General features: G+C 67.6%; 42 protein-coding genes and 8 pseudogenes. 20 read left to right on the forward strand and 30 right to left on the reverse strand.

Annotation, left to right across the window (positions count from 1 at the left end; genetic code table 11):
• The first annotated feature begins 566 nt into the window (after positions 1 to 566).
• Positions 567 to 1103, forward strand: a complete 537-nt coding sequence (locus ACFYXB_RS36330; protein ID WP_389589298.1) for a hypothetical protein — start codon at positions 567 to 569, stop codon at positions 1101 to 1103.
• Here the strand turns inward: ACFYXB_RS36330 and ACFYXB_RS36335 are convergent.
• The 3 genes and pseudogenes from ACFYXB_RS36335 to ACFYXB_RS36345 all read right to left on the reverse strand — a co-directional run.
• Positions 1085 to 1525, reverse strand: a complete 441-nt coding sequence (locus ACFYXB_RS36335) for a hypothetical protein (protein WP_389589299.1) — start codon at positions 1523 to 1525, stop codon at positions 1085 to 1087. The genes ACFYXB_RS36330 and ACFYXB_RS36335 overlap by 19 nt on opposite strands.
• Positions 1525 to 1815, reverse strand: coding sequence for a hypothetical protein (locus ACFYXB_RS36340; RefSeq protein ID WP_389589300.1), 291 nt, complete (start codon positions 1813 to 1815; stop codon positions 1525 to 1527). The genes ACFYXB_RS36335 and ACFYXB_RS36340 overlap by 1 nt, the downstream gene beginning before the upstream one ends.
• An 80-nt stretch (positions 1816 to 1895) precedes the next feature.
• Positions 1896 to 2023, reverse strand: a pseudogene (locus ACFYXB_RS36345) (fic family toxin-antitoxin system, toxin component); the annotation flags it as partial.
• 656 nt (positions 2024 to 2679) lie between these two features.
• Between ACFYXB_RS36345 and ACFYXB_RS36350 the strand changes: the two are divergent.
• The gene (locus ACFYXB_RS36350; RefSeq protein WP_389589301.1) at positions 2680 to 3144 is read left to right on the forward strand and encodes a DinB family protein; all 465 of its coding nucleotides are present in this window, start codon (positions 2680 to 2682) and stop codon (positions 3142 to 3144) included.
• A gap of 387 nt (positions 3145 to 3531) precedes the next feature.
• Here ACFYXB_RS36350 and ACFYXB_RS36355 read toward each other — a convergent pair whose 3' ends face one another.
• From ACFYXB_RS36355 to ACFYXB_RS36380, 6 genes are all read right to left on the reverse strand, one after another.
• On the reverse strand, positions 3532 to 4230 hold the full coding sequence (locus tag ACFYXB_RS36355; RefSeq protein ID WP_389589302.1) for a restriction endonuclease: 699 nt from the start codon (positions 4228 to 4230) through the stop codon (positions 3532 to 3534).
• Between the two features lie 162 nt (positions 4231 to 4392).
• Positions 4393 to 6648, reverse strand: a complete 2256-nt coding sequence (locus tag ACFYXB_RS36360; RefSeq protein WP_389589303.1) for a Helicase associated domain protein — start codon at positions 6646 to 6648, stop codon at positions 4393 to 4395.
• Positions 6649 to 6723: 75 nt separating this feature from the next.
• Positions 6724 to 9732: an AAA family ATPase gene (locus ACFYXB_RS36365; RefSeq protein WP_389589304.1), complete on the reverse strand. Its 3009-nt coding sequence runs from the start codon at positions 9730 to 9732 to the stop codon at positions 6724 to 6726.
• 1 nt (position 9733) lies between these two features.
• Complete coding sequence (locus ACFYXB_RS36370; RefSeq protein ID WP_389589305.1) at positions 9734 to 10933, reverse strand: exonuclease SbcCD subunit D; 1200 nt, start codon at positions 10931 to 10933, stop codon at positions 9734 to 9736.
• A 378-nt stretch (positions 10934 to 11311) separates the two neighbouring features.
• Positions 11312 to 12997: an ATP-dependent endonuclease gene (locus tag ACFYXB_RS36375; protein WP_389589306.1), complete on the reverse strand. Its 1686-nt coding sequence runs from the start codon at positions 12995 to 12997 to the stop codon at positions 11312 to 11314.
• A 456-nt stretch (positions 12998 to 13453) separates the two neighbouring features.
• A complete protein-coding gene (locus ACFYXB_RS36380) occupies positions 13454 to 14533 on the reverse strand; it encodes an integrase core domain-containing protein (RefSeq protein ID WP_389589307.1) in 1080 nt (359 codons plus the stop codon).
• 19 nt (positions 14534 to 14552) lie between these two features.
• Here ACFYXB_RS36380 and ACFYXB_RS36385 point away from each other — a divergent pair, with 19 nt between their 5' ends.
• The 3 genes from ACFYXB_RS36385 to ACFYXB_RS36395 all read left to right on the forward strand — a co-directional run bounded on the left by ACFYXB_RS36385 (position 14553) and on the right by ACFYXB_RS36395 (position 17240).
• The gene (locus ACFYXB_RS36385) at positions 14553 to 14957 is read left to right on the forward strand and encodes a hypothetical protein (RefSeq protein WP_389589308.1); all 405 of its coding nucleotides are present in this window, start codon (positions 14553 to 14555) and stop codon (positions 14955 to 14957) included.
• 69 nt (positions 14958 to 15026) lie between these two features.
• Entirely contained in the window at positions 15027 to 16106 is a 1080-nt protein-coding gene (locus ACFYXB_RS36390) for a protein phosphatase 2C domain-containing protein (RefSeq protein ID WP_389589309.1), read from the forward strand.
• A 330-nt stretch (positions 16107 to 16436) separates the two neighbouring features.
• Complete coding sequence (locus ACFYXB_RS36395) at positions 16437 to 17240, forward strand: hypothetical protein (RefSeq protein ID WP_389589310.1); 804 nt, start codon at positions 16437 to 16439, stop codon at positions 17238 to 17240.
• Between the two features lie 87 nt (positions 17241 to 17327).
• On the opposite strand, the gene ACFYXB_RS36400 is transcribed toward ACFYXB_RS36395, so the two are convergent.
• From ACFYXB_RS36400 to ACFYXB_RS36410, 3 genes are read right to left on the reverse strand one after another with little or no spacing between them, the layout of a single operon-like run.
• Positions 17328 to 19280: a DUF3732 domain-containing protein gene (locus tag ACFYXB_RS36400; protein WP_389589311.1), complete on the reverse strand. Its 1953-nt coding sequence runs from the start codon at positions 19278 to 19280 to the stop codon at positions 17328 to 17330.
• On the reverse strand, positions 19277 to 19768 hold the full coding sequence (locus tag ACFYXB_RS36405; protein WP_389589312.1) for a three component ABC system middle component: 492 nt from the start codon (positions 19766 to 19768) through the stop codon (positions 19277 to 19279). Before ACFYXB_RS36405 ends, ACFYXB_RS36400 begins: the two co-directional genes overlap by 4 nt.
• On the reverse strand, positions 19765 to 20973 hold the full coding sequence (locus ACFYXB_RS36410; RefSeq protein ID WP_389589313.1) for an ABC-three component system protein: 1209 nt from the start codon (positions 20971 to 20973) through the stop codon (positions 19765 to 19767). Before ACFYXB_RS36410 ends, ACFYXB_RS36405 begins: the two co-directional genes overlap by 4 nt.
• 303 nt (positions 20974 to 21276) lie before the next feature.
• On the opposite strand from ACFYXB_RS36410, the gene ACFYXB_RS36415 reads away from it, so the two are divergent.
• The gene (locus tag ACFYXB_RS36415; RefSeq protein WP_389589314.1) at positions 21277 to 22791 is read left to right on the forward strand and encodes a restriction endonuclease; all 1515 of its coding nucleotides are present in this window, start codon (positions 21277 to 21279) and stop codon (positions 22789 to 22791) included.
• Between the two features lie 166 nt (positions 22792 to 22957).
• Here ACFYXB_RS36415 and ACFYXB_RS36420 read toward each other — a convergent pair whose 3' ends face one another.
• The gene (locus ACFYXB_RS36420; protein ID WP_389589315.1) at positions 22958 to 24055 is read right to left on the reverse strand and encodes an integrase core domain-containing protein; all 1098 of its coding nucleotides are present in this window, start codon (positions 24053 to 24055) and stop codon (positions 22958 to 22960) included.
• Between the two features lie 123 nt (positions 24056 to 24178).
• Here ACFYXB_RS36420 and ACFYXB_RS36425 point away from each other — a divergent pair.
• Positions 24179 to 24712, forward strand: a pseudogene (locus tag ACFYXB_RS36425) (integrase core domain-containing protein); the annotation flags it as partial.
• A gap of 345 nt (positions 24713 to 25057) precedes the next feature.
• Here ACFYXB_RS36425 and ACFYXB_RS36430 read toward each other — a convergent pair.
• Positions 25058 to 25669 carry an SMI1/KNR4 family protein gene (locus ACFYXB_RS36430; protein ID WP_389589316.1) on the reverse strand — a complete coding sequence of 204 codons (612 nt, stop codon included), beginning with the start codon at positions 25667 to 25669 and terminating at the stop codon, positions 25058 to 25060.
• A 25-nt stretch (positions 25670 to 25694) separates the two neighbouring features.
• Complete coding sequence (locus tag ACFYXB_RS36435; RefSeq protein ID WP_389589317.1) at positions 25695 to 34475, reverse strand: DNRLRE domain-containing protein; 8781 nt, start codon at positions 34473 to 34475, stop codon at positions 25695 to 25697.
• A 371-nt stretch (positions 34476 to 34846) separates the two neighbouring features.
• Between ACFYXB_RS36435 and ACFYXB_RS36440 the strand changes: the two genes are divergently transcribed.
• The gene (locus ACFYXB_RS36440) at positions 34847 to 35329 is read left to right on the forward strand and encodes a hypothetical protein (RefSeq protein WP_389589318.1); all 483 of its coding nucleotides are present in this window, start codon (positions 34847 to 34849) and stop codon (positions 35327 to 35329) included.
• A gap of 316 nt (positions 35330 to 35645) precedes the next feature.
• Here ACFYXB_RS36440 and ACFYXB_RS36445 read toward each other — a convergent pair whose 3' ends face one another.
• From ACFYXB_RS36445 to ACFYXB_RS36460, 4 genes and pseudogenes are all read right to left on the reverse strand, one after another.
• Positions 35646 to 36095 carry a hypothetical protein gene (locus ACFYXB_RS36445; protein WP_389589319.1) on the reverse strand — a complete coding sequence of 150 codons (450 nt, stop codon included), beginning with the start codon at positions 36093 to 36095 and terminating at the stop codon, positions 35646 to 35648.
• A gap of 36 nt (positions 36096 to 36131) precedes the next feature.
• The gene (locus ACFYXB_RS36450; protein WP_389589320.1) at positions 36132 to 36728 is read right to left on the reverse strand and encodes a hypothetical protein; all 597 of its coding nucleotides are present in this window, start codon (positions 36726 to 36728) and stop codon (positions 36132 to 36134) included.
• A 68-nt stretch (positions 36729 to 36796) separates the two neighbouring features.
• Positions 36797 to 37215 (reverse strand): annotated as a pseudogene (locus ACFYXB_RS36455) (IS5 family transposase); the annotation flags it as partial.
• Between the two features lie 58 nt (positions 37216 to 37273).
• Complete coding sequence (locus ACFYXB_RS36460) at positions 37274 to 38359, reverse strand: integrase core domain-containing protein (RefSeq protein WP_389589321.1); 1086 nt, start codon at positions 38357 to 38359, stop codon at positions 37274 to 37276.
• Positions 38360 to 38447: 88 nt separating this feature from the next.
• On the opposite strand from ACFYXB_RS36460, the pseudogene ACFYXB_RS36465 reads away from it, so the two are divergent.
• From ACFYXB_RS36465 to ACFYXB_RS36475, 3 genes and pseudogenes are all read left to right on the forward strand, one after another.
• Positions 38448 to 39180, forward strand: a pseudogene (locus ACFYXB_RS36465) (MarR family transcriptional regulator); the annotation flags it as partial.
• Complete coding sequence (locus ACFYXB_RS36470) at positions 39177 to 39314, forward strand: hypothetical protein (RefSeq protein WP_389589322.1); 138 nt, start codon at positions 39177 to 39179, stop codon at positions 39312 to 39314. The pseudogene ACFYXB_RS36465 and the gene ACFYXB_RS36470, both read left to right, overlap by 4 nt.
• Before the next feature lie 256 nt (positions 39315 to 39570).
• Positions 39571 to 39774, forward strand: coding sequence for a cold-shock protein (locus ACFYXB_RS36475; protein WP_059130479.1), 204 nt, complete (start codon positions 39571 to 39573; stop codon positions 39772 to 39774).
• An 87-nt stretch (positions 39775 to 39861) separates the two neighbouring features.
• Here the strand turns inward: ACFYXB_RS36475 and ACFYXB_RS36480 are convergent, their stop codons facing one another.
• Positions 39862 to 40083, reverse strand: coding sequence for a hypothetical protein (locus ACFYXB_RS36480; protein WP_388510254.1), 222 nt, complete (start codon positions 40081 to 40083; stop codon positions 39862 to 39864).
• Between the two features lie 816 nt (positions 40084 to 40899).
• Here ACFYXB_RS36480 and ACFYXB_RS36485 point away from each other — a divergent pair.
• Positions 40900 to 41400: a nuclear transport factor 2 family protein gene (locus ACFYXB_RS36485; protein WP_389589323.1), complete on the forward strand. Its 501-nt coding sequence runs from the start codon at positions 40900 to 40902 to the stop codon at positions 41398 to 41400.
• A gap of 279 nt (positions 41401 to 41679) precedes the next feature.
• Here the strand turns inward: ACFYXB_RS36485 and ACFYXB_RS36490 are convergent.
• Both ACFYXB_RS36490 and ACFYXB_RS36495 read right to left on the reverse strand, forming a co-directional pair.
• Positions 41680 to 42063, reverse strand: a pseudogene (locus ACFYXB_RS36490) (transposase); the annotation flags it as partial.
• Positions 42064 to 42265: 202 nt separating this feature from the next.
• On the reverse strand, positions 42266 to 43168 hold the full coding sequence (locus ACFYXB_RS36495; RefSeq protein WP_389589324.1) for a LysR family transcriptional regulator: 903 nt from the start codon (positions 43166 to 43168) through the stop codon (positions 42266 to 42268).
• Positions 43169 to 43263: 95 nt separating this feature from the next.
• On the opposite strand from ACFYXB_RS36495, the gene ACFYXB_RS36500 reads away from it, so the two are divergent.
• On the forward strand, positions 43264 to 44421 hold the full coding sequence (locus ACFYXB_RS36500; RefSeq protein WP_389589325.1) for a nuclear transport factor 2 family protein: 1158 nt from the start codon (positions 43264 to 43266) through the stop codon (positions 44419 to 44421).
• A 565-nt stretch (positions 44422 to 44986) separates the two neighbouring features.
• Here ACFYXB_RS36500 and ACFYXB_RS36505 read toward each other — a convergent pair.
• The 6 genes from ACFYXB_RS36505 to ACFYXB_RS36530 form a co-directional block, all read right to left on the reverse strand.
• Complete coding sequence (locus tag ACFYXB_RS36505) at positions 44987 to 45502, reverse strand: hypothetical protein (RefSeq protein ID WP_389589326.1); 516 nt, start codon at positions 45500 to 45502, stop codon at positions 44987 to 44989.
• A gap of 304 nt (positions 45503 to 45806) precedes the next feature.
• Positions 45807 to 46244 (reverse strand): hypothetical protein, encoded by a 438-nt coding sequence (locus ACFYXB_RS36510; RefSeq protein WP_389589327.1) that lies wholly within the window; start codon positions 46242 to 46244, stop codon positions 45807 to 45809.
• Between the two features lie 15 nt (positions 46245 to 46259).
• Complete coding sequence (locus tag ACFYXB_RS36515) at positions 46260 to 47768, reverse strand: UvrD-helicase domain-containing protein (protein ID WP_389589328.1); 1509 nt, start codon at positions 47766 to 47768, stop codon at positions 46260 to 46262.
• A complete protein-coding gene (locus tag ACFYXB_RS36520) occupies positions 47765 to 48241 on the reverse strand; it encodes a hypothetical protein (protein ID WP_389589329.1) in 477 nt (158 codons plus the stop codon). The genes ACFYXB_RS36515 and ACFYXB_RS36520 overlap by 4 nt, the downstream gene beginning before the upstream one ends.
• Positions 48242 to 48243: 2 nt before the next feature.
• Positions 48244 to 49107 (reverse strand): DUF6083 domain-containing protein, encoded by an 864-nt coding sequence (locus ACFYXB_RS36525; protein ID WP_389589330.1) that lies wholly within the window; start codon positions 49105 to 49107, stop codon positions 48244 to 48246.
• A gap of 168 nt (positions 49108 to 49275) precedes the next feature.
• Entirely contained in the window at positions 49276 to 49539 is a 264-nt protein-coding gene (locus ACFYXB_RS36530) for a helix-turn-helix transcriptional regulator (RefSeq protein ID WP_389589331.1), read from the reverse strand.
• 174 nt (positions 49540 to 49713) lie between these two features.
• On the opposite strand from ACFYXB_RS36530, the gene ACFYXB_RS36535 reads away from it, so the two are divergent.
• Positions 49714 to 50781: a hypothetical protein gene (locus ACFYXB_RS36535; protein WP_389589332.1), complete on the forward strand. Its 1068-nt coding sequence runs from the start codon at positions 49714 to 49716 to the stop codon at positions 50779 to 50781.
• A 196-nt stretch (positions 50782 to 50977) separates the two neighbouring features.
• Complete coding sequence (locus ACFYXB_RS36540; RefSeq protein WP_389589333.1) at positions 50978 to 51631, forward strand: hypothetical protein; 654 nt, start codon at positions 50978 to 50980, stop codon at positions 51629 to 51631.
• Positions 51632 to 52041: 410 nt separating this feature from the next.
• Here ACFYXB_RS36540 and ACFYXB_RS36545 read toward each other — a convergent pair whose 3' ends face one another.
• Complete coding sequence (locus tag ACFYXB_RS36545; RefSeq protein ID WP_389589334.1) at positions 52042 to 53127, reverse strand: PQQ-binding-like beta-propeller repeat protein; 1086 nt, start codon at positions 53125 to 53127, stop codon at positions 52042 to 52044.
• 121 nt (positions 53128 to 53248) lie between these two features.
• Positions 53249 to 53554, reverse strand: a pseudogene (locus ACFYXB_RS36550) (integrase core domain-containing protein); the annotation flags it as partial.
• Positions 53555 to 53556: 2 nt separating this feature from the next.
• Here ACFYXB_RS36550 and ACFYXB_RS36555 point away from each other — a divergent pair.
• The 5 genes and pseudogenes from ACFYXB_RS36555 to ACFYXB_RS36575 all read left to right on the forward strand — a co-directional run.
• Positions 53557 to 53919 (forward strand): annotated as a pseudogene (locus ACFYXB_RS36555) (transposase); the annotation flags it as partial.
• Positions 53920 to 53932: 13 nt separating this feature from the next.
• Positions 53933 to 54256 (forward strand): hypothetical protein, encoded by a 324-nt coding sequence (locus ACFYXB_RS36560; RefSeq protein ID WP_389589335.1) that lies wholly within the window; start codon positions 53933 to 53935, stop codon positions 54254 to 54256.
• 12 nt (positions 54257 to 54268) lie between these two features.
• Positions 54269 to 55000 carry an HAD family hydrolase gene (locus ACFYXB_RS36565; protein ID WP_389589336.1) on the forward strand — a complete coding sequence of 244 codons (732 nt, stop codon included), beginning with the start codon at positions 54269 to 54271 and terminating at the stop codon, positions 54998 to 55000.
• A 33-nt stretch (positions 55001 to 55033) separates the two neighbouring features.
• Positions 55034 to 55159 (forward strand): annotated as a pseudogene (locus ACFYXB_RS36570) (IS630 family transposase); the annotation flags it as partial.
• Positions 55160 to 55264: 105 nt separating this feature from the next.
• Positions 55265 to 55732 (forward strand): GNAT family N-acetyltransferase, encoded by a 468-nt coding sequence (locus tag ACFYXB_RS36575; protein ID WP_389589337.1) that lies wholly within the window; start codon positions 55265 to 55267, stop codon positions 55730 to 55732.
• Positions 55733 to 56248 lie beyond the last annotated feature (516 nt).

Raw genomic sequence — 56248 nt, forward strand, 5'->3', positions numbered from 1 at the left:
GGGGGCGGAGAGCCTGTCGGCTCTTCAGTTGGCCTGGCGGCCAACTCGGGCCTGACGGCCCGTAAGGTGACGCATCGTCATGCCTGGCGGCATGACTGTGTGTTGGCTGGGTTGGCCCTGACGGGCCAACAGGAACAGACAGGGCGGGGCCTGGCGGCCCCGGTGTCGCTGTTCGGGGGTGTCATGCCTGGCGGCATGACGGTGGGGTTCGGGTGGTTGGGGTTCCCTGCCCTGGCGGGCAGGGGTTGGTGTGTGCCGGCGCCTGCGGCGCCGTGATGTCGTAAGGGTTTGTTAGACAGTTATCCCGTTCCCCTCCCCCCTTAGTGTGGCGCGGGGCTGTGGGGCCTCGGCCCTGACGGGCCGACAGAACCAAGTGAAGCGGGGCCTGGTGGCCCCGCGGCATGCCTGCCGGCATGTCCCGTTTCTTGTGGTGCCCCGCTGTTGCGGAGCCCATCTTCGTTGGTTTTCGGGGGCGTTGTCAGACCGGGCGTGTAGGTTCCCGGAGTTGTTGGCCCGTCTGGAATGGCCCCGAATACCACTGGTGGGGCGTAGAGGGGTGATGAGCTGTGCCTGTCAGTCAACATGTTGCCGCTCGGAGGATCATTACCGCTGCTCTGCGGGCCGGTGCGGCGTGGATCAACCGGGTTGAGGAGCCTCGTGCGTGGCGGGAGCTGTCCCGTATGCACGAGGTGCTCTTGTCGAGTCTGCCGCTGGGAGCCAGCCCTTCGACGCCTGCCGAGATGATCGACTTACTGCCGGTGCGCCTGCAGGAGTGGGTGCCTTTGGCCTGGGACGAACTTCCTTCGCCAATGGGGGATTTGGTTGTCCTGACGGACAACGGTGAGCTGACCGAGGAGGCCTTCGAGGCGGGGATGAACTATCTGGAGGCCCTGTACGGGGACGACGGATACTTCGATCTCGGTGGGACATGGCTTCCGGCGTGGGTTCGGCAGACGGCTGAGCAGACGGAGCGGGCTGCCTTTCGGCACATCCGCTCCGCCGGGCAGGCCGGCTATGTGGCGGCGCGGACCATGCTGACCGAGGTGCTGGTGGTCGGCGTGAGAATGACATGGCCCTTCGTCACTCATGCCAGCAACGAGTGAGCACCACCCGTCAGCGTCAACGACCAGATCGCTGCGCCTGCGCCACTGACGCTCAGACGACGACGTTCAACTGACACTCCCCCGCAGACCATCACCAGCGCCTTGGCCACCGGGTTGGCCTGCTTGGCGCGCTCCCGCAGCCTTGCCTGTTCCCGCTTCTCCGCCTGTCCCTTCTCGATGCCGGCCGCGACGGCGCGGATGTACGCGCTGTCGGCCACCGAGTTATCCAGCGGTCTGTACGGGGCCTGTGCGGAGACCCGGCGGGGCTTGGCGCGTCGGCGCTCGTCGAAGGAGGCCACGAACACCTTGATGTTCTCGCTCAGCTGCGCAGGGCTGAACTCCCAGCTGTGGGTGCCGTTCCCCGATAGGCCGAAGGGCCCGCCGCTCCTTGTGGGGGTGACGGGCCCTTCGGATTCCGGCATCACTGCTTGGCCGACGGCTCCTCGGCCTCCTCGTCGTCCGGCCCCTGGTGTTCCTCCACCAACTGCTCGATCTCCTGGGGAACCTCGTACAGCGCATCCAGGACCAGACCCCACGCCCGGTCCCGCAGCTCCTCCGGTACCTCGTCTTCGATCTTCTCTGCGAGCCTGTCGATCTCGAACCGGGCGTCATCCTCTGTGCCCGTGGTCGGCGCGGTCATCACCGCCCACACGAACCGGCCCACCCCGGCCGCCACCCGGCCTATGCTGCCGAGCACCGAGCCCACATCCATCTGTGCTTCCTCCCCCTGATGGTTCGTGTCCTGCCGCAGCGAGGCCCGCCCAAGTACGCGGGGCGGGCCACCGAGTCTATTCAGGTGGTGGTGGGCCAGGACAGCAGCAGAGCGGCGATCTTCCCGGCGGTGCAGGCCGGGTCCAAGAGCAGGTCCTTGAGGGCGATGGCGTCCTCGCGGGCGGTTTGACCGTGATTCCGGCGGCCTCGTGGTGGCCGGTGTGAGAATGGCCCTCGCCCCCGAACGCACTGTAGAGCTCACCGAGCTCGGCATGCGCTGGGCCTGAACGGCGCCGCCGCCGACGGCCCAGTCTCACATGCGGTGGTGACAGAGCGTCATCACTGATGTGCCTGGTCCGAGCTGCGAGGAGAGCAGTCGCAGGCGCGCCGCCGAGCGGGCAGAGCGCGGTGTCGACGGTCGCGTCACTCGTGCTGGTCTGGGTGGCAGTCGGTGTGAGAATGACATGGTCTTTCGTCACTCATGTCAGCAACGGGTGAGCATCACCCGTCAGCGCCATCGACCAGGTCGCCGCGCCTGCGCCACTGACGCTCAGATGACGAGGTTCAACTGACACTCCCCCGCAGACCATCACGACGCCACTGACGCCCAGACGACGACGTTCAACCGACCCCCCCCCGCAGACCATCAGCCGTGCACCACCGCGTCGGCCGACAACGGGAGCGGGGCGGAGCCACCACCGGACGCGTGCCAAGGCCGGCCTCCACACTCCGAAGGCTCGAGCCGAACCGCCGAGCGGCAGCCGGTCGTCGGCGGCGCAGGTCAGCCCCAGAGATCCGACTGCCGTGCGCCCCTCGCTGCCATGATGGTCCGATGGACAACCGGGACAGGACCGAACCTCCGCGGGTGGCCGATGAGCACGCCACGCTGACCGGCTTCCTGCAGCGCCAGCGTGACACGCTGGCCATGGCATGTGCGGGGCTCACAGCCGAGCAGCTCAGGGAAAAGGCCGTGCAGCCCTCGGGCTTGTCGCTACTCGGCCTCGTCCGGCACATGGCTGACGTCGAGCGGACCTGGTTCCGGAACGTGTTGAACGGCGAGCACAGCGACGTGCACTGGCCCCGAAGCAACGGCGGCGCTTTCGACGTCGACACCGCAGACCCCTCCGAGGCCTTCGCGATCTGGCACGAAGAATGCGCCCGATCCCGCGACATCGTCGATGCCGCCCAGTCCCCCGACGTCACCGGGCGATACCGAGACGACGTCTTCTCTCTCCGCTACATCCTCACCCACATGATCGAGGAGTACGCACGACACAACGGCCATGCTGACCTCCTCCGCGAGCGCATCGACAAAATCGCCGAACAGTAGTGGACTGCGGGGGCCGGTCCCCTGACGGGCTGGCGGTCGGCGTGAGAATGACATGGTCTTTCGTCACTCATGTCAGCAACGGGTGAGCATCACCCGTCAGCGCCATCGACCAGGTCGCCGCGCCTGCGCCACTGACGCTCAGATGACGAGGTTCAACTGACACTCCCCCGCAGACCATCAGCATCCCGGCTTCGTCGACCAGGAAGGGCTGAGCGAGTAGGTGCGGTGACGGCGGGCACGGCGGCTTCCAGGCCCGGTGCCGGCGCAGCTGGTGGGCTGTTGGCTGCTGCCATGCCCCGCCCGGGCTCAAGGTGGGCGGGGCCGGTGCGCTGTGCTGTTCCCCTTCCCTACGTGTCACGATGCCGCAGACCGCCCGGCAAAGGCTGGTCACTTGGAGTACGTCTGTTTCCAGCGTGCTCGGTGGCGGGCTTCTCCCTGTCCGCGTCCGTTGACTTCGGCCAGAGACAGCAGTGGTGTCCCGTTGTTCCACAGACCAAAGAAGTCGCGGTGCAGGGTGAGGATGTGGTGATCGACCGCGAACGCCTCGGCCTGGCGGCTGAAGCGTGTGGTGGCGACGAAGATGGCCACATCCGCAGCGAAATGCACCTTCGCTCCCAGCAGATCACGCACTTCGCGACTGGCGATCGTCCGGTGGGGTGCGTACCGCTTGCACTGGATCACCACGGTCCGGCCATCCGGTAGCCAGCCGAGCACATCGGCTCCATTGTCCCCGGCCCCGCCCACTCGGCGCACCTGCGTGCAGCCGTCACGGCGGCATAACTCGGCGACCACTTCCTCGAACTCGGTGCCGGACATCGCGTCGACCGCAGCCAGCGTCCGCTGTCCCGCTGCGATCTCCTCCTGTCGCCTCCAGGCGGCGTCCCTGCTCCGCAGCAGCCGGTCGGTACGCCAGAGCCGCCACGCCATCCAGCCGATTCCCGCGGCGGCAAGCAGGACGCCGAGGTACAGCAACAACATCGGCCGCAGCAGGCCTAGCAGGACCAGCGCGGCAAGCGCTCCTGCTGCTGCTTTGTTCCGAGCGGTGCGTCGTCTGCGTATCGCCTTGTCCTTGCGTTTGGCCGCCATTTCTGCCCCCTCTTGCACCGGCCGGGATGGATTCCTCCCTGCTGTGCAGTGTGGGCATGCCGAGCGGCCCCGCCAGGGCGCAGTCAGGCCATTGGCTTGAACCTCCCGCCCTTCTGTCGGCTGGCGTCTGGCCGTTCTCCTTGGGGAGGTGCGTTCGCCTGCTTACAGGCCGAGTTCGGCCAGGGCTGCTTGCCTCTGCGGGTTGAGGCCGGAGCGGCGGCGGCGCAGGTTGCTCAGCCACTGGCCCAGGCGCACGGGGTCGCCTTCGATCTTCTCGATGTGGCGCTGGGGGACGTTGAGATGGCCTTCGCGCGCGCGGAAGGCGCGTGCGGCGGCCAGCCCTCGCTGGAAGGCACGCTCGCGCGCCGGCAGGCGGCTCTCCGTCGCCGGTGAGGCGGGTGTGTCGGGCAGTTCGACCAGCCCCAACTCCTCGAGCAGTGACTTCTGTTCAGGGTGCAGACGGTCGGAACGGGCGCGCTGTGACTCAAGCCAGCTCTCTGCCTCGGCGGCAGTCTTGATGGCTGCCCGGTTCTGACGGGCGGCGTGGTAGGCCCGTTGCCAGGTGACCGGCCAGGGCGGGTTCCACCACCGGTCCAGGGCGGTGAGGGCGGTGGCGCGTTGGTCGGTGAGGGTCTCGGCGCGGGTGCGCTGGGTGGCCAGCCAGCGGCCGAGGGGGAAGCCGTCGTGGATCTCGTCGACGGGGGCGGCCAGGTGGCCGTAGCGGGCGGCGTAGGCGGCGGCGTGGGCCAGTGCGCGGTCGAAGGCCTGCTGGCGGGGGTCCCAGATGATGCCGAGGCGTTCGAGGGCGTGGACGCGTACGGCGTCGAGCGTGCCCTTGGTGCGCAGGTGGCGTTGCCAGGTCAGCCAGCGTCCCAGGGGATAGCCGGTGGGGTCTTCGTAGTTCTGGGGGACGTCGAGGTGGCGGTGGGTGTGGCGGAAGCGGCGGGCCGCGGTGAGACCGCGGCGCCATTCGGCGCTCTTGGGGGCCAGCACGCGCAAGGACAGGGCGAGGGCGATTTCGTCGGCCTGGGTGGGGCGGTCGAAACGCAGCCAGGCTTCAGGGTCCTCGGGGGGCATGGTGGGGCGGTGGGTGCGCGGGTCGGACAGGCGGGCGTCGAGACGGTCGTCGTGGGAGCGCAGGGCCTGGATGGTGCGCCACAGCGGGGTGTAGGCGTCGGCGCCGAGGAGGTCGTCGGGGTCTTCGTCGGGGGTGAGGTAGACGGGGACGACGAGGGTGGCCTTCTTGCCGGCGCCGGGGTGCTGGCGCAGGGCGCGGCCGACGGCCTGGACGGTGTCGACGGGGCTGTTCTTGGGGTCGACGAAGACGACCGCGTCGATGTCGGGCACGTCGATGCCCTCCCCCAGCACGCGGGCGTTGGACAGGACGGCCGGCGTGTCGGGGCTGGTGTGGGAGGTGAATTCGAGCAGGAGGCGGCGGCGGATCTGCGGGGTGTGGCTGCCGCTGACCCAGTCCGCCCACAGCCCCTGGGGGCGCAGGGGTGCGGGAAGGGCGGCGGCCGTCTCCGCCAGGGTGGTGGCGAAGGCGCGGGCATCGGCGACACGGTGATGGAAGGTCAGGATGCGGCGCAGCTTATGGTCGTGGATGGCGCGCAGGGCGGCGACCTGGCGGCCGGCCAGGTGCAGTCCGTCGACACCCGCGCCGGCTCCGGTGGCCAGCCAGTCGCGCAGGTCCGCGTCGGTGACGACGGGGACGAGGATCTGGTAGTCGGCGAGCAGCCCGAGATCGATGGCGTCGGAGAGGTTGAGGTGGTAGGCGACGGGACCGAAGAGGGTCTCGTCGTCCATGGAGGCCACCGTCTCTGTTCCGTCGCCGTCCGGGGCGTCGTCGGGGTCCCAGATGCGGGGGGTGGCGGTCAGGTAGAGGCGGCGGGCGGCCGGTACCTGGTCGTCGTGGTGGACGGCGGCCCAGGCCTTGCCCAGGCGGCCCGCGGTGCGGTGGGCCTCGTCGACGACCACCAGGTCCCACGGGGGCAGGTGGTGGTCGCGGTGGGCGGCGATGACGGCGGGCAGGGAGGCGTAGGTGGCGTAGACGGTGACCGGACCGGGGCGAGGTGTGGTGGTGAGGGCGGTCAGTTCGGCGGGGTCGGTGGTCAACGGGATGTCGGTGCCGACCGGTTCGTGGTCGAGGGCCTGGCGCGCCGAGCACACCGCCACGGTGGTGCCCTTGCGGCCGGCCAGACGCCAGGACCGGATCGTCTGCGACAGCAGGTCCAGTGTCGGCAGCAGCACCAGCACACGGCCACGGGGGACAATGCGGGCGGTGGTACGGGCGGCAATGAGGGTCTTGCCGGTGCCGCAGGCTGCGATCACGCTCGCGCGGGCGTGATCGCGGAGCGTGGCGGTCGCGGCGGCGACGGCTTCCTTCTGGTGGGGCCGCAGCTCGATTTCGGAAGCCATGAAGGTGTGCTGCTCCGTGGGGGTCGGCTGGACATTGGGGGCGGGGCACTGCGCCCCGCCCTGTCAGGGTGCAGGCTATTCGGCTGCTTCGGTCAGGTGGGCGAGGGTGGATCCGGCGGGGCTTTTACAGACGTGCAGGCGGTGGGTGATGCGGCGGCGCAGTTCGGGGACGTGGCTGATGACGCCGACGGTGCGGTCGTGGGCACGCAGGGAGTCCAGGACGTCGAGGACCTTGTGGAGGGTGTCTTCATCGAGAGTGCCGAAGCCTTCATCGATGAAGAGAGTGTCCAGGGGGTTGCCGCCGGCTTCGTGGGTGACGACGTCAGCCAGGCCGAGGGCGAGGGACAGGGAGGCGAAGAAGGATTCGCCGCCGGAGAGGGTGTCGGTCTTGCGGGGGCGGCCAGTCCAGGAGTCGGTAATCTCCAGGCCAAGGCCGGAACGGGCGCCGCGGGCGGCTTGGTGGTCAGAGTGGGAGAGGGTGTAGCGGCCTTCGGACATGATGTACAGGCGGGTGTTGGCGGCAGTGACGACTTCTTCGAGGCGGGCTGCCAGGACGTAGGCCTCCAGCTGCATGCGCACCCGGGCGCTGGGTGAGTTGCCGGTGACGAGTTCGGCCAGGTGGCGGGCGGTGAGGTGAGCCTGCTCGAGCGGTTGCAGGCGCTGGACGGCGGCGCCGAGGTCGGCGGCCAGAGCGGTGAGGGCCTGGCTGCGGGTCTGGGCGGCACTGGCGGCGGCGGCCGCCTCTGCGTGCTGGTCATCCGCGGCGGCCCTTGCAGTCGTGGCGGCGTCGAGGTCGGCGGAAGGCTGCGCGGCGGCCTGCTGCAGTGCCGGGTTCCCCAGGACTGCGGTGTGCGCGGCACAGGCCTCGCGCCACTGAGTGATCTCTTCTTCGATGGCGCGCAGGTCTTCGTCGCTGAGCAGGGCCTGCTGGGCGAGTGCCAGGGTGTCGAAGCCCTGGTCTTTGGCCGCGAGGGTGGCCTGGTCGGTGCGGTGTGTGAGGGTCTGGACTGCGGCGGCGAGGCTGCGGGAGGTCTCGGCGGTCTCTTTGAGGTGGTCGGCTGTGTGGGTGAGGTCGTCGGCGTGGGCGGCGACGGTGGGATGGGTACCGCGGGCTGCGGTGAGCTTGGCGGTCAGCTCGGTGAGCTGCTGGGTGAGGGTGTCGTAGTGGGCGTTGCGGGCGGACAGGCCGGCCGTGGCGGTGCTGTGCTGCTGGGTCTGGGCCGTGTGCTCACTGTCGAGCGTGAGGAGTTCTTCTTGGACGGTGCCCTGGTCGGCAGCGCGGTCCAGGGCGTCGGTCAACTCCGTGGTGAGTGTGGTGTGCTGGGTTTGGAGGTCGGTCAGCGGGGTGTCGCCGGCTTCCCCGGTGGCGGTGGCAGCCTGTTCGCGGAGCCCGTGCAGCACGGCCGCGGCGGCTTCCTGTGTGGCCTTGGCTTGCTCGTGGAGGGCTTCCGCGTCCTGTTCGTCCTGGCGTGTGGGCTGTCCGTCCTGGGGAGCGGCGGGCGCCGGGTGGGTGCAGGATCCGCAGACCGGGCAGGGGGTGCCGTCGGTGAGGGTGGCGGCGAGTTCGGCGGCCATGCCTTCGGTGCGTCGGCGGCGGATGGTGAGGTAGTTCTGGCCGGTTTGGCCGGTGACGGTTTCTGCATCGGCCAGCTGCTGTTCGACCTTGACGATCTTGGCGAGATGTGCGTCGCGTCGTTTGGCGGCTTCGAGACGGATCTTAAGGCTGTCCAGGTCCGTCTGGTGGCGGCGGGCTTCTTCTTCGGCCTGGCGGGCGGCTTCTCGCCGGGCTTCGAGGATGCGGCGCCGGGCAGGCTCTGCTTCGAGCCAGTCCTGGGCTGTGCGTTGCTGGGTGGCGAAGTCCTGCCGTTCGGTGTCGGTGCGCTCCAGCTCAGTAGTCAGCCGGCGGACGGTGTCTTCTTCGGGGATGAGAGCAGTCAGGACGGCAGCTTCGGCGCGAAGACGCTGCTCGGCGGTTTCCAGCTGGCTGGCGTCCAGGTCCTTGTGTTCGGGCAACAGGCGTACGCGGGCGGTGCGTTCGGCACTCTGGGCACGGGTGTGGTCGTCTGCGGCGGTGTCCGCAGCGTGCAGCAGCGGTGCTGCCTGTTGGGCACGTCGGGCCTGGTCGCGGCGCTGGACCAGTGCGTCCTGGTGCTGTGTCTGTTCGTGGAGCAGGTCGAGCTGCTGCCGGGCGCTGGCGTAGGTGACCTGCTGCTGGTGGAGTTCGCGGGCCGCGGCTTCGAAGGTCTGCTGCCTGACCAGGTTCTCCTTGGCCGTTGTGGCTGCTTGGAGTGTCTTGGCGTGGTCGGTGTGACTGGCGCGGAGGAGATCCTGGGCCCAGACGCAGGCAGGCTCGGTGAGCGTGCGCGGATCGTCGGGGGTGGGTGCCGTGTACTCGGTTGTCAGGTCGGGTCCGGCGGCCTGGTGGATGCGTTCGACCAGGCGCAGCACGTCGGCGCGGGCGGCGTCGCGGTTCTTCTCGGTGATGCGGCTGTGGTCGTTCAGCCAACGCTCGATGAAGGAGAAGCGGCCGGTGCGGAAGAGTTTACCGAGGAGTTCTCGTCGGCCGTGGGCGTCGGCGTGGAGGAACTTGGTGAAGTCGTTCTGCGGCAGCAGGACGACCTGGCAGAACTGGTCCCGGCTCATGCCCAGCAGGTCGGTGACCTCTACGGCGGCCTCCTGGTGGGACTTACTGGAAGGTTCCCAGCAGCCCTGGCCGTCGGCGTCGACGGCCCATTCGCTGAGACGGGTTTCTGCCTTCTGCGAGGTCTCGCCTTCACCGGAGCGCTTGGGGCGCATCTGGGCGGGGATCCGGTCGATGCGCAGACGACGGCCTGCGAGAGTGACATCGAGGGTGACTTCGGTCAGGAGGCTGGCGGGAGCGTGGTGGCTGCGCAGCAGCAGGTCACGGTCGCCCGGTGGTTTGCCGTAGAGGGCGAAGCAGATGGCCGCGAAGATGGTGCTCTTGCCCGCTCCGGTGTCGCCGTGCAGGAGGAACAGGCCGTCGGCGGACAGGGCATCGAAGTCGATGGTGTGGGTGCCGGCGAAGGGTCCGAAGGCCTGCAGGCGCAGGTTGTGCAAGCGCATGTCAGACGGTTTCCTTCTGCTGCTCATTCAGGCGGGAGGCTTCGACGGCCTGCTGGAGCAGGTCGTGTTCGTCCGGGGTGGGGTCGGTGCCGCGCATGCTGTTGATGAAGTCGCTGGCGATGTCGAGGTCGCCGCGGCCGCGGATGCGTTCGCTGTAAGTGGGGGTGTTTGTGGCCTGGGCGGGGATGAGGACGGGCTTGTGCTTGAGGCTGGCGGTGTGGGGGAAGCGGCGGCGCAGGCGGGCCATGGCCTCGAAGGGCAGGGCGGTGTCGGTGAGGGTGACCTCGAGCCAGGCGTCCTTCAGCGGCTCGTGGGCGGGGTTGGTCAGGAGGTCTTCCATGAAGCCAGTGACGCGCTCCAGGCGGAGCGGCACGGGGCAGAGCCGGTGGGTGAGGGCGGGAACGGCATCGGGGGTGAGGTCGACCACGGTGATCGACTTGGTGTGGCGGGCTTCGGAGAAGGAGTAGGCCAGCGGGGAGCCGCTGTAGTGGATGCGGTCGGTGACGCGCTGGGGGCCGTGGAGGTGACCCAGGGCCACGTAGTCGATCCCGTGGAAGACGTCGGCGCCCACGTGGGCGACACCGCCCACGGCGATTTCGCGTTCGCTGTCGGCCTCCTCGCTCTCATCGCGTTCCTCGGGCTGCCCGGTGCCGGAGGTGACGAACGCGTGCGCGAGGACCACGGACCGGGTGCCGGCCGGCTGGTTGTTGGTGAGGTCGGCGTGGATACGGTCCAGGGCTGCGGTCAGCACGGCGCGGTGGGAGACGGCTTCGGCTTCCAGGCGGTCGCGGACCATCGACGGCTCGAGGTAGGGAATGCCGTACACGGCCACAGGGCCGTCGGCGTCTTCGAGGACGACCGGGACGTCGCAGGTGCCGGGGTCGGTCCTCAAGTGGATGCCGGCACGGGCGAGGAGGCCGGATCCGACGCCGAGGCGGTGCGCGGAGTCGTGGTTTCCGCTGATCATGATGATCGGCACGTCGAGGTCGGCAAGTTGATGCAGGGCGCGGTTGAACAAGCGCACGGCGTCCAGGCTGGGGATGGCCCGGTCGTAGATGTCGCCTGCCACGAGGATCGCGTCGACGTCCTCGGTCCGGGCGGTGTCGACCAGGTAGTCGAGGAAGGCTTCCTGGGCGGGGATCAGATCTTCTGTGTGGAACCGGCGGCCCAGGTGCCAGTCCGAAGTGTGCAGAAACCGCATGAGCACAGACGGTAACTACAGGGAGAGTGGTTACGGGCGGTTTTCCTGATAAACGGGCGTCGCAACGGAAGCCGTGACGCGACGTGCCGCGTGGGGTTTTCAGTGTTTTTGTCCCGGCGGTGGGTGGGGTGCCGCCGCCGGGTGATTGTCAGTGGTAGGGGGCAAGATGTGCGGTGGGGGGGAAGGAGGATGTGATGTCGTTATCGCGTTCTAGCAGCAGTGGATCCGTGGCGGCGCCGGACGGGTGCCGCTAGTGCGGGATCGAGGCACGAGGTCACGGCCGGCAGCATGTGGCGGAGGTGGACTGGCATGCGTGGGCGGCCCCGACGCTGCAACAGCGCAAAGAGCGCATGCTGCAGCGCCGTGCCAGCCGAACGGTCAGGAAGCCAGGGCCTGAATGTCCCTGAAAGCGTCCCTCAGCTGTGACGGAACGTCCTCGGCCCTGGTGAGGGTGGTCACCAGCGAGTAGAGCATGTCGTCCTTGCCGTCGGGGCTCGTCCGCTCGGCGCCCTCTTTGATCATGGCCAGAACACGGCCGCTGAACTTCCCGCCTCGGTGCGCGGTGAAGTCCTCGGCGGCCCATTGCCTGCCTTCGGGACGCGGCCAGTGCGTGTTGGCGGCCGCGGCCCACTGGGGGTCGGTGAAGAGTTCCTCGAGTTCGTTGAAGCCGTCGGCCTCGCCGACATAGGTGACCTGGGTGGCGAGGTCGAGCCCGGTCCTGATGAGCCGTTCGGTCTTGAAGTGCTTGTTGGTGCGGCTGTCGGCGTCGACCATCAGTATGACCGTGCGGCGGTTCTTGACGAGGTAGCCAGCAAGGTGGAGGGCTCCTTCGTTGTTGCCGCAGGCCCACAGGGCGATGCCGGCCGCCTGAAGGGACAGGCCCTGGGAGAGGCGGAACAGCAGCGGCAGGCACTGCTGCTCGGTGGGTCCTTCCACGGCGAGGAAGCAGCGCTCGTGCAGCAGGACGGAGTTGCGCAGTCCCACGGCGGCGGCGATCTGCCCGAGATGGAAGTCGACGCCGTCGTGGGATTCGTCCGCCAGGCGCTCGACGACGGTGCGGCCCCTGTCGCTGAGACGGAGGTGGACGACATCGGCGATGCCGACACCGTCGATGAGGTTCATGGAGTGGGTGGCGACCACCACGCTGACATGGGGCAGGGCGCACTGCTTGCGGATGATGTCCATCACGGTGCGCTGGTGACGGTAGTCGAGGTGGGTGTCTGGCTCGTCGTAGACGACGATTGTCTGCGTCGGCTCCTGCTCACCCCCCTCCCCCGCGGCGGCGAGCTCGCTGTGCTCCAGCAGGTTGCTGGTCCACTCCCACACGGCGAGCGCGATCCGGCGGTTACTTCCCTGACCTGAGCGGGTGAGGTCGACTGGTTCCCCGTCGGCCTTGGAGACCTCCAGCGGAGCGCGCTTGAAGCCTCCCTTGAAGGACACCTCCGGCTTGACCTGCACGCCGACGAACTCGCGGCAGTGCCGGCGGATGTGCTGACACAGGGAGTCGGCTTCCTTCTCCAGACGCTGGGTGATCTCCGCCTCGATCTCCCGTACCCGCCCTTGCAGGGTCTCGTCGTCCAGGTAGGTCTCGTAGCAGCTGCTCAAGGCGGTGCACACCGCGTCGTCCGGGCGCTCGTCCTTGCCTCCGAACGGCAGCAGCCGGGGCAGCCGCTCCTGGAGCTCCTTCGGAAGGGCCTGCCACTGCTCCACCTGAGGTGCTGTGGCTGCGTAGGCGGTGACGGCCTGCAGCAGGTCATCCTTCAGGAGCCCGGCAGGGCTCAGGGAGAATTCAGCCACTAACTCCGCCAGTTCGCCCTTCAACAGCCTGGCCACGTCGTGCAGCCTGCTGTCGGCCGGACGGGAACCGTAGTACTCCCACCGAGCCGTCTGGCCTTCTTCGGCGATGCGGCGGATCCGCACGGTCTGCGGCAGGGCGGTGGCAGCCTGCTCGCCGGCGTCAAGCGTGAAGACGCCCTCCGCCCATGTCTCGGAGCAGCGGCCTCCTGGGACGTCTTCCCCCTGCTGGTAGGTACGGTCCTCGTCCGTCAGACGATGGCGCCCCAAAAGGAAGGCCAGTGCTGTCAGTACAGCACTCTTGCGTCGCAGAACTCACCGCACTCGGCATGCGCTGGGGCTGAACACGTGGTGGACGCGGTGATGTCCGTGGCACATGGCCTGATCCGGCCCCATGAAGCGTTCGCTGTCGCCGCACTGGCTCTCGTCATGGGCCGGCACAGTCTCAGATGCCCTCCACGGAATGACAGAAGACTTCGAGCGCACATACGGCTACCCCCCGGGGACCAATCTGGTGCGGTCAGCCGACCAGGACGACCAAGACGCTGCGCGTGCTCTGGCCCATGAGGTACCGGCGCCGGATGACCTGATCACCTTCTACAACAACGTCGGCGAGGTCATGTGGAGCGACGTCGGCAACGGCTACTTCTTCCACTCGGCCGGTGACACCCGCCAAATGCTCGCCGCGTACGGAGCCTGTGCCGCTCGAGAAGTCGTCGCCGCAGGTCACGCGACGTATCTGTACTCATTGATGAGGCCGCCGAGGATTCGGGTGCGCAGCAACTTGTGGGCGCCGCCGTCTATCGCGGTGGGCTGCTCCTGGACGGCAGGTGGTTGCTGGTTGCGCGCCTGGTGGGGCCGGTGCTCGTTGTGGTGTCTCTGGTAGGCCGCAAGCACCTGCCGGGCATGTGCCTCTCCCATGACGAGGATGTGGTCGAGGACCTCGCGGCGGATGCTGCCGATAACGCGCTCGCAGTGGGCGTTCATCCGAGGTGCCTGCGGTGCACTCTTGATCACGTCCAGTTCCTCTGCCTCAAAGACGGCGTCGAATGCCTCGCCGTACTTGCCGTCTCGGTCGCGCAGCAGAAACCGCAGGGACTCCATGCGCACGCCGAGGTCGGCGGCGAGATTCCTCGCCTGCTGCACCGTCCACTCCCGCGTTGGGTGGGCGGTCACGCCGGTGATATGCAGACGCCGGGTGCCGTGCTCGAGGAAGGCCAGCGCATAGAGCCGCCTGCCGAGCGCGGTGTCGATGTGGAAGAAGTCCGCCGCGATGATGCTCTCGGCCTGGGCGGTGAGGAACTCGCGCCAGGTCGGACCGGAGCGACGCGGCGCGGGCTCTACGCCCGCCGCATTCAAGATCTCCCACACCGTCGAGGGCGCGATCCGGTGCCCGAGCCGAGCCAGTTCACCCTGGATCCGCCGGTGCCCCCATCGCGGATTCTCGCTGGCGAGTCGCAGTACGAGGCTCTTGAGCGCCTCACCGGTCGGCGGCCGCCCGATGCACCTGTGTGCGCTGTAGTCCCACTTCGCGGCGATGAACATGCGGTGCCAGCCGAGCAGGGTGCCGGGGGTGACCGGGAAGACCTCGCGCCAGCGACACCGAGGTATCAGGCCGGAGAGGGCAGCGAACCAGAATCGATCGGCTGGCTCGTAGCGCACCGGGCTGGCCAGCTGTCGACGCAGTACCGCGTTCTGGTGTCGCAACACGAGAAGTTCCGCGTCTTTCGCCGCATCCCCGCGGAGCAGCATCGAGGGGAAGGAGAGCAACTTCCGGGTCACCTTGTACAGCAAGGACACGATCACCCGGACATGCTGCCAGCCGATGAACCGTCACCGATGCCACCTGCGACGACGGCTTTTCGAGCAGCACAGGTTCTGGCAGACGCTTGCCGCCCGCTACTTCGCCCATGGCCACGGAGAATTCCACGGCATCATCCGCAAGCAGGCCGGCGCGCGCAGCGGTTGGGGACCAGGGCTCTACGCGATGGCATATCCCGGCATGGTCGCCGCCATGTCCCTCGCGGTGATGCCTTCCTGGCGCTCGGTCGTGGCCGACAGCGGTCACCCCGACGACATCGGTCGAGTCCTCGCGGAGTTCCAACGCCGCCTGCCCGTCGGCACCCCTCCCCTGGCCGGTCCTGCCCTCGTCGGACTCGGTCAGGAGTGCGCCACGGTAATGCGCCGCATCGACCGCTATACGGAAGAGCAACCAGTACCCCGTAGTTGACCTTCACCTTGGGGGAAGCCACAGCATCGGTGGGGCCGGGCGACGTACTCGGCATGAGGAGGAACGAGCATGGGGCTGCTGACCATCGGGGCGTTCGCGAAGGCATCCCGGCTGTCGCCGAAGGCACTACGTCTTTACGACGAGCTCGGCCTGCTGACCCCCGCCCGTGTCGACCCGGTGACCGGCTACCGCCTCTACGCACCGGAACAACTGGACCAGGCCCGGCTGGTCGCCTGGCTCCGACGACTGGGAATGCCCCTGGCCCGCATCCAGCACGTCAGCACGCTGGAGTCAGCCGCGGCAGCCCAGGAGATCCGCGCATTCTGGGCTCAGGTCGAGACCGACACCGCCGCACGGCGGAACCTCGCTTCCTTCCTCATCGACCATCTGTCCTGGAAGGACCCCGCCATGTCTCCGACCACCAAGCCCCTGGGAATCCGTTACGCCGCCCTTTCCGACGCGGGCCTTGTCCGCGGGAGCAATCAGGACACCGCCTACGCCGGGTCCCGCCTGCTCGCCGTCGCCGACGGCTACGGCAGCGGAGGAGCCACCGCGAGCGCGGCCGCCGTCGACGCGCTCAAGCACCTCGAAACGGACACCATCCCGGCGGGCAATCTCCTCAACGTCCTCGAAGATGCCATCGAACAAGCCAAGCAGGCCGTGGACGGCGTCGCCGGGACCGGCTCTTCACCCGAAGAAGCCGGCACGACACTCACCGCGATGCTCTGGACCGGATCGCAGCTGGCCCTCGTCCACATCGGCGACTCCCGCGTCTATCTCCTGCGCGACGGAGAGCTGTTCCAGATCACGCACGACCACACCATGGTGCAGTCGATGGTCGACGAAGGACGCCTCACCCCGGAGGAAGCCGCCTCCCATCCCCAGCGGTCGCTGTTGCTACGAGCCCTGGGCCAAGGAGCCGATGGCAGCCCCGACATGCGCCTGCACGACGCCCAACAGGGAGACCGATACCTGCTCTGCTCCGACGGTCTGTCGACCGTCGTGACAACCGATGAGATCCGCCGGGTGCTCTCCGAGATCAGGGATCCCGAGCAGGCCGTCCGCGAACTCATCGCCCTCGCCAACGGCTCCGGCGGCCCCGACAACGTCAGCTGCGTGGTCGCCGACGTCATGGAGCTCCAGCAGTAGGAGCGAACGGCATGCACTTCGAGTTGCACCAGATCCGCTCTCAGGAACTCATCCGCGAAGCCGACGAATACCGACTCGCCCAACAAGCCAAGAGACCCAAATCGGCTCCCCGAGCCATGGCAGCCAGCACCTCGCAACCAACTCCACGGCGCCTGCTGGCCTGGCTCCGCGGGTGAACGACCACGCTGCCTACGGTTGAGCGGGACACCAACCGCCAACCTGTCCCACTCAACCCTAGGCACCGCACGTCAGAGCATCACCCTGCCCACAGTTATCTGGGACAGGACACCTCCGGGGCCGACAGCTCGTCATGGAAAGGGGTGGCGGGACGTGAACAGGCAAGACCGTGCGGACGCGGTGAACCGGGAGATGGCTTCGCGCCTGCTACCCGACGTGGCCTTGAGGGCTTTGGGCCGCTGGTGGAACGAGAACGCGGTGACGTATGCGGACGGGACCCCAAGCGCCCACACGGTCCGCTACACCCCCAGCCGGTGGGCGCAGATCACCCCGTGGCCCTCGGCACTCACCCCAACCTCACATATCGGTGATGCCTGGGTCAGCCGAGCGGAAGTGACCTCAATCGTCGCGGACGCGCTGCGGCGCGACGCCGTCATGGAGGCCCTGGTCGCGACCTACGTGTGGGGGAAGGGCAAGCGCGGCACCCCCCGTGGCAGCGGACCGGCCACACTGCGGAAGATCCTGGCCGCCGAAGGCCTGGATACGGCACTCGCCACGGCGGTCGCCGCGCTATGCGAGCACTCCTCACGAGAGGCCTACGCGACGCTTCACCAGCAGATTCCTGAGTTCGGGCCGTCCTTCTTCACCAAGTTCCTGTACTTCGCCGGCAAGACACTGCGGCCCGCGCAAGGCCCGGAACCGCTCATCCTCGACCGCGTCCTGTCCCTGCGCCTGCGGTCGCTCGCGGCCACCGTTGGCCGGGAGACCGGCCACGATGCCGACGGCTCGGTCGCTGCCTGGGTGTGGGCGGACTGGAACTGGTCGCCCCACCGCTACGAGGTCTACCTCTCCTTCCTGCACGCAGCCGCCCACCAGATGGCGGGCACCCACGGCTGGCCGTCCGATGTGGCCCCCGACCTGCTCGAATGCGCGCTGTTCAACACCACATGGAAGTAGCCCGGCTGACGGCACGCCAGGCGGCCGCAGAGAGCAAGGTCCGGCGTCCGCGCCACTGCTGTGGCCGCGTACCCTCACCCATGCGGTTCACTGGTCGGCGTCGTAGGTGATCCAGTGCTCGGGGACGAGGGCTTCTCCGTTGCTGCGCCGCCATCGGGCGCGGACGGCACTGCGGAAGGGTTCGTCGTCTAGGTCGGCGTGTTCGAGGACGATGACTTGAAAGTTGCCGTGGAGCTCCTGCAGGCTCGCTTGGATCGTCGTGTAGAGGTTGAGGAGGGTGGCTCGGGCAGATCCGAACCCGCCGTCGCGTGTCTCATCGGGGAACCCGGCTTGTGAGGGCTGGTCAAGGATGAGGAATCGGGGGACGGGGCTGCGGATCTCGGTGAACCACTCGTGCAGGCTCAGCATGGTTGCGATGTGGTAGCCCAGGTAGTTCTGTCCACTTCCCATTTCGGACATCTTGACTGGCCCGCGTCGGGTGTCAGCGATGAGAGTCAGTGCCTGGGGATCGAGGCGGATGGGTTCGTCGTGGTGCTCCAGTTCCAGGGCAGTCGCTTTGGCTTGGATTTTCTGGTTGACGAGGGACAGGTAGCTGCTGAGCAGGTCGTCTTGGACGGTGTTGCCGAGTTGTTCTTCGAGCTCGGCGATCTGCATGGTGAGCTCTTCCCTGCGGTCGGCGACGGGTGGTGCTTGGGTGTGGCGGGCCATGCTGTCAAGGAAGAGGCTGATGCGTCCTTGGACGACAGCTGCCCGCTGTTGTGGGTCGTCCTGACTGGCTGCCCGCTGGCCTGCGCTGAGGACTTCGATCTCCTCTTGATTGCGCGCCAGTGCGGCGCGCAGATCTGCGAGCGCCTCTTCCTCTTCTGCAATGCGTGCGTTGACGTCCAGGGTTGCCTCTCCGATCGTGGTCATCTCGGCATTCAGGCGCTCAAGGTCCTGCCGCATGATCTGAGTTGCCTGGCTGGCGTCGGGCGCATGGCTGCCGCACACCGGGCACAGCCCATCTTGTGGCGGCATCTCCGGGTGGGCGCGCGGCAGAAGGCCGAGAGTGGCGAGTCGAGCACGCTGCTCGTGGACCTGGCCGAGAAAGTCGTCCTTTTCTCTGGCGACGGTCTTGAGGTTGGAGATGCGCACGCGGGTCTGTGCGTATGCCTGGCGAAGGTCGCGGCGGGTTGCAGCCAGCGCTGACAGCGGGTCCTCGGCTGCGGGGGGCACGGTGTCGGCGGCGGTCGTCTCGGTGGCTATGCGCAGTCTGGCGAGGATCTCGTCGTGCGACCTGAGGTGGCCGGCCGGGGCAGGGTCGAGCAGGTTGGCTTCGATGGCTTCCCCGAGCAGTGCAGCGGCCGTTCCCGAGGCGTGCTGGAAGGGCCGGGCCGCCTCCAGGCGCTCCTGCGCTTCGGCCAGTTGCCGACGCAGGAGCTTGAGCTGGTGCTCGCGCTGGGCGCGTTCCGGGTCCACGGCGCCGAGGAAGTACGGGAGCATCGCCCGCAGTGCCGGGCGGTGGTAGTCCTCCGTCTGTCCGTGGAAGAGCAGGTCATGGTTGGCGACCTCGTTCTGCTCCTGCAGGCAGAAGAACAAGCCGTGCCGGACGGATGGGGAGAGCTGGCGGACGCTGCGGGCCACTGGCAGCTGCACGGACGGGTCGATGCCGGTGAACTTCGACAGGACCTTCTTGGCGATGTCCAGGGGCATGGAGAAGGTCAGCTCTGTGTAGGCGGGCGGGGGTGCTCCGTGCGCCTGGGAGATGATGCAGAAGGTGGTGTTGGTTGCGGCCTTGCCGACGGGTGCCGGTCTGGCCACGAACAGCTGCTGATCGTCCTTGACGACGGTGAGCGCGAAGAGGTGCACGAAGTTGCGGAGGGCTGCGCCGCGGATGACGAATTCGTCGCTGCCCAGGCAGTAGTCGACGATGGTCAGGATGGCGCTCTTCCCGCGCCGGGCGTCTCCCGTAATGATGTTCAGCGTGCCCGTCTGGAACGGAACGGTACGGATTTCGCCATCTTTGTTGTAGATGGAGATGGCGCTGATCTGGAACGTCAAGGCCGAACTCCTAGCAAGGTCATGATGGTGCTTATGCTTCCGGCGCTGGGCAGCCAACGTCCCAGCAGACGCGCGGCCTTCTGAATGACGACGACGTCGTCACTGCCCCCGGTGATCGCCTTCTTCAAGGCTCCCTTGGGCACGTGGAGGCGTCCTTGTGCCTCGCAGGCGAGCAGGCGCGTTTGCAGCGCCATCAGCAGGCCGGGGCGGACGACGTCGGCGATGGCCGTGGCGTTCAGTGTCATGGAGGTACGCACCGACGGGTTCTCCTGTACCCAGCGGTGCAGTCCGCTCGCGGTCGACCGCGGCAGCGCGTTGCGTATCGTCGGCTGCAAGGCCATGACCGCGGCCAGGGTGGCGACGACGACCGGGCACGGCGTGCCGAACTCCGTGTGGTGGCCTTGCACGGAGCGGGCGACGATCAGGCCGGTGAAGGCGGGGTTGTACAGGGCGCGCTCGTCACGGCTGAGGGTGCTGAACTCACTCATGAGGAAGCGGTCTCCACGGGCTCCAGCACGGCCATGAGACGGGCGAGGAAGTCCATGTGCCAGCCGACCCTGTAATCGTCAGCCAGGATGTGGAACGACCCCTTGGCCACGAACGGCTCATCGCACTCGGGACGGATACGCCGCTGGGCCTCAGTCATCGCCCACCGGTAGATGTTCCTGGCCGCGGCGACCTTCTCGGCTTCGGCGGCCTCGGCACCGAGGATGTCGACCATGTCGTCGAAGAGCTCCTGCCACTCCTCGATCAGGCGCCGCTCGTATCGGCTGATCTCTTTGGGCAGCAGGAGGTTCTCGTTCAGCCAGCGCGAGCGCTGGCTGAACGCTCTCATGTAATCGCGGACCGCGCGGTTCACGCGGCTGGATCCCAGCTCGATGAGCTCCAGCTGCCGGACGAAGGGATGGCCGGCGTGTTTGGCGAGGTCGGCCTGCATCTCGGCGATGTCCTCGTCAATGGGCAGGTTCGCGCGTCCGAACTGGTTGCGCAGATCAGAGAAGACCGCGTCGAAGTCCAGTCCGGTGATCGCGTCCAGGCTCCCCGCGCGCAGCTGTTGGATGGAACGCCGGAAGAACCATCCCTCCAGGCGGATGAGGAACGACGTGGCGTGCTCACGGCCTACGGCCGTGACCGCTGCCTGTCGCAGCTTCCGCTCGACAGCATCCACGTCGGGGGCGTTGCCGATCACCTGGATCTTGGACACCATGCGTTCCAGTTGAGCGCCTGTCAGGAGATCGAATGCCGCGAAGGCTTTCGTCAGCGCGTCACTCTTGGAGGCCCCGCGGGTGGCCTTCAGTGCCTCAAGTGCGCTCTGTTCGTCGCGCTGGCGGGACTCTTCGGACTGAAGCATGCTGCCCACCGACCCGTCGGGCAGTCCCGCCGTGGTGAGGAGGATCAGATCGGTTTCGTCCAGGTCGAGTTGCCCGTGAGCGATCCCGTGGGCCCAGATCCGCAGGGTCTTCCACAGGTCCACGCTCGCATTGGTCATGCGCGTACCCGGAGCGCGGTGTTTGAGCTGGTAGTACGTCCGCCCGTCCCGGCGGACCTCCTCGATGTCGTCTCCCGCCTCGATGGCCAGCGACCAGTCCAGATTCCCGAGACGGCTCACACACAAGTACAGCGCTTCACGTAACTGGTAGACGTAGCCGAGCGCTGAGGCCGACGCCTCGAAATCCGGTCCCCGCTCAGCCATGTGCAACCCCCTGCAGGCCTCTGCTCACCGCGAGTGACCCGATCTTGTCACGCACTGTCTGCCGCTAACACCCCTTTCATCCGACAACGTGGCTGGGAGGCGGGCGATGAGGGAATCTGCGACTGCCTGGAACTCCCTCAGCACCTCAAGTGCCTGCTCGACCAGGTGCAACAGGTGCTCGGCGGCGCCATCCGGCAACGTTCAATCGCCACGGGCCTCTACGAGCGCGATGCCGGGGTTGTTGTTCTTGCGGGACGGGCATGGCTTCACAGCAGGTGACACGACGGGTCTGAGGGGGGCGCCGTGGCTCGCAAGAAGTCCTTGACCGTTCAGTTGCTGCAGGCCTACCAGGAAGCGAAGAAAGCCAAGGCTGCCGAGGAAAAACGGCTGCAGCAGGAAGAGGCCCGCCGGGCCCGGGCCGCGGAACAAGGGCGCCTGCGCAAGGAGCCGGAAGCGGCCAAGCAGGAGCGCGAGCAGGCGCAGCGGTGGGCGGCGGCGCAACGGGAGAAGAAGCGTCAGGACGCGGAGCGCAAGCAGAAGGTGGAGCAGGTCGAGCGGGATCTGGCCCGCCGGCAGGCGGCGCGGGAGAAGGAGGCCGAGCAGAAGAAGAAGGAGCAGGCGCGGCAGGTGCAGCAGGCGGCGCGGCTGGCCAAGCAGGAGCAGGTCGAACAACTGAAGGCCGAGGCGCAGCAGCGGACCGGCGAGGTGCAGGCGCGTGCGGCGGCGTTGGACCGGGTGCTCATGGACCGCTCCCCCGGCCTGCGTGATCACCGTGCGGCTGTGGAGCGGGCGCTGGCCGGAGGGGCGACGGCGCTTGTGGAGGCGGTGGAGGGCGTGCTGGCCGGGTGCGGGTATCCGCCGGGGCTGCGCCGGGCGTGGCGGCTGGCGTATGCGCCGGAGTCCCGTGAGCTGATGGTGGATGTGGATCTGCCCGGGCAGGACGTGATCCCGTCCGCGGCCGGCTACCGGTACAAGGCGGCCGACCCGCCGACGGTGGTGCCGCAGCCGCGGAAGGAAGCGGACACCAAGGACCTGTACAAGCAGCTCGTCGCCCGCCTCGCGCTGAGGGCGGTGGACGAGGTCCTCGACGTGACCCCGCCCGCCCTGGTCAGCTCGGTGGCGTTCAACGGGCACGTACAGGCCAAGGACCGGGCCACCGGCAAGGGCATCCGCCCGTGCCTGGTCAGCGTCCGCACCGAACGCGGCACCTTCGACGAGCTCGTGCTGGACGAGCCCGAGCTCGACCCGGTGCTGTGCCTGCGCCATTTGAACGCGATCGTCTCCCAGCACCCCTACGACCTCGAGCCCGTCCGGCCCGTGGTGACGTTCGACCTGAGCAAGTACAAGTTCGTCGAGGAGATCGACGTCGTTGCCGGCCTCGACAGCCGCCCCGACCTGGTCGTGCTGGATCCGTCGGAGTTCGAGCACCTGGTGCGCCGCCTGTTCGAGGCGATCGGGCTCAAGGCCTGGGTCACCCAGGCCTCCCGCGACGACGGCATCGACGCGGTCGCCACCAACGAGGACCCCATCATCGGCGGTCTGTGCATCATCCAGGCCAAGCGCTACAAAAACGTTGTCCCCGCCGAAGCCGTCCGCGCCCTGGCCGGCGTCATGCACGACAAAGCAGCCGCCAAAGGCATTCTCGTCACCACCTCCTGGTTCGGCACCGCCAGCAAAGAATTCGCCCAGCGCACCGGCCGCATGGAACTCATCGACGGCCGCGGCCTCAAAGCCCTCCTCAAAGAACACCTCAACATCGACGCCCTCATCGGACTCCCCAAACTCCCCGCCGGCTGGCACCCCCGCGACCTCCGCTGACCGGATCAACGACACCACATGGTGAAGTTCCCCCCGCCCAAGGACACTGACCAGCTCGACGCGAACGGAAACCCGGTACCCGGACCCATCGACGACGCCGACGCCCGCCTGGCCTACGTCGCCATCACCCGCGCCCTGCCCTTGCCGAAAATCGCGTCTGTGCAGGTCATGCAGCATGCTCGTACTCATGGAGGATGCCGCCGAGGCGGTCCCGTCTTCGTATGTCGAGGCGGGTGAGTTGCTCCGGATCGGCGACGGGTACCGGCACGGGGCGCAGCGGGCGGGCGTTCGCGATGCCCTGATGAGGACGATGAGAGTTGTAGAAGTCCTCGAACTCCCGAAGGGCGTGGAGGAGATGGCGCTGATTCCAGATCAAGGTACGGTCGAGCAGCTCGCACCGGCAGGTCTGCACCCACCTTTCCATGATTGCGTTCATTCTCGGCATCTGGACGCCGCTGAGCACGACCTCGATCCCCGCATCCCGCAGGACGGCGTCGAACAGCTCGGGGAACTTGCCGTCCCGGTCCCGGATCAGGAACTTGGCCTTGGAGCCGGCGTCCTCGAGATCCATGACGAGGTTCTTCGCGGCCTGCGCCACCCAGGCGGCGGACGAGTGCGCGGTCGCGCCCAGGACCCGGATCCGGCGACTGGCGTGCTCGATCACGGCGAACACGTACAGCCGCGCCCCGGACAGGGTGACCATCTCGAAGAAGTCGCACGCCAGCAGGGCCTCGACCTGCGAGCGCAGGAAGTCCGCCCACGTGCTGGAGCTCCGTTGGGGTGAGGGGTCGATCCCGGCCTCCCGCAGGATCTCCCAGACCGTGGAGGCGGCGACCTTCACGCCGAGAACGAGCAGTTCGCCGTGGAGGCGCCGATACCCCCAGCTGGGATTCTCCCGTGCCAGGCGCAGCACCAGGGCGCGGATGGAGCGCTCGGTCCGCGGCCGCCCCGGTCGCTTCGGCCGGGAGGCGGCAGCGTGGCGGCGTGCGACCAGGTCGTGGTGCCATCGCAACACCGTGTCCGGCCGCACCAGCAGCCGCAGCCTGCGCAGTACGTCCCGCGGCAGCCGGTGCAGCAGCGCTGCCAGGAACGCCCGGTCGCTCGGGATGAACCGCACCCTCTCCTTGCCGAGTTGGCGCTCCAGCACCGTGATCTGATGGCGCAGGGCGAGGATTTCGACGACCTTGTCCCGATCACTCATCGGCAGCAGGCGCAACATCGCGAACGCGTTCGCCACACCGAAGTAGGCCAGTCGCAGCAGCACGGTGGACCATCATGCCGCGGCGCTCGTCAGCGGGGCGAGAGCCCCCGGCGCCATCAGCCACAGCTGCCATGCCCCAGACCTCGCGCACCGGCTCCCAGCAGGACGGATGAGTTTTCGGCAAGCGCAACCCTGACCGGGACTCGCCTGTACGTCTTCGCGGTCATCGAGCATTCAACGAGGCGTATCCGGATCCTGGGCGCCACCGTGCACCCGACCGCCAAATGGCTCGTGCAGCTCGGACGCAATCTCCTCATGGACCTGGAGGACGCGGGCAGCAGGGCCAGATTCTTGATCCGGGACCGAGACTCGAAGTTCACCGCCGCTTTCGACACACTGCCGGCCGATGCCGGGCTGAAGGTCGTCACCACCGGCATCCGGATACCGCGGATGAACTCCCTCATGGAGCGCTGGATACAGACCTGCCGCAGGGAACCCCTGGACCGCACCCTGATCTGGAACCAGAGCCACCTCCTCCACGCACTCCGCCAGTTCGAAACCTTCTACAACGGGCATCGACCGCACCGAACGCTGAGGCAAGCCGCTCCTCTGCGCCCGCTACCCGAACCGATCGACCTGCCAGCGCAGATCGAGCACCTCGATGTCCGCCGACGAGACCGACTCGGCGGAACCCTCCACGAATACCGACACGCAGCTTGACCAGGCCGGATGATTATTCGGCACCCGCAGGACTCTGTCGCCCGATTCCTCCGACCTGCAGAAACCGGCCGACCGGCTCTGATTAGGGCGAGGGAGGACGCAGGTCGCGCTGATCGACTCGGCACTCGTCCCGAATCGGGCGACAGAGTCCCGAAGTGTACGCAGGTGGCGGATCCTGGGCACCTCGGCCACGAGCGCTTCACGAGTACGTCGCCCACCTCAGCCCGGGTTCCTGTCGCCAAAGGCCCGGCTGGTGCAGGCGAGATCCGAAGAACGGGGCCGCCACCCCCTCCGGCCGGTGTGAGTGCCGGACGGAAGGAGGTGGCGGCCCCTGGCATCATGCGGTCAGTCGCCCTGGGTCGGCCTGAGCGGTGGCGGTCCGAACATGCTGGGCTCTCCGGTATCCGGGTTGATGCCGAGCGCGAGGAGGCGTTGGACCTCCCGGACGTGCACGAAGCGCCGTACGTCGTCGTCCGCCCACATGGGGTCGATCTCACCGCGGAACAGACGCACGAGGTACTCGAGCATGCCGCAGTCGTGGACGCTCCAGGCGAGATGGCCGCGACTCCACACGGCCACCGGCCAGCGCCCGGGATCCTGCTCGCCGGTCACCCAGCACAGCAGGTCGGCACGCGCGTTCACGCCCCAGGCGATGACCGGCGGCGTGGCCGGCGAGCCATAGCCCGCCGGGGGCTCCTCCAGCCACATCCGCCGCGCCACGGCCGTCTCCTGCGCCATGGCGCCGGAGGGAACTGGGCCCTCGGCCGGGCCGGGGACGAGGAAGGTGAGAAACGCGTCGGTCTCACCCTCACCGTACGTGGCCACGAACTCCTTGTAGTCCTGGGGAAACGTGACTCCCCAGACGCGCTCGACCTGCTGCCAGTCGACCGAGTCTCCGGCGCCGTCGTGCGGCGGCATCAGATCCCGCAGCTGAGCGATCAGCGGTTGCCCGTCCATGAATCCTCCTCTTCTCCGCTCTCCATCACGGCATTCCTCCGACGGGCACGGGAAGCCCGCTCCGGGAGTCGGTCCACTTGCCGAGATTGGTGAACCACTGGGAACCTTGTGGGCCGCGCAGCAGCAGGTTGGGAACCGTGTCGCTGAACGAGATGCCTGGAGAGCCGTTGGGGTACATCCCCTCCGCCGACATCGTGTAGGTCTTCGGCGCGGTGCGATCTCCCTCGTAGTTGGGTGTCACCTCGTACCGCACCACCTGTCCGCTGTCGATCGCGCCTTTGACCACCCTCTCCCAACTGCGCATGTTGATGGCCAGCGTTCCCGCGACCTCGTCACCATCGGTGTTGGTCACTCTGCCGCAGGTCGAGAGGTTCCGCAGGTCCAGGCCGTCGCCGCCGAGGGACGCACCGATCAGATGGCAGGCGTTGATGTGCCGCCCCACCTGGCTGCCGTGTCCGAAGAAGTAGGCCAGGTCCCTGGCCCAGTAGTAGCCGGGCGGGCATATCTTCAGCCCGCTGCGGCACTGCACATCGGTTCCGTGCGTCGAGGCGTACGCCTTGTCGATACAGCCGACGGCACCCGTGGCCCGTCCTCCGTGGGCCGTGTCGACATCCTTGTAGTCGATCCAGCCCTGCCCGTCAGCGCCGTGGCAGGTCGGATCGGTTCGCGGCGTCGTACCGCCGCCCGAGCCGCCATCGGGAGCCTTATCGTCACCGAGGAGTTCCGCGATGCTGATCACGAAGCTCGTGATAAAGCCGAGCAGGCCGCCGCCCCCTGTTTTGGACGTCGTGGTCGTCGTGCTCCCGACGGGCACGCCGTTCGGGAAGACCGGACGGTGCCCGTCGAGTTCGATGAAGCTCGTGGGGTTGCCGCCGCCGAAGGCGTACCGGTTGCCGGTGTAGGGGTCGTTGCACAGGTTCATGTCGGCGAGGGCGCCGGTGTACATGTCCCGGGTGGTGAAGCGGTTCAGGCCGGGGTTGTAGTCGCGGAAGCCCATGTCGTAGGTGCCGGACTGGGCGTCCCAGCGCTTGGCGTTGAACCGGTAGGGGTTGTAAGCCTCCTTGGTCGGGTTGGCGGCATCCGGCTTGTCGATGCCGGTGAACTCGGACGTGTCGTCGGAGCCGTAGGCGGTGTAGCCGTAGGTGGCCTTGGTGTCGCCGTTCTTGTCCGTCAGTACATCGACGTCGGAGTGGCTGTTGTAGCCGTAGTAGCCGTCCTCCGTCGTGCCGTCGGTGTTGTGCTTGATCTGCGACAGGCGTTCGCCCCACGGGCTGTACTGGTAGGACTTGGTCAGCGTGCCGGCGACCTTCTCGTCCAGGACCTCGGAGGAGAGGCCCAGGTACTCGAAGTCCGTCGTCTTGCCGCCCGCGGTCTGCGAGGCGGTGCGGTCGAGCGGGTCGAAGGTGTACGTGGTCGACTTCAGCGCGCCCGTGGAGTCCGCCTTCTGGGACTCGATGACGTGGTCGAAGCCGTCGTACATGCTCCGCTCGATGATCTTCCCGAGCGAGGTGACCGATTCCTGGCGGCCGAAGGGGTCGTAGTTGTAGTTCGCCGTCGAGCCGCCAACAATGCTGGCGCTCAGCAGGCGGTTGCGGTCGTAGATGTAGTTGGTTGTGGTGCCGCCCACCGTCTGGCTGATGACGTTGGAGTTGTTGTCGTGGACGTAGGTTTCGGTGCCCGCGCCGTTGCCCGTCTTCACCGCCTTCGTCAGCCGGTCGGCCGGATCGTAGGTGAAGTCCGTCGTGGACGACAGGTACGCCGCGTGGTTGTCGGCGTTCATCTTCTGCGCGACGTCCTGCGCCTTGTTCCCGTTCGGGTCGTAGGCGTAGGTGTGCGAGTCGATGAGGGTGCCGTTGGCCTTCTTCTCGCTCGTGGACTTGAGGGCCGCGTCCAGGTAGTAGGTGTAGTCGACGGTGTTGCCGTTGGCCTTCGTCTCCTGGAGCTTCTGGCTGCGGTCGGTGTACGTGTACGACGTCACCTTCGGTGAGGCGTCGGTCGCCGTCTTGCCGACCGAGACGGTCTTGACCAGCTCGCGCAGGTCGTAGGTGTACTTGGAGAACTGGTCGGGGTGTGTGATCGTGTCCGGCTGGCCGTTGGCGTCGTAGGTGTACGACGTCGACTTCTTCTCCAGGCCGAGCAGCGACTCGGTGACCTTCTGGACCTGGTTCAGGCCCGTGTAGGCGACCGTGTACGCGTCGATCTTCGCGCTCGACGAGGTGTCGTCGATCTTGGTGAGGTTGGCGTTCGCGTCGTAGGTGTAGGCGAAGGTCTTCTTCTCGGTGTCGACCTCAGTGGTGGTGTCACGCACCAGCTTCACCGCGTCCGCGACCACCGTGCCGGCGCTGTTCTGGAACAGCTGGAGCCTGGCGTCGTTGCCCTGCTTGAAGCTGTACGAGCCGAGCGAGACCCAGGTACCGGTGCCCGCGTTCTGGTCGAGGGTTTTGTCGGTCGTGGTGTCCTGACCGAGCGCCGTCTTGTGAAAGACGGTGTACTTCGCCGCGGTGGCGGCGCCGGTCGCCTTCGGGAACTTCACATACGCCGCGTAGGTGCCGTCCTTGGGGATGTTCAGCGTCCAGGTGAAGGCATCCGTGCCCGTGCCCGCCGCGTGTGTGGCGTGGTCGTAGCCCTGCTGCCCGGCGAGGTCTGCCTTGGTCCAGGTGCCGGTGGAGGAGGTGTTCTGGGTGTCGGAGTTGTCGACCAGGACCACGCTCTTGCCAACCGGGACGCCGTCGTCCGCGCGGGACTTGAGCTTGCCGTCGGGGTAGTACGACCAGCCCATGGTGCGGTCGGAGGAGCCGCCCGCGGAGGTCTGGGTGCGCGTGATCTGCTGCCCGAGCTCGTTGTAGTCGTAGGCGGTGGTGATGTCCCACGGGTCCGTCGCGGACTTGGCCCAGCCGTTGTCGAAGTAGCCGTAGGTGGTGTCGTTGCGGACCGTCTGTCCCTCGGACGGCGGCAGCGAGGTCTTCGCCACCCTGCCCACCGCGTCGTAGAACGTCTGGGTGTAGACGTTCGGGTTGTTGTAGCGGGCGTCGCTCGAGCTCGGGTCGTAGGGCTGGTACTGCTTGACCGGCCGGTTCAGCGCGTCGTATTCGGTGCGCGCGGTGAAGTCATCCACCGTGGCCGTCACCGTGCCCCGCGGCGTGTTCACCTTGGTGGTGTTGCCGACCTGGTCGTACTCGTACTTCGTCGTGTTGTAGGTGACTGGTGCGGTGCCCGAGTGCGGGACCTGGACCTGGGTGGTCTTGCCGCGCTCGTCGTAGGTGATGAGCGTGGTGTTGTTCTCCGAGTCCGTGGTCGAGACGACCAGAGAGTCCTTGTCGTAGCCCCGCTTGGTGACCTTTCCTGCCGCGTCCGTCAGAGACGTGACCCGGTGATTCAGGTCGTAGGCGGTCTTGGTCGCGTAGTCGGTGGGGTCGACCGTCGCGTTCTTCTTGGGGTCGATGACCGTGACGACGTTGCCGACGTTGTCGTACTCGTAGGAGATGGTGTCCTTGTTGGCGTTCACCACCGAGGTGAGCTGGTTGATCGGGTCGTAGTTGTTGGTGGTGACGTAGTCGGTGGTGTCCGTCGGTGTCAGCGTGCCCTTGGGCTCGGTGGTCGTCTTGAGGTTGCCGACCTTGTCGTAGGTGTAGGTCGACGTCCTCTCGTCGGAGGTGGCGGTGTCCTTGGGCGCGGTGGCCGAGGTGATCTCGTCCGCCGCGTCGTACACCGCCGTGGAGACCGCGCCGTTGGGTGCCGTCGACGTCGTGACGTTGTCGTTCTCGTCGTACACCGGCGCCGGGGTGGTGATCACGACGCCCGTGTCCTTGGGCACGGTGTTGACCAGTGGACGCCCGTACGTGTCGTACGTCTGCGTGGTCACCTTGCTGTTGGCGTCGGTGACCTGGGTGACCTGGCCCCGCTCGTCGTACGCGAACGTCGTCGCGTCGGACTTCGCGTCGGTGATCGTCGCCGGGTAGCCGGTGGGTCCGAAGCCGCTGTACGTCGTCGGGTTGCCGTTGGCGTCGGTCGCCTTGGTCAGCTCACCGTAGGCGTCGTAGTCGTACTTCGTGGTGTAGTCGTCCGGCACCGTGGTGGTCGCGACGCCCTTGGGGTCGGTGACCGTTTTCAGGTTGCCGAACGAGTCGTACGCGAACTGCCACGTCCGGCCCTCGGGCGACGTCTTGCGGAACAGGTCCGCCGCGTAGCCGTCCGCGCGGGTCTGGTACTCGTACTTCGCCGCGTTGGCCGGGTAGCTGACCAGCGTGCCGTCCGGCTTGAAGGAGCAGTCGCTGGCGGGCGGTACGCCGGTCTTGTTGTTCTCCGCGTCGCGCTGCCAGAGCGGGTAGCCCGTCTTCTGGTCGTAGCAGTACGCGGTCTTCGCGCCGTTGGCCTCCTCAAGGTAGGTGACGTTGTTGTCGGCGTCCCAGCTCATCGTCGTGTTCTGGGACTTGGCGTTGGTCGTCTCGACCGGGCGGGCGAAGTCGTCCGTCTGGTACCTCGTGACGTGTGACTCGGCGTCCGTGACCGTGGTGTTGGTGAACTTCGTGTTCACGGTGTCGGCCGTGTACGCGAAGTCCGTGGTGCCCTGCAGACGGTCGGTGATGGTCTTCGTCCACCAGTGGTACTTCGGGTCGTCACCCGTCTGCGGCGCGTAGTACGCCAGGTTGGTGTCGTGGCCGCGTGGGTCGGTGGCCGTGACCAGCTTGACGTTCTTGTTGCCCTGGGTGGCGTCGTAGGTGAACTTGAAATCCTTGGGCTGGGAGGATCCCTCGCCGTCGGTCATCCAGCCGAGCAGGCCCGTGGTCGTGTAGTAGAAGGAGATCTTGCGCGTGGGCAGCCCGGTGACGGACCCCGAGATGTCCGTGATGGACTTGACGTGGTCGTAGATCTTGGGCTCGTTGAGGTTGGTGCCAGTGGCCTTGGCGCCGGTGGCGGTGATGTAGGTGTAGGTGGCGTCACCCGATATGATGCCGCCCTTGTTCTCGTACTTCCGGTAGTAGTCGATCTTCAGCGACTGTCGGCCCGCTGGGTCGGTGATGTACTGGAGGAACTTGGTCGGCTTGCCGTTGGACTTGCGCTCCTCGTAGGTATACGTCTGCGTGTTGCCGTTCTTGTCCACGACGGACGTGAGGTAGCCGTCGCAGCCGAAGAGGAATCGCGTGCCGTCCGGCCGCAGCAGCGTCCATGCGTCCGGCACCGGGTCCTTGTCCGGGGTGCAGTCCAGCCCCAGCTGCGCCGTGAGCCGGTAATGCACACCCGCCGGCGCCTTCCACGTGCCGTCCGCCTGCTTGGAGAACACATGCGTGGTGCCGTCACCGTCCGGGAGCCTGACCTCGGTCGGGTTGGGATTGGGGTGGAAGTCCAGCGGCGCACCCAGGCGGATCGGCCCGGCCAGCTGCGCCGACCAGCCCGCACCCGACACCGTGTCCGACGTGTCGAGCGAGTTGTAGGCGAGGCGTGCGAACGTTGTCAGACCGCGGCCCGGGTTGGTGAACGCGTTGTACGACCACACGCTGTTCCCGGAGGCGAGGTTGTTCATCACCGTCGAGCCGGCACCGGTGTTCTTGCCGGTGTAGGAGTAGAACTTCTCCAGACCGAGCGCGTTCGAGGTGGGGTCCTCGACGGCGACGTTCTGCTTCAGTGACGGGATCCCGCCGGTTCCGGCGGACAGCCAGCTGCCGTCGGAGACCTTCTTGATGTCCCAGCCCAGCACATAGTCCGTGCGTTTGTTCCCGGAATCGGAGTTGATCGGCGTCTTGACCTGCGCCTTGATCGTCGCCGACTGGCCCGGCGACAGCGCCGGGATCGCGGTGGAGGCCTGGTTGCCGCCGGTCGTGACGTCCGTGCCGTCCGGGAGCTTCCACGTGTACGACAGCACCCGCTCACCCGCCGCCCACGCGGCACTGGTGGTGTTGGTGACCGTGAAGTCCACCGTATACGTGGAGTTCGGCGTCATGCGGGCTGGGGTCTGCGGTGCGTAGTACGTGTCTTCGGTCGTGGAATCGACGTAGATCACACGCAGGAGCGGGCCGAGCTGCGGGTCGGATGCCTCGGAGGCCAGGAACAGGGTGCGTTCCTGCGGGCCGGTGGTGGTCTCGTCCTTCAGCTTGACCAGCGCGCCGTGGTTGGAGGTGGGGGTTTTGACCCAGCCCTGGGTCAGGCTGGTGGCGTCCCAATAGTGCCGGCCGACCTCGGAGACCTGGGCGACCGTGTCCGAGACGGTCCCCGAGTAGTCACCGCCCGGCGTGGTCCATGCTGTGCCGGTCGCGGCGTTGTTCCAGGTGGCCTGGGTTTCGTTGAAGTCCTTGTTCAGGCCGTGGAGTTCGTAGATCGCACCGTTCGTGTCGGTCGTCGTCTCCGCACCCCACATGAACAACCGCGACTCCAGCACCGTCGCCGTGGTCGGGATGGTGGAGGTGGTGAACTTCAGCGCGGCGCGGGCCTTGCCGTCGGTGGTGGAGTTGTTGCCCACCTCCAGCCACTTCTGGCCCTGCCCGAGGAACTGGATGGTGTCCTGGTTCGTGGTCGGCTTCCCGGACGCCAACGTGGTGTCCGTGACCCCGGACGTGCCCTGGATCAGCCGCATCGTGCGGCCCGCCTTCGGGACGCCCACGATCCTCGTCGGGGAGCCGAGCAGCTGGCCGTCCTTGGTCTTCACCGCCAACTGGTAGTAGTACGAGCGCCCGATCTCCGCAGACGACGAATCCGGCGTCGGCGTCGCCGTGGTGTCCGTGTACGCCGTCACCGACTTGTCGATCGGAGCCACCAGCGTCGCCGCGGACGGCGTGAACACCTGCTGCGTGGAACGGTGCAACTGGTACTCGGCAATGTCCAGGCCGGAGTCACCAGTGGTGTTCGAGTAGGCCTTCCACGACAGCTCCGGGCCCGTGGAGTGGACCACGGTCGGCGAGTTCAGCGTGGTGCCGACCTTGCCGTACGTCACCGTCAGCCGGGGGATGGTGGCTGTCTCGCCGCCGTAGTCACCGTCGCCCGCCTCATACCGGGGGCCGCCGGTCGGGGTCGTGGACGAGGTGTCGTCCTTGGCCTGCAGCACGAACCCGTTGTTGACCTCGGTCCCGTTGATCCATTTCTGGACGGTGTTGGTGACCGGGAAGCTGTGCCACTGGTTGTGCTCGCCGATGTTCTTCACGATCTGCGCCGAGTTTCCCAGCCGCACCGCGTCCGCGATCACCGCCGAACCCGGGGCATCGCCCAGGACGACCTTGTAGCCGGTGCCGCCCTTGTTGAACTGGTACTGCTTCCCGCCCCCGAGCGAGGCCCACACGCCGTTGGTGCCCGCCGACTGGTCGACCGTGGAGGTCTCGCTGCCGCCGTTGTAGGTCACCGTGTACGGCGCCGCCGTGGACCGGTTCGAGGACGCCACGTAGTGCACGTCCACCTTGTAGGAGCCGGTGTCCCCCACCGGGGTCTGCCAGCTGTAGGAGTCCCCGCCCAGCGAGTCCTGGTTGAAGTGGTAGTCCCCGCCGATCGCGGACTCGGGCAGCCCCGAGCCGGACGACCTGCCCCAGGCGCCGACCGCGGCTGTCCCCGCATCCCCATCGTCGAACTGCACCGTCGTCCCGGACAGCTCACCCGCCAGAGCGCTGGTGTCCGACCAGGTCGCCCTCGACTCGTCCCACGTCCCGGTCGCCCGCCGCACCTCGATGGTGTTGTCATTGCCGCCCGTGGTGTGCGCCTGGTCGAAATACATCTCCAGCCGGGCCGCATCCAGATCCACATTCGCAGGGATCTCGTCCAGCGGGAACTGGATCAGCGAACGCGCAATACCCGTGCCGGTCCGGCCCACCGACAGCTTCCACGTGGTGTTGAAGTTCGTCGCCGGCTGATCCGACAGGACCATGACATCCTGAGACTGCGACGGAGACGGCGCGATCGTGATCGTCGGATCGATCACCACGGGATACACGCGGTCCTTCGCCGCCAGCCACTCCGAGTCAGGAGTGACGGTCAGCTTCCACGACTTGCCGTTCCGGACCAGCTTCTGCGTGACCTTCGTGCTGTACGTCTTACCGAAGACCGACCGGTCCGCCTTCGCCGCGTCCGTCATGTACGGCGCCGGAATCACCATCACCGGCGTGTGCGGCAACTCACCGAACAGCGCGATCGCACCGTCCTTCCGGGCCTTCGGCACCAGCCCGGCGGTGTCCAGCGTGAACGTGAACTTCAGCGGGACGGAGGGGCGCTTCGCCAGGGTGATGTTCTCCTTCACCCGGCCCCGGCCCACCACGTACTCCAGGTCCGCGCCCGGCACCGCGTCCTTGTACGTGACCGTGGAGCCCTTCGCCGTCGGCCTCAGCGCGCGGCTCGCGCCGTCCAGGCCGAGGCTGACCGAACGGCCGTCCGGCGCCCGGAAACGCACCAGCCGGCCACTGTCCCCGCCGAACCAACTGCGCCCGCTGTTCGTCGTGTTAGCGAACACGTAGCCGTCGGTCCTGGACGCCCGCACCGAGGTGTCGATGGACTTCCACGCCGCCTGCTTGCCCGCGCCGGAACGGTACGACGTCGGCACCGCCGACAGCTCCGCCTCGACCCGCCCGTCCGACAACCGCCAGAACCGCGAACTCGCCGTCCGCTGCCCCGTCAGCTCCCGAACCCGCTTCGCCGGCGGCTGCGCCTTCTCCTTCGGCAGCTTCTGCCGATCCGCAACGCCGATCTCGTCATGCGACGGCGGCGCGGGAAGCTCACGCTTGCCATCGTTGTCGTCGTCCGAAAACCATCCCTTGACGGTATCGACAATTCCCTTGCCGTCACCGTCGCCGGAATCTGATGCCGCATAGGCGACCTGGGGCAACGCGGTACTCATCACCGCGGAAACCACCAGGCACGCCATAAACCTGGCCCGTCTGGGTCTCACCGCAACCCTTTCCACACCTGAGACGTCACAAACATGCCGCCCGAAAACGTCTCCCCCGCCCCTACAGGCGGGCTGGACGTCAGGGCGCGGCGGTTCTAGTCGCACAGATGACGCCACGTCAAGCGATCACGCAATTCCGGCATTTCATCGGTGACTCAATTTCGACGTCCGATTTGTCCGGGCATTGGAAACCACGGTATGGCGTCGTGTATAAGGGCCCGGTTCCGGCCCGGAGCGCCGCGGACACACAAAGAAAGAAAACCCGGACATCTCAATTCACGGCCCCCACTTACGGGCCGTCCGAGACAAAAGGAAGCTTCATGAGCGAGGAGAAAAGAAACTCGGAATCCGCTACGGAAGCCGACCCTGCCGATCGGCCCGGCAACAAGCGCCCCGACCGCGCCGGCCTCCTCGTCGCCGCCGCCGTACTCGCCGCCTGCGGCGGACTCGTCCTGTACGGCGTCCTCGGCACCGACGGCGACAACGAGAGCGCCCCCAAGAAGCACACCCCCACCACCGCCGTGACCTACGAAGTCACCGGCACCGGCACCGCAGACCTCACCTACCAGGCCCGCAGCGAGACCGGCAAAGCCACCGTCGTGCAGGACAGCCGCCTGCCCTGGCACAAAACAGTCCAGGTACCCCTCGGCCAGGACCCCCTCATCAGCCTCGTCCTCGACGAGCACGGCGGCACCGCCCGCTGCACCCTCGCCATCCGCGGCCACCACGCCCAAAGCGCCACCGCCACCGGCGCCTTCGGACGCGCCACCTGCTCCAGCCCCCTACCCAACCGTCAAAACTGACCCCACCGCCGACGCCGACCAGCAGCGCCGAACCCACCCACCCCAACCCGCCTCGGCATCGCACACCATTCGCCGAAACGTTCAAGGAGTCGAGATCAGACGCCCGGTTTCCGTACAACGACGCCCGTTCCACTGCGGATCAAGCATCAGCTTCTGGTGTCGCCATCCTCGTCTTCATCGCCCGTGTTCGGGTTGGGCTGAGTCTTGTTCCATACGAAAGCGGCAGCCCGCGACGCCAGTGCGGGAATCTCTCGGCTGAGCCCGGTGTCAGGCCCGGCGGGTTGAGGATCACAAGCGCTCACCTCCAGGGATGCTGTCAGCGGTCAGGAGGCGCGGGGGAAGACGGCGGCGGGCCCGTACCTGGCGCGGACGCGGTCCATCGCGGCCTCGGCGACCAGACGGGCCTCGCGGGCACCGCCCAGGCTGATCTGCCGGGCGACCCGGTGGGCGCCGATACCAGGTCCTCGCCTCTGAGGACGAGGCTGGTCAAGCGGCCGCGCTGCAGGCCTGCGGCGTCCATCAACTGGTAGGCGACGGTGCGCAGGTCGTCGTCGTGCGCGGACGACTCCGGCATCCGGCGCGTCTTCGCCCACGACGTCCCGCCCGCGAACCGCAGGGTCAACGTGACGGCGCGGGCGACCTGTTCGCGCCGGCGTAGCAGGAGCCCGAGCTGGACGACCAGGTCGAGCAGGGCGGCGCGGACGGCGGCGCCGTCCAGGGTGTGCTGGTCAAAGACGTGCCGGACGGCGACCCGTCCGACGACCAAGGGCAGCTCTACCCGATCGGGGTTAGACGCCGTTTCTTATGGCTGTGGTGAGGGCTTGGTGGCCTGGGGAAAGCCCAACTCGTCCAGCAATGCGCCGAAGAGGTCCTCGACGAAAGTCTCCCGTGAGCGCAGCAACTCCTCGAGCCGCGTCCGGTCTGCCGTTGCCCGGACGCCGGCCGCAGCAGCCCAGACGAGGGCGCCTTCAGCATCGGCTGGGACATCAGCTTCGAGTTCCGCGCGCTTGCACCTCACAGCCTTGTCGAACTGGGGTGTTCCCACCCACAGGCTGACGTCGTCCAGGTCCTCGGGTTCCTCGGCGAGGAGTGCCGCAGCAGCGTCCAGGTTGAGCCACGCCTGCCAACGCTGCCCGTCGGTTCCGAGTCCGGTCACGAGGGCGATGTCGCTATCGGATACGTCGGCGACGCAGGCCGGTGCGCCGGTCGATTCGACCAGGGCGGACAGGTAACCGTCCTCCCATAGTCCGTGATCAAACTGCAGGGTCTGCCAACCGCCCGATCGCGGCCGCCACGCGTGCACGGTGTTCTTCAGCGCCTGCTTGACGCTGTCGAACACAGGTGCTTCCAGCAGCGGACTCTGGCTACGGGCAAAGACCAGGTGACCCGAAAATCCCACGGGACTCCTCCTCGGAGACGTTGCGCGCACCCTATGGGGTGCCACCGACACAGCAGGCCTGGCAGGGCTCAGCTGCTGAGGGCGGCGGCTATGCCGACGAAGGCGAGGAAGTGCTCGGCTTTGCGCTCGTAGCGCTGGTGCAGGCGCCGACACCCGGCCAACCAGGAAACCGTTCTCTCCACGACCCAGCGGTGTCGACCCAGCCGGGCGGACGATTCGATGCCTTTGCGGGCGATGCGGTGGCGGAGCCAGCGGCGCAGGTGGTCGTAGTCGTACCCCTTGTCGGCATGGAGCTTGGCGGGACGCCGGCGGCGGGGCCGTGCCGGGAACGGATGGGCGGAATTCCACAGACCAGCGGCTGAAGGCCGAGGCTGTCGTGCATGTTCGCCGCGGAGATCCCCAGGGACAGGGGCAGCCCGTTCCGGTCGGTGATGAGGTGGATTTTCGATCCGTTCTTGCCCCGGTCAGTCGGATTCGGTCCCGTCAGCGGCCTGTGCCGCTCGAAAATACGATTCGATGCTGTGCGCTGCGGCGATGCCATTCGGTCAGGCAGCGTGGCGGTACTCGTTGATCAGGCCGCCGAGGACCGGCCGTCGTCGGATCCGGTGGGCCTGGAGGTCGGTGGCGGTGGCCGGGGCGGGCGGTTCAGTGCTGTCCGGGGATAGTTGTCGCCGAGCCTGACGGGGACGATGCCGGTTGTAGTGCCGGATGTACCCGGTCAGGACCACTCGGGCGTGGGCCTCGTTGTAGATCAGGATCCGGTCGAGGACTTCGCGGCGCAGGGTGCCCACGGCTCGCTCGCAGATCGCGTTCGCCTTCGGTGCCCGAGGCGGGCTGAGCAGGATCTCCACGTCGTCGGCCTGGAAGACGGCGTCGAAAGCGGCGGTGTATTTGTTGTCCCGGTCGCGGAGGAGGAAGCGCAGGGAGTCCGTCCGACACCCCAGCGTCATGGTGAGATTCCTGGCCTGTTGGACGGTCCACCGGGCGGTGGGATGGGCGGTGACGCCGGCGAGGTGGACGCGTCTCGTGTCGTGCTCAATGAAGACCAGGGCGTATAGGCGTTTGAGCGAGATGGTGTCGATGTGGAGGAAGCCGGCGGCGAGGATGCCGTGGGCCTGGGCGGTGAGGAATTCACGCCAGGTCGGGCCGGAGCGCTGCGGAGCGGGATCGATGCCGGCCGCGTGCAGGATCTCCCAGACCGTGGACGGGGCGATCGAGTAGCCCAGGCGCGCGAGTTCGACCTGTATGCGGCGGTGGCCCCACGTACTGTTCTCCTTGGCCAGGCGCAGGATGAGCTGCTTGACGGTGGGCGCGGCGGACGGCCTGCCGAGGCGGCGGTGCTGAGAGAACGTCCACTTCCGCGCAATCAGTTGCCGGTGCCAGGCCAGCAGCGTGGTCGGCGTAACAGCGAATACGTGGCGCCAGCGTTCCTGCGGGACCAGCCGGGAAAGGACAGCGAGCCAGATCCGGTCGGCGGGCTCGTAGCGGACCCGGGCAATCCGGCGGCGCAGCACCGCGTTCTCGTGCCGTAACGCCAAGACTTCCGCATCCACGGCCACGCGGCTGCGCAGCACGGCAGCGGGCACCTTGATCAGATCGCGGACCAGCGCGGTGACGATCGACAGTGGCATCGACAGATCGTCCCAGGCGCTGTGCAGGCCGCCGCCCTGCGGGGAGAAGCTGCAGGCCAGACCCAGAATCGTATTTCCGAGCGGGACAGGTCCGACCGGCTACCGCGCAGAAGTGGCCCACCGCGCCACCGAACACCGCGCCCACCGCCGCAAGAAGGCCGCGCCCCGGGACCCGCAGACACCTCCGCAGCCCTACGGACGCGACGCCGAAGAAGTGCGCGAGTACGAGGAAGTGTTCACCACCGTCATGATCGCTTCGGGCATGCCCACGATGATGTCGTCCAGGGTGGCGGCCTGCCTCATCCTCACCGACACCGGCAGCCTCACGGCGGCCGAACTCGCCCAACGCCTCCAGGTCAGCCCGGCGGCCATCTCGAAGGCGATCGCGTTCCTCGAGAGCCAGGGCTTCGTCCGCCGGGAACGCGGCGAAGGCCGACGTGAGCGCTACATCGTCGACGACGACGTCTACTACCAGTCCATGATGGCCAGCGTCCGCGCCATCGCCCAGGTCGTCGACACCGCACGCCAGGGCGTCCCCGTCCTCCGCGCCGGCACTCCCGCCGCCACCCGCCTCGAAAACATCGCCCGCTTCCTCGACTTCGTCTCCGAAAGCACCGCCCGCGCCGCCGAACAGGCCCGCGAAATCCTCCACACCAAGCCCGAAACAACCCCCGACACCACCACCTGAACCACGGCCAGACCACCGACAGACAGCCACGTACACACCCACCGGCCCCACCCGCCACCGGTCCTGCCAGCGCTGGCGGGTGGGGCCGACGCCCTCCACCACCGCCCTGATGCTCAAGTGGACGGCGCGGTGAACGTCCCTTTCTTCCAACCGGGCTGGCCCCACAGCCACTCGACGAACATCACCAGGGTGCCGGGGGTGAGGGCGAGCAGCGGCACCCCGGACTCGGAGCAGAACGTGGTCCAGCTCGCCCAGTCCTGGGCGTAGCCCTTGCGGGTGTTGGCCGGTCCAGTGGGCCAGCCAGGGCCGTGCCGCCGGCCAAGCCCATGGGGCTGGCAGCGTTTCGGTCTAGCAGTGCCCCAGCAGAGGCATTAGCGTTATCCACAGAGCAGTCGTGGTTCCGAAGTCGTGCGCCCGTGGACACCTTGCCCGCGGGCGCTTTGCTGTGCAGCCCACTCCGGACCAGGGCGATTACCTCCGGGCCCGCACCGTGCAGGCCCAAACCCCCTCGAAGGAGACAGACATGGCCAAGGGCACCGTGAAATGGTTCAACGCGGAGAAGGGCTTCGGCTTCATCGAGCAGGAGGGCGGCGGCCCGGACGTCTTCGCCCACTACTCCAACATTGCCGCTCAGGGCTTCCGCGAACTGCAGGAGGGCCAGCACGTGGAGTTCGACGTTACCCAAGGCCAGAAGGGCCCCCAGGCGGAGAACATCCGCGTCATCTGACCCAGCTCCCGAACAGGCCCGGCACCGTGGACGGTGCCGGGCCTCCGTGTCTGGCAGCCGGCCGCGAGCACTCCGGGCTGACCGACATCAACCGGTCGGGTCCTCGTCCCCGCGGACGCCGGCTCCGAGAGCGCGGCGCGGGCTCGGAGCCGGCGGCGCGGGCTGGGCGCCGAGCGCTCCACGGGCCCGCAACTCGTCAAGGTCGGGGAGGTGGACACCGGGCAGCGCGTCGAGAAGGTCGGCCTGGGCAGCGCGGATGCTGTCCGCGGAAGCCTGGGGGCCGGTGCCAAGAGTTCGGTGGACTGTCACACTGATCATCGTACGGGCGGCCGTCTCGTGCGTTACGGCTGCGGGCCTGGCCGAACTCGCCAGCCGCGCTCGCCCAGGAGCTCCTCGCCGAGCTCACCCATGGTGGCGGTCGGCGTGAGAATGACATGATCTTTCGTCACTCATGTCAGCAACGGGTGAGCATCACCCGTCAGCGCCATCGACCAGGTCGCCGCGCCTGCGCCACTGACGCTCAGATGACGAGGTTCAACTGACACTCCCCCGCAGACCATCAGTCGACGGCCACGAGCACACGCTCGGAGTGTTCATCGCCAACAGCCGCAGCCGGAAAGCGAAGCTGGCACCGCAGCGGATAGAGGAGCTGTCGGCGCTGGGAATGCGCTGGTCTTGATCAGCTGACGCGCCGTCCGGGGGCGACAAGGGTGTCGGTACTCGGTGCGGGTCGTCGGCCCCGGTGCGCGGTGAGTGCGATGGCTTTGTTCATCTTCAGCAGCAGCGTTTGTTGAGGAGTTTCAACAGCATTTAGTGATCAACTCGCTCGTGGATGTTCACGAGAAATGGCTCTGGCTCAGCTTTTGTGGTGCTCTCACGCTGAGCGCTCCGTCGTCGTCTTGGGCAACCCACGAGACGCGACTCATGAGGTGACGGAAGGCCGGTCGCGAGGCGGGTCCCGGGCTCGGAAGGGGCGGGCGTGCGGCAAGCCCGTGCCACCCGGAACAGCTCTCGTACGGCCGGGTGACGCATGGTCGCATCCCGTCCGCGGCGGTGTTCGTTGGTCGGCTGGGGGCTGATCGGCAAGGAGCCCCGTCGATGGTACGGATCTCTGGAGGAGACATCGTGAACCAAGAGGAAATGGTCGCGTTGTGGGAGCAGCACACGGCGTACGAGTTCGTGGTCAAGGACGCGGACCTGGCAGTGGCCACGATGGTGGAGGACGCCAGTGTGATGCATCTGCCGACGATGAGCGGTGGTTTCGGCAAGAAATACCTACGGGGTTACTACCGCGACATCTTCATTCCTGGCATTCCGCAGAACACCATCACTGAGACGGTGGACCGGTCGGTGGGCAGCGACTTCCTCGTCGAGGAGATCATCATGCGGATGCCGCACGACCAGGAGATCCCCTTCCTGCTGCCCGGACTCGCACCGACCGGACGGACCGTCGAAGTGCCGCTGGTGGCGATGGTGAAATTCCGCGACGGCCTGATGGCGAGCGAACGGCTCTACTGGGACCAGGCCGCAGTGTTCACCCAGGTTGGTCTGATCGCCGCCGAAGGCCTACCCATGGCCGAATTCACCGAGGTCACCCGATTCCTGCGGGAGAAGGTCACGTCCTGACCACACAGGGGATCACGGGTCTTGCTGGTCAAGACGCGGAATGCACATCCGGTTGCGTCAACAGGTGGGCCAGGTGCGCCCGAGCCCCCGAGGGCCGAACCGAGGGGCGCAAGAGGCGGTGCAGGCGGCATTCGCTACGTGACGCGAAGTGGCCGCTTCACAGAAGTTGTGCCAGAGCCCGAGAAATGACGGCACTGCTATGCGCGAGATCGCGTGTCGTCTCGCTCATGCCAAGACGAGGGTCTGTAAAGTCTTCGGTGTTTCTGGGGTTGTTGGGGTTCAGCGGCGGGCGGCGGAGAGTCGGCCGTCGAAGGTGATCTCGAACGCGTTCAGGGCGGCCTTCCACCGCTGTGACCAGCGTTTGCGGCCCTGGCCGGTCGGGTCCAGGCTCATGATTGCCATGTAGACGCACTTGATCGCTGCCTGCTCGTTCGGAAAGTGCCCGCGAGCGCGGACGGCCTTGCGGATCCGAGCGTTCACGCTCTCAATGGCGTTCTTCGTGCATACAACTCGCCTTATTTCGGTATCGAATTGAAGGAAAGGAACGAACTCGGCCCAGGCGTTCTCCCACAACTTCACGATCGCCGGATACTTCTTGCCCCATGCGTCACTGAACTCGATGAACCGCTCGGTCGCGGCGTCCTCGGTCGGAGCGGTGTAGACCACGTCTGGGGGTGGCTGCGTGTCATTGCCTCCCCCGGTCGTAACCAGCAACCGTGCCGTCGGTCAGCGGCGCTGACGGCCCAGGGCCTTCAGTCGCTGGAGCAACCCAGCCAGCCTTCCCGCTGAGGCCGGGAAGGGGGTTGCGGTAGTCGTGCGGGCGCCGTAGGTCGCTTCGACGGCGATAGCTTCGCGAGATTGGGGGCTATCGGCCACGCCAACGGCCGGGGCGCTCCAATGTGGTGACGGCGAAGGCACGAACGCCGCACCAGCCGTGCTGCCGACCCTGCGGGATCGTGTAGATACCGCGGCGGGTCGGGGGATCCGCAAGGCCGACTGCGGTGACATCGGCCCGCAGCGCGCTCGTCAGCACTCCGGGGATCAACGCGATGGCATGACCAGTGGCGACCAGGGCCAGCTTGCCGGGCAGATCGGCCGCGGCGAGGTCGATGCGGGCGCTGACTCCGGCGCGGGCGGCATGCTGGCGCAGGAGCGCCGCAGAGCCGTCGTTGTCCTCGACCCAGGTCTCGTCGGCCAGCGCCTCAATGCGCACCGGCCCGTACCCGGCCCGCGGATGGCCAGCGGGCAGTACGACGACCATCTCGTCCAGCCCGAGGAACCGGCGTTCGGCCCGCGGGTCGACGGCCAGCCCCGGCGGAGCGTCGGTGACGACGGCGATGTCGAGATCGCCGGCGATCACGCGGCCGTGCAACTGTGCGCTCAGACCGGGGAGCAGGCTCCACCGGATGGATCCGGCCTGCCTCAGCAGGCCCCGGACGGCCTCAGGGACGATCCCCGCGGCGAGAGACGGCGTCGCTCCGATGGCCAGGGGCCGATCACCCACCCCGTCGCGAACGTCTCGTACCGCGCGAACGGCGCGGTCGGCCTCGTTGAGCGTGGCCAGGGCATGGCGCCGGAACACCTCACCGGCCGGTGTCGGACGCACACCACGCGCATGGCGCTCCATCAGAGGCACGCCGAGCTGCCGCTCCAGCCCGGCGATCTGCCGGGAGACGGCCGACTGCGTGTGATTCAGCTCGGCTGCCGCCGCCGACAGCGATCCGACCCGGCACACAGTCACGAAGGCCCGCCACACAGTCAGATCCATGGCGGCAGTATGCCCAGTTGGTATGCGGGCCCGGCATGGAGAGCATGCGAAATCTGCGCTTGTCGCATCCATCGAGGTGCACCACTGTGGCGCGCATGACCACACCGCACACAATCGCCGTCCTCGGTCTGGGGCGCATGGGCGGCGCGATCGCGACACGCCTGGCTGCCCAGGACTGGGACGTCGTCGGCTGGACCCGCTCAGGGCGCACATCGAGCACCGTCAAGATGACCGGCGACCCGAACGAGGCCGTGGCGCAGGCCGACCTTGTACTCCTGGCGCTTTTCGACGGCCCGGCCTGCCAGCAAGTCCTCGACGACGTCCGTGACTCACTGCGAACGGACACGATCGTGCTCAACACCAGCACCATCGCCCCCGCCGAAGCATCGAGGCTGGCCCGGCAACTCGGCCCGTCCTACGTCCACGCGCCCCTGCTCGGCTCGGTGCCGGCTGCTGCCGCCGGCACCCTGCAAATCCTCGCCGCCGCAGACCAGAACGCACTCGACCGAGTCCGACCGGTTCTGGAGACGCTGGGCACCGTCCGGCGCGCGGACGACGCCTCCACCGCCGCCGCCCTCAAGCTGATCGCCAACAACAGCCTCGCCGGCGCCGTCCTCGCACTGCGTGACTCACTGCGGCAAGCCGACGCCCTCGGCCTGCCCCGTACCCAGACGCTGGACATCCTCGAACTCGGCCAGCTCGGCGGGCTCGTGGCCCGCAAGCGACACTTCCTCCTCGATGAGCCAACCGCTGCCATGGCCGAATTCACGATCGGCGCGCTGGCCAAGGACATGGCACTGCTGGCCGCCGCGTCGGACACCCCTTTGCGCAGCGCAACGGGCCTGGCCGACACCCCTGCCACCCCCGAGGCCGACATCGCCGTCGCCGCCACGGTCCCCGCCGTGAACGACGCCGTATTCGAACCGCTCCGCGCCTACATCCGCGGACACGCCACCGGCGACCCCACCCACTTCCGCGACGCGTTCCTTCCCACCGCCCACATTGAAGGGATCCGAGACGGCGCATTCGTCTCCTGGCCCTTGGACGAGTACTGCACCCTCTTCCAGGGCCAGCCGGCCCCGGACGCACCGGCCCGCACCCGCCGCATCGACACCATCGACGTCCACGGCACCGTCGCGACCGCCACCATGACGCTCTCGCACGGCGCAGACACGTTCACCGACATCTTCCTGCTGATCCGCGCCGACGACAGCTGGCGCATCGCCAACAAGGCGTATCACCGCCACTCCTGAGATCGGGAACCGATCCCTGTCCCCGGGGAACGATCGCTACGCACACGGGGAACGGTCTTCAGAGCCTCTTGTCGCCGCACGTCAGCCCCACTCGTGAACACCCCTGCGAGCATGCCCCACGCGGCCTGACGGCCGCGACGAGCGATGCGATGTGCGGATGCGGGGCCGGGAAGGCCCCGCGTTCACACTGTGCAGCCCAGACGCAGCGAATCTAGATAATCCGTGAACTACGTTACGGATCATCCATACCGTCACAACCCTTGACTGCTTGGACCATTTACTCACTGAATGCATCAGGTTGACGCCTCGCCAGGCCGGCCTGCTCTGCGGGGTCTGACCCGTGCCACCCGTGCGCACGATCCGCCACCCCGCCTCACCCCGGCCGTCACCCGAAAGTGCGTAACAGCGGCTCACACCAGGCCGCCCGCTCACGTGCGATCAGCCGGGCAGACTCCAGTACCCGCCCCGCATGCAAGGAGCACGGCGGGACGGGCAAAGCGAACTCGACACTTGCTGCCGGGGCATCCAGCACGTGTGGCCTGGATGTCCCGGCGGTTGGCAGGGGTTAGCCGATTCCGGTGACCTGCAGGGCCGTGGTCCAGTTGTTCTTGATGGCGCTGCGGGCGGAGGACAGCGTGATGGCGCCGGCGCAGACGGCGTTCTTCAGCTTCGTCTCGACGCCGTCCTTGGAGTGCGCGGTCTGGGAGCCGGAGTAGGGCTCGGGCCACAGGTTCCCCGTGGCACGGGGCGCGCCGCCGAGTTCGAGGGGGACGAGGTGGTCTTCCTCGTAGTCGGCCATGTTGGTGTCGGAGTAGCCGTAGTCGGTGATGCCCTGGGCCTTGAGGGGGTTGGTGTAGGACGTCGGGGGGCGGACGGTGGCGGTCCAGCCGGACACGCAGATGGTGCTGTGGATGTCCGACTGGGTGACGTCCGAGTTGTAGGCGCCGGGCGTGCAGGAGGAGTCGGGCAGCGGCAGGTAAGCGTGGGAGCAGGTCGAAGCCTGAGCGGTGCCGGCCGAGGCGGCGATCAGACCGGCGGCCGCGAGGGCCAGGGCGCAGGTGGTGGCGGTGAAGCGACGCATGTGGGGTTCTCCCGCAGGGTCGGCCCGGACAGTGGGGTTCCGGGCGGCTGACGGCATGACACCACCGCCCGGGTCTATGCGAGTAGACCCGTTGGGTGAACAAGAAGCGACCTGCGCAATCCTTACCGCTGCGTGACCAAGCTTTTCCGAAGTCCCATGTTTTTCCGCAGAGTTGAGTGACATTCAGACGGTGACCCACAAAGGCAACCGGGCGGGCGAGGTGGCCTCTGTGTGCCTTACCGAGACACCGCCGCACGCTTGGTACACCTGCGGGCGGGTGCGCGTGAACACCTGCTCTCAGGTGCTACTGGGGACTCCAAGGTCGATACCCCTGTCCGGTCTCCCGGCTGTGTACGGAACCGTTGATGATCATGATGGAGTGGTGGGACCAAGCACGGTGGCAGTCGTCGCATACCGCTTTGATCCAGCCTGCCATGGCATCACTGCGTGTTCTGCGATGTCCAGGTGCTCCGCAGAACTCGCAGACGGTCGTGGATTGCTCTTCGGCGGCGGTGACACGAGCTTGTACCTCCGCGCACGCGGCCGAGGTGCCGGTGATCCGGATGCGAGCGGCGCCGAGCTTCTCCTTCAGGTCGTCCACCTGATAGCCCGGGTCAAGGGCGAGGAGTTGTTCATGCAGCCGCAGGAGCAGAGGATGCCAGCCCGGTCCGACCAGGTGCAGCTGGTCTGGCAGCTGTCGTGCAGGGGGACTGTGCCCGCGCGAAGGCTCCTCCGTGGTCATTGTGCGGTTCCGCAGCTACCTCTGATCCCCATGGCGGCCGGGCATGCGGGGCCTGTTACCGGCTGTGGGATTTCCATCCGGGTGGTGGTCGATCCACGACAGGCCGTCCATGTCCAGGCGCTGACGGGTGCGGGTGACGGCTACGTAGGCGAGGCGTGCCTCGCTGTCGTCGATCGGCCCGGGAATGGCGCGTCCGTTGTCGTCTTTCTGGTCGCTGTCCTTCGGTGGGGTGAAGTCGTCGGCGATTCTCACGCGGGCCCATTCGCGTCCCTTGGCCTTGTGCGCGGTTGAGACGGTCACCTCGGCGTGCTGCTCGGGAGCAAGTGAGGCCACGGCCTCGAGAATGGCGTCGGTGCCGTGCTTGTCGACGAGGTCGACCAGGGGTTGCAGGTCGCGTCCGGCCGGATCGTGGGCGGCGTAGTCCTGCAGCTCTCCCCAGGTGGGGAAGAGGAGGAGTTCGGGGTGGGTGGTGCGGCGACCTTCCTTCAGATCTTGGGCGGCCAGGGCAAGGGCGCGCAGGCCGTCTCCTCCCCCGGCCAAAGCAACACGGTGTCCGCCTGCCATCAGGGCCATGGCCTGGGCCATGGCGCCGGCGTTGGTGCGGCACAGGACCGCATCGGGGCAGGCGACAGGGCCGAGTTCGGTGGGCACGGCCGGTGTGCCGGTGAGGCGGATGGGGGCGCCTGCGATGTGCAGCCAGCGGTTGGCTTCGCGGGCGAGGTGGGGGCCGAAGCGGAAGGACTGGGACAGAGCAAGGTGGGTGCCGTCGAAGCCGGTCATGACGTCTTTGGCGCCGCGCCAGTGGTAGATGGCCTGGGCGGAGTCGCCGACCATGACGAGCTGGGCGTGGCTGCGCTGGTTGAGGAAGATCTGTTCGACGACGGGGTTGGTGTCCTGGGCTTCGTCCAGGAGCAGGAAGTCGGCGTCGATGCTGGGCCGGGTGAGGGCCCAGATTTTCAGGTAGTGGTCGTGGTCGAAGCGGACGCAGCCGTCATCGGGGTGTTGGAGGTCCGCCCAGGCTTTGCGGGCGAAGGGCACGATGTGGGCGCCGAGTTCACTGTGCAGTTTTGCGTCTTCGAGACCGCGCAGGTGTGGGACATGGTGGCGGGTGATCGTGTCCTCGGCGGTGTGGCAGAAGCTGGCCACAGTGCGCAAGGTGGTGTTGGAGAGGGCCTTTTGCGAGATCTCGTGGTTGCCGATGCGGATGGCTTTGGTGATGCCGAGAGCGTGTCCGGTCTGCCAGGCCGGGCGGCGGGGGGCGTTCAGGCGGCGGGTGTAGCGGTGACCGACGGCGGCGTAGGCGAGGGCGTGGGCGGTCTTGCACTGGACGGTGCGTGGGAAGCGGGCGGTGGCGTCCTGGGCGATGGCGCGGTTGTAGGCGAGGTAGCGGCCGCGGCGTTTCGTCGTGCGGGCGAGCAGGGCGAGGGTGGTGGTCTTGCCGGTGCCCGCGCCGGCCTGCAGGGCCAGGTGGTCGCCGGCGTGGAAGGCGTCGGCGGCTGCGGTCTGTTCGTCGGTCGGGTTCAAGGGGTGGGTCCTTCGGGGAGCCGGGTGAGCGCGTGCCCGACGGCTGAGAGCAGGTGGGCGGGTGTGGTGTGGGTGAGGAGTCGGCGCAGCTCGCGGTCGAGGCGGTCGGCTTCCTCGTCGGCGTGTTCGGCCAGGGCGCTGTGGAGGGTCCGTTCCACGAAGCGTTCGGGTGTCTGTCCTGCGAGACGGGCTGCGGCCTTGAGAGCGGTGCGCGTGGCCGGCGGGAAGGCGACGTTGAGCAGGACCTTGCCGTGCGCGTCTGGGTAGTAGCTGGTGATCACGTCGATGGGCAGCTGGGTGCTGAGGCGGCGGCGTAGGCGGTGCGCGGCACGGTCGGGGATTTTGGCGCTCATGAGGGCCATCAGGCGGGTGGCGTCGTGATTGGCCGCGAGCGGCCAGGTGCGGGCAGCGTGGTGAAGTTCGTCCGTGGTCAGGGGGCGGGTCAGCATGATCTCGAGGGCGTGGTGCGGCATCGTCACCCGTCCTTGGGATGGCTGGCCGGGGGGTGGGGCAGGTGGGTGCGGATGTGCGCTGCGTGCAGGAGGGGGTCGAAGACCTGCCAGCCGGCCAGGGCGAGATCGGCGGCGCCACGGACGGCGGCGTGCGCGGGGCAGCGCTGGGCGCGCCAGCGTTCCTGCTCGGCGTAGGGCAGGTGGCCAAGGTCGTAGACCGCCATCAATGCGTCGGGCAGGGTCAGTTGGCCGCGTTGGGGGCCGGTGGGCAGCAGTGTCCAGGCTCCGGCCGGGCCGGTGGTGGCAAGGACGGGATGGGGGCAGCGGCGCCGGTGCCGGGTCTGGGCCACGCAGCGGATGTCCTCGAGGGGGCTGTCGGCGAGGTAGCGGGACAGAAGCATCTGCACGACTGGGCGGCCAGGGGCGGAGGCGTCGGCGGCAGGGGCGTCATCGGCGGGCGGTGCGGGGTTGAGGGCGCCGGTGTCGATCAGGCGGCGGGTGCGGAGAGCGAGTTGGCGGCGTACCGCCTCAAGGTGGAGGCCGATCCGGGCCGTGGGGGCGCTGCCGGGGCAGAGCACTACATGTGGGATGCGGCACCAGGCGCTGCCGTCGCCGTGGGGATAGGCGATACCGCCGCTGAGGTGCCAGCGGCAGCAGTCCGGGACCTCTGCTGTAACCACTTCGGCTGGGTGCAGGGCGATGGGGCGCTGGTCGGCGCGCTGGTAGAGGTCGATGCGGTTGCCGCACCGGCGGCAGCGGCCGCTCTGGCCGGCGCGTAGCAGGCGGCTGGGGCTGGCGGCGGCCCCCCGCAGGGGGCGGGGGTGGCGTGTGGGGCGGGGGCTGCTGTCCCAGTGGCAGCCGGTTGAGGCGCGGTTGTTGGGGCACATGCGGGCACCGTGCCAGGCGACGCGCCGGAGTAGCCGACGTGGCGACGGGTCTGTCCTGCGAACGGCCCAACGGGGGCGAACACGCACGCGAGGAGGCGTACAGATATTCGCGGGCTGCTCGCCGGTTCGGATGATTTGCGCGTGGCAGGAGGTGCGGAGAGGCGGGCCTCAGTTGCCCTTTGCTCCAGGCCGAGTGTGGTCATCGCAGAGCGCCCCGAGAAGGTGCTCGATGGGCACGTCGAAGGCGTGGGCGAGGGCGTGCCAGGTGGTGACGCTGCCTGTGGTACGGCCGTGTTCGAGATCGATGAGGGTGCGCCGGGCCAGGCCGCTGCGCTCGGCGAGTTCGTCGAAGGTCCAGCCGCGCTCGTTCCTCAGTCGCGCCAGCGTCACACGCAGGGCGGTGAGGTTGGGGTCGGGCGGCAAGATCGGCACCCCACCATCCGACGGTGCAGACCCCTGCCCTGTCAGTGCAGACTTCTGCACTATCCGCGGGAGCGGGAGTGACATTGCGGTGCGGTTATCTGCACTTCCGTGCGTCCCTCCCGCGTGTCCTCCGAGGGAGGCACCAGGCTCGCGGTGTAGACGGACAGGGAGGTCAACCAGCCGATGAGGCTTGTCGGCGCGCACGCGGCAGTGCGGCGTATCTGGACGGTGGAACTGCGTCCGCGGGCGGGCGGCCCGAGTCTCGTCTGTCGGCACTGCACCGTGCGCACCCCGCCGGTCACGGCCACGTCCGCGCGGTCTGCCGCGCTGGAGCACCTGGCCTGCCACGCCCGCGCCGACGTACTGCCGGGGTATCTGCGGACCTGCCAGTGCCGGGAGCGGGGCTGCTTGTGGCATCCGCGTCACCGCGGCTGCGCCGGCCCAGTGCTGCTCGCCCTCACCCGCGACCGCAGCGGCCGCACCTGGCGGCTGGCCGATGCATGCGCCGCCTGCGTGGCAGCCACCAGCCACACCGCGGCCGTACCGGACACGCTACTCGGCCACCGCCAGCCGCGTCCTTCCGGCCGCCTACCGACTCCGTCACCCAGCAGACCCACACTGGGATCCGCGGAGCGTTTGCGCGTGCGGGAGATGCTCACCTACCTCGCCGCCGCACTCCCCCGGTTCACCTCCCCTGCCGCCCGGCTGCTGGCCCTGCAATGCGCCCTGCGCGTCAACACTCTCGGACATGTCCGGCTGCCTTCGGGCCTGCTGCGCGGCATGCGCCTGTATGGACGGCCAGAACTGTGGCAGGAACTCGCCCACACCAACTGGCTCCAACTGCCCGACCTCAAGTCGGCGCCCGTACAGGTGCGGCTGCTGGATGAAGCGGTCCTGGACCAGGCTCCCGGTGGCAGGGCACGCCGCCGCGCCGCCCACTGGGCTCTGCGGCCGGTGCCCTTGCTCCTGCCGCGCACCGCACCACCCGCGGTACGACTGACCGCACTCGTGCTGGCCGCACACACCTCCGCCCAGGTCCACCACCACGCCGAGATGGACGTCCTCGCCCACCTGAGCGGACACTCCCCCCACCAGACCGCAGAGCTACTCGACCGGCTGACGACCACCCGCGCCCTAACCGCCTGGCACCACCACCGGGACACCGACGAAGTCCTGTGGCAACTCCCTCACGAGCGACCACCGACCCACTCTGCAGTACATCCCAGACAGCACCACGTGCACCGGCCCTGAAGCTCAGCTCGAGCCAAAGACATCGCTCAAGAGACACAACACACGTCACTCACCCGTACTATCTCTATGCCGGGCAATTCACAGCAGTGACCGCCGCTGCCTTCAAACGCCGGCCCGGGAACACACGCGCTGGGGCTTTCTCCCTGCGCCGCAGACCTGGCAGACCAAGCCAGGAAGACCGAGAAAGGTCAACACCATGTCGGGGAGCACAACGACAACCACCGAGCTGACGTCGCAGTACACCGCTCAGGTGACCAGCGACCTCGAACGCAATGCCAAGGAGCAGGAACGCATCAGCGCAGACATCGCCGCACTGCAGGAGCAGCTGGCCGCCCTGCAGCATGACCACTCCGTGCTGGTCAACGTGCAGCAGGCTCTTGGCGTTTCACCCACGCCGGTGCAGCCCGCGGCCGCCCCGGACAGCACCGCCGTGCCCGCTCCCCGCACGAAGAACGCTGGTGAGCCCGGCGCCGGCAAGCGGACGCGGGCGGAGAAGACCGACGCCGCACAGGACCGGACGGCAGCCAAGAAGTCCGACGTCAAGAAGCCCGTGGGCAAGGCCTCAGCCGCGAAGGCGTCCCAGCCCACGCTGGTCGAACTCATCCGCAGCCACCTCACCGAGCAGAGCGAACCGATCTCCGCAGCGCAGGTTGCCACGGCACTCGACACGGCCCACCCCGAGCGCGGCGTCAAGACCACCGTCGTGCGCACCACCCTCGAAAACCTCGTAGCCAAGAGCCAGGCCCAGCGCACCAAGCAGGGCGCCTCCGTCTACTACACCGCCCCCAACGCGGCCGAGCAGACGACTGCACCTGTCCAGGACGAGGCGCAGTCCGAGCAGGCCGAGTAAAACCAGGCGGCACGCTGCCGCTGCCGCGGCAGCCGGCCCGGCGTACATACGGCTGGACAAGTGCGGCAGGCGGTGCCAACCGGCTGATTGCTGAATCGATCCCGTCCTGGCCGAAGTGCGCGGCCCTGCGCAACGCGCGCCGGATGCCTTCACGGCCGACTCGAACGACCAGCTGGCCAGTGCAGAGTTGGCCGGGCAAGAAATCGGCAGCGGCTGGTCCTTGATGCCGGGGTCGTGACCCGGCCGCGGACGGCTACAGCGGCAAGACCGAGCAGGGTGGGCATGCCGACACGGGAGGCCATTTCGGTCGACAGCGGCAATCTGGGCTTGGCGAGTTGACATCGTCCTGGTGTCTATCACTGACAACGGCATCAAGCTCCCGCATGGATCACTTTTCTCCTTGCGCACGCTCACGCTGTGGGCGGCGTGACCGCGAAGATCGATCCCGTGGTGGATCCCGCGTACACCACGCCGTGCAGCACCGCAGGTTCCGGGTGCAAGCTATGGTAAGTCGCGACGCTCGTGTTCGGGTCGCGTCGTGTGGCGCTGCGCCACACGGTCTCGCCCGTTGTGGCGTCGAGACAGGTGATCCGCCCGTCACTCGCCAAGCTGTACAGCCGGCCGCCGGCAAGCACCGGACGCGCGGGAGACTCGCCTCCCGTTTCTACGCTCCAGTTCCGCTGGCCCGTGCGTAGGTCGTACGAGGCCAGCGCGCCGTCCGCCCGGCTGAGGTAGAGCGTGTTGCCCTGCACGCGGGCAGGGCCTTCTGGGGCGCCCCGGAGGGGAGGACGTTCCGTGCTTCCATCCGCCCTGGTGACGCGGGTAACGCTCTGCCCATCGCGCAGGAAGGACACTGTGTTGCTGTCGGCCGTGAGCGGCTTACCGGGGTCCTCGTCGAATGTGGCGAGAACCTTCGTGGTGCGCATCGTGGCGGCATCAAGGACAGCGACGGACGTGATGAAGCCTTCTTCCCCGTACTTCAGCAGATACAGCGCGCCGTCATCGCCACCGAAGACGGCGCAGAGCTCGTCGGCGGGAAAAGTTCTGGACACGACCAGTCTTCCCGTTCGTGCGTCCCGGCGGTCGATCCGGCCGTTTCCGTGCACAGGCGGGGTAACCGTTGTGACCGTGGACTCTTGAAGGCTGAAACTTGGCGCTACCGCCCGGGTTGACCACAGCTGGTCACCAGTCTTGACGTCGAAGCCTATGAGCCCTTCCTTGCCCTGATCATCGCCCCGGGTGTCGTCGATCAGGACCGTGTCTCCGATGAACCCCACGACCGAGCCCGCCTGTACGGACAGGCCTGTGTACGGCTGGCTCCACAGGACCCGTCCGGAGGCGACATCGACCCGTTCGGCCACCACACCGACCTCCGTGCACACAAGAACCTCCCCGGTACCGGCACAGGAGGGGAGGTCGCCGTCGCCGTCGCGGCGCGTGGCGACGGTCGGCTTCCTCTCCCACAAGCCCCATCCCTTCGGCCGCAGAGCCGCCACTGGTTCGATGGCGGGAGCAGCTCGTGTCGACGAGGCGTGGGCTGAGGTCGATGCTGAGCTCTTGGCATCGCCATGGGCTCCTCCCGGAACCTGTCAAAAGGATCAAGGCAGGTAGATCGTTCTAACGTTGTGCCGGGATCAGTGGGCCGTCTGGTGCCGGCTTGTTGATCCAGGCCGCTTCGGGGAGCTTCGGCGGCTCGGGCGGCTTGCGGACGAAGCGCTCGGGGTGCTTCGCGTAGATGGCCTGGAGGACGTCGGCACGCATCTCGCGGAGCTGTTCGGCGAGGCCGAAGTGCACGTCGTAGGGGGTGTGGAGGCCGATCCCGGAGTGGCGGTGCTCCTCGTTGTACCAGGTGAAGAAGCGGGTGCACCACGCTCGGGCGTCCTCGAGGGAGCCGAAGCGGTCCGGGAAGTCATGCCGGTATTCACGCCGAGAGGGCGATCGAGGCGTTCGCAAAGACCTACAGAGCCAAGTTCCCCAAGGCCGTCGCGAAGATCTCTGACGAGGTCGACGAGCTGTTGGCGTTCTACGATTTCCCGGCCGAGCACTGGATCCACCTGCGGACCACGAACCCAATCGAGTCCACGTTCTCCACGGTCAAGCTCCGCACCAGGGTCACTCGCGGCGCCGGCAGCCCGGCCGCGGCCTTGGCGATGGTGTTCAAGCTCGTCGAGTCCGCCCAGGCCCGCTGGCGGGCGATCACCGGAGCCCATCTGGTCCCGCTCGTCCGCGCCGGCGCATGCTTCGAAAGCGGTCGGCTGGTCGAACGCACCGAGAACCACGCGGCCTGAGGAAAATGCAACGATGACCGTCTTCGGCGCCTTCGGCACGAACGCCGACACGGCCAGGGAACTGTCCAGCCTGCTCGCCGACCGACTCGCCGTGGCCTTCACCGAACGTGAGAGCCACTGCCTCGGCATCTACTTCCTCACCACCCTCGCCGACACCACCCTCCTCCAGATCCAGCCGAACGCCGTCCCTGGAGACCACCATGCCGACGGTCTCTACCAGGACGAATCGTCACCTCGACCACCACCGCCGATCCCCTCGACCACGAGCTCGCAGCGGTCGAACGGCTCAAGGGCTCAACAGGCCCGCATCATCTCGAAGTTGGAACAGGCGCCATGAGATGATCATCCTGTGGCAGATGTGATCTTCTTCGATCTGGACGGCACCCTGGTCGATCATCGAAGCGCGGTCTTGGAAGCGATCGGCCAGATCGTCCGGGCCGCGCCGAACGCGACGGCTCCACCAGAGGAGCTGGTGACGTTGTGGTGGACGCTGGAGGGGCGGCACATGCGGGAATACCTGGCTGGTCAGTGCTCCTTCGCTGAGCACCACCGACGCAGGCTCCGTTCCTTCCTGCCCATGCTCGGCGAGCCGGTTCCTGAAAGTCCCGGCCTTCTGGACATCTGGATCACCGAGCGCTACCTCACCGTGTTCGAGGAGTCCTGGCGGTGCTATCTCGATGTCCGGCCATGCCTGGAGACCCTGAAACGGCTTCCCAGAGGACCGCGTCTGGCTGTTCTCACCAACGGGGACCCCGAGCAGCAACGCGCCAAACTCGCCCGCTTCGGCCTCCTCGAGTACTTCGAAGCCGTCCTGACCCCGACCGAGCTCGGTGCGGCCAAGCCCGTCGCCTACGCCACCGCCTGCCGGCGGATGCGGACGGACCCCGCGCAGGCGGTCAACGTGGGCGACATGCTGGAGAGCGACGTGAACGCAGCCGCCCTCGCCGGGCTCACCGGTATCTGGCTGGACCGCGGCATCGACTTCGTCACCGGAGGACCATCGCCAACGGCAGATGAGACGGTCCTCCGCATCGAACAGCTCACCGACCTCCCCGAGCACCTCTCACGCACGAACGCCTGACCGGCCCTCACGGCCGTCGTAAGTGAGCGACCCGACGGCACCGACCACGCCAGCCACACGGAACAGGGCAGCATGATCAGCCGCTACATCGTCTGGCGAAACAAGCACGCCCAGGACGAGCACCTACGCGGGGTCGCCAACAGCGCGACCGTTGCCTGATGTGGCACGAGACCGGCGAGGGCCGACTGCTGGTTGGAGACCCCTGGACGCTGTGTCGCACGCAGTCCCACTGTGCGAAGAACGACTGATGCGAAAGAGGGACCGGTGGGCAACGCCAATATCAACGCCGAGCCCGTCGACACGGATGACGCCCGGGAACTGCTGGAGGAATATCAGCAGGAGCTCTTCCAACGCTGGAGTGGTCCGCTGCTGCACGATCAAACCGAGGCACCGGCGGCAGGCACGGGACTGGTCCCACCCGGCGGGCTGCTCCTTCTGGCGAGGGTCAACGGCAGCCCGGCGGGCTGCGTTGGCATCCGGGCGCTGTCCCCAGGCGTCGGCGAGATCAAGCGCATGTTCGTGCGCCCTGCGTTCCGCGGCCAAGGGATCGGCCGGAGCCTGCTGACTGCCGTCGAAGCTGAGGCCCGCAAGTTTGGCCACACCCGGCTACGGCTGGACACCATGGAGGAACTCATCGAAGCCCGGGGCCTCTACGCCGCCTCCGGGTACATCGAAATTGCCCCGTACACCACGAACCCCTACATCCGGCACTGGCTCGAGAAGACCCTCTGAGTACACGCCTGTCGCGCCAGATCTGCTGCTACGACAAACGACACGAGCCGCATCCAGCCGCAGCAGGAAATCTGATCCACAGGAATTGACAATGACTCCACCTGCGGGTCAGGGGTCCCGTGGTCATCCCTGCTGGCCACCCGGGCACTACTCCTTCTCCGCCCTCGACTCAATGAATCATCCAGTATGCCTGACTCGATCTACTTTGACAGAGAGGGGTCCAACCGTGGACACGCGCCCCGGCCCAATGGAGGAGCACCGACGAAAGTGCCGCTGACGCACCGACGGAACGGGCGGCGTCGTGATCACGACGCCGCCCGTTCCGTGTTGTCAATCGTCGCGGTGGCCGGGCAGCTCCGGGTGGTGGTCCGCAGGAAGAAGGCAGCCCAGGCACAAGCTGCCCGCGCCTCTACACCCGTTTTGAACCGTTCCGGGTTCGGTAGGGACTCGATCGTTTGAGAGGATCGAGTTATGGCACGTCCTTCCCAGTACCCGCTTGAGCTGCGCCGTCGTGCG

The organism is Streptomyces sp. NPDC002619 (assembly GCF_042889305.1).
GTDB lineage: Bacteria > Actinomycetota > Actinomycetes > Streptomycetales > Streptomycetaceae > Streptomyces.

What these genes read in the sequence shown, in the direction of transcription:
- ACFYXB_RS36370 (WP_389589305.1), bottom strand. Translation starts at nt 10,933, where the DNA reads ATGCGGTTTCTGCACACTTCGGACTGGCACCTGGGCCGCCGGTTCCAC.
- ACFYXB_RS36510 (WP_389589327.1), bottom strand. Translation starts at nt 46,244, where the DNA reads ATGACCACGGAGGAGCCTTCGCGCGGGCACAGTCCCCCTGCACGACAG.
- ACFYXB_RS36540 (WP_389589333.1), top strand. Translation starts at nt 50,978, where the DNA reads ATGTCGGGGAGCACAACGACAACCACCGAGCTGACGTCGCAGTACACC.
- ACFYXB_RS36475 (WP_059130479.1), top strand. Translation starts at nt 39,571, where the DNA reads ATGGCCAAGGGCACCGTGAAATGGTTCAACGCGGAGAAGGGCTTCGGC.
- ACFYXB_RS36525 (WP_389589330.1), bottom strand. Translation starts at nt 49,107, where the DNA reads ATGTGCCCCAACAACCGCGCCTCAACCGGCTGCCACTGGGACAGCAGC.
- ACFYXB_RS36460 (WP_389589321.1), bottom strand. Translation starts at nt 38,359, where the DNA reads ATGCCACTGTCGATCGTCACCGCGCTGGTCCGCGATCTGATCAAGGTG.
- ACFYXB_RS36390 (WP_389589309.1), top strand. Translation starts at nt 15,027, where the DNA reads ATGGGGCTGCTGACCATCGGGGCGTTCGCGAAGGCATCCCGGCTGTCG.
- ACFYXB_RS36435 (WP_389589317.1), bottom strand. Translation starts at nt 34,475, where the DNA reads ATGAGTACCGCGTTGCCCCAGGTCGCCTATGCGGCATCAGATTCCGGC.
- ACFYXB_RS36405 (WP_389589312.1), bottom strand. Translation starts at nt 19,768, where the DNA reads ATGAGTGAGTTCAGCACCCTCAGCCGTGACGAGCGCGCCCTGTACAAC.
- ACFYXB_RS36430 (WP_389589316.1), bottom strand. Translation starts at nt 25,669, where the DNA reads ATGGACGGGCAACCGCTGATCGCTCAGCTGCGGGATCTGATGCCGCCG.
- ACFYXB_RS36560 (WP_389589335.1), top strand. Translation starts at nt 53,933, where the DNA reads ATGACCGTCTTCGGCGCCTTCGGCACGAACGCCGACACGGCCAGGGAA.
- ACFYXB_RS36360 (WP_389589303.1), bottom strand. Translation starts at nt 6,648, where the DNA reads ATGGCTTCCGAAATCGAGCTGCGGCCCCACCAGAAGGAAGCCGTCGCC.
- ACFYXB_RS36500 (WP_389589325.1), top strand. Translation starts at nt 43,264, where the DNA reads ATGACCACACCGCACACAATCGCCGTCCTCGGTCTGGGGCGCATGGGC.
- ACFYXB_RS36340 (WP_389589300.1), bottom strand. Translation starts at nt 1,815, where the DNA reads ATGGATGTGGGCTCGGTGCTCGGCAGCATAGGCCGGGTGGCGGCCGGG.
- ACFYXB_RS36410 (WP_389589313.1), bottom strand. Translation starts at nt 20,973, where the DNA reads ATGGCTGAGCGGGGACCGGATTTCGAGGCGTCGGCCTCAGCGCTCGGC.
- ACFYXB_RS36335 (WP_389589299.1), bottom strand. Translation starts at nt 1,525, where the DNA reads ATGCCGGAATCCGAAGGGCCCGTCACCCCCACAAGGAGCGGCGGGCCC.
- ACFYXB_RS36520 (WP_389589329.1), bottom strand. Translation starts at nt 48,241, where the DNA reads ATGCCGCACCACGCCCTCGAGATCATGCTGACCCGCCCCCTGACCACG.
- ACFYXB_RS36505 (WP_389589326.1), bottom strand. Translation starts at nt 45,502, where the DNA reads ATGCGTCGCTTCACCGCCACCACCTGCGCCCTGGCCCTCGCGGCCGCC.
- ACFYXB_RS36440 (WP_389589318.1), top strand. Translation starts at nt 34,847, where the DNA reads ATGAGCGAGGAGAAAAGAAACTCGGAATCCGCTACGGAAGCCGACCCT.
- ACFYXB_RS36495 (WP_389589324.1), bottom strand. Translation starts at nt 43,168, where the DNA reads ATGGATCTGACTGTGTGGCGGGCCTTCGTGACTGTGTGCCGGGTCGGA.
- ACFYXB_RS36535 (WP_389589332.1), top strand. Translation starts at nt 49,714, where the DNA reads ATGAGGCTTGTCGGCGCGCACGCGGCAGTGCGGCGTATCTGGACGGTG.
- ACFYXB_RS36385 (WP_389589308.1), top strand. Translation starts at nt 14,553, where the DNA reads ATGAACCGTCACCGATGCCACCTGCGACGACGGCTTTTCGAGCAGCAC.
- ACFYXB_RS36355 (WP_389589302.1), bottom strand. Translation starts at nt 4,230, where the DNA reads ATGGCGGCCAAACGCAAGGACAAGGCGATACGCAGACGACGCACCGCT.
- ACFYXB_RS36365 (WP_389589304.1), bottom strand. Translation starts at nt 9,732, where the DNA reads ATGCGCTTGCACAACCTGCGCCTGCAGGCCTTCGGACCCTTCGCCGGC.